The 45,124-nt window shown below is 47.1% G+C and carries 42 protein-coding genes and 1 other annotated feature; of the genes, 12 read left to right on the top strand and 30 right to left on the bottom strand.

Annotated elements, in window-relative coordinates; all coding sequences use genetic code 11:
• Window positions 1–68 precede the first annotated feature (68 nt).
• From cheW to GEAM_RS06995, 7 genes are all read right to left on the bottom strand, one after another.
• Window positions 69–566 carry a chemotaxis protein CheW gene (gene cheW / locus GEAM_RS07025; protein WP_034789926.1) on the bottom strand — a complete coding sequence of 166 codons (498 nt, stop codon included), beginning with the start codon at window positions 564–566 and terminating at the stop codon, window positions 69–71.
• Window positions 567–646: 80 nt separating this feature from the next.
• Window positions 647–2,674, bottom strand: coding sequence for a chemotaxis protein CheA (gene cheA / locus GEAM_RS07020; RefSeq protein ID WP_210435883.1), 2,028 nt, complete (start codon window positions 2,672–2,674; stop codon window positions 647–649).
• Window positions 2,675–2,684: 10 nt separating this feature from the next.
• The gene (gene motB / locus GEAM_RS07015; protein ID WP_034789923.1) at window positions 2,685–3,860 is read right to left on the bottom strand and encodes a flagellar motor protein MotB; all 1,176 of its coding nucleotides are present in this window, start codon (window positions 3,858–3,860) and stop codon (window positions 2,685–2,687) included.
• The gene (gene motA / locus GEAM_RS07010) at window positions 3,857–4,744 is read right to left on the bottom strand and encodes a flagellar motor stator protein MotA (protein ID WP_034789922.1); all 888 of its coding nucleotides are present in this window, start codon (window positions 4,742–4,744) and stop codon (window positions 3,857–3,859) included. Before motA ends, motB begins: the two co-directional genes overlap by 4 nt.
• A gap of 194 nt (window positions 4,745–4,938) precedes the next feature.
• The gene (gene flhC / locus GEAM_RS07005; RefSeq protein ID WP_051899434.1) at window positions 4,939–5,568 is read right to left on the bottom strand and encodes a flagellar transcriptional regulator FlhC; all 630 of its coding nucleotides are present in this window, start codon (window positions 5,566–5,568) and stop codon (window positions 4,939–4,941) included.
• A gap of 2 nt (window positions 5,569–5,570) precedes the next feature.
• Window positions 5,571–5,915: a flagellar transcriptional regulator FlhD gene (flhD, locus tag GEAM_RS07000; RefSeq protein WP_034789920.1), complete on the bottom strand. Its 345-nt coding sequence runs from the start codon at window positions 5,913–5,915 to the stop codon at window positions 5,571–5,573.
• Window positions 5,916–7,229: 1,314 nt separating this feature from the next.
• Window positions 7,230–8,060 carry an SDR family oxidoreductase gene (locus GEAM_RS06995; RefSeq protein ID WP_034789919.1) on the bottom strand — a complete coding sequence of 277 codons (831 nt, stop codon included), beginning with the start codon at window positions 8,058–8,060 and terminating at the stop codon, window positions 7,230–7,232.
• A 357-nt stretch (window positions 8,061–8,417) separates the two neighbouring features.
• Here GEAM_RS06995 and hisL point away from each other — a divergent pair, with 357 nt between their 5' ends.
• The 9 genes from hisL (at window position 8,418) to hisIE (ending at window position 15,902) form a co-directional block, all read left to right on the top strand.
• On the top strand, window positions 8,418–8,465 hold the full coding sequence (gene hisL / locus GEAM_RS23080; RefSeq protein ID WP_128124630.1) for a his operon leader peptide: 48 nt from the start codon (window positions 8,418–8,420) through the stop codon (window positions 8,463–8,465).
• Window positions 8,441–8,563: a sequence feature (His leader region), on the top strand. (Overlaps the previous gene by 25 nt.)
• Window positions 8,564–8,743: 180 nt before the next feature.
• On the top strand, window positions 8,744–9,643 hold the full coding sequence (hisG, locus tag GEAM_RS06990) for an ATP phosphoribosyltransferase (RefSeq protein WP_034789918.1): 900 nt from the start codon (window positions 8,744–8,746) through the stop codon (window positions 9,641–9,643).
• Window positions 9,644–9,647: 4 nt separating this feature from the next.
• Window positions 9,648–10,964, top strand: a complete 1,317-nt coding sequence (gene hisD, locus GEAM_RS06985; RefSeq protein WP_034789915.1) for a histidinol dehydrogenase — start codon at window positions 9,648–9,650, stop codon at window positions 10,962–10,964.
• Entirely contained in the window at window positions 10,961–12,097 is a 1,137-nt protein-coding gene (hisC, locus tag GEAM_RS06980; RefSeq protein WP_034789914.1) for a histidinol-phosphate transaminase, read from the top strand. Before hisD ends, hisC begins: the two co-directional genes overlap by 4 nt.
• Window positions 12,094–13,176, top strand: a complete 1,083-nt coding sequence (gene hisB, locus GEAM_RS06975; protein ID WP_034789913.1) for a bifunctional histidinol-phosphatase/imidazoleglycerol-phosphate dehydratase HisB — start codon at window positions 12,094–12,096, stop codon at window positions 13,174–13,176. The genes hisC and hisB overlap by 4 nt, the downstream gene beginning before the upstream one ends.
• Complete coding sequence (hisH, locus tag GEAM_RS06970; protein WP_034789911.1) at window positions 13,176–13,766, top strand: imidazole glycerol phosphate synthase subunit HisH; 591 nt, start codon at window positions 13,176–13,178, stop codon at window positions 13,764–13,766. Before hisB ends, hisH begins: the two co-directional genes overlap by 1 nt.
• A gap of 5 nt (window positions 13,767–13,771) precedes the next feature.
• Window positions 13,772–14,509 carry a 1-(5-phosphoribosyl)-5-[(5-phosphoribosylamino)methylideneamino]imidazole-4-carboxamide isomerase gene (hisA, locus tag GEAM_RS06965; RefSeq protein ID WP_034789910.1) on the top strand — a complete coding sequence of 246 codons (738 nt, stop codon included), beginning with the start codon at window positions 13,772–13,774 and terminating at the stop codon, window positions 14,507–14,509.
• Window positions 14,491–15,264 carry an imidazole glycerol phosphate synthase subunit HisF gene (hisF, locus tag GEAM_RS06960; protein WP_034789908.1) on the top strand — a complete coding sequence of 258 codons (774 nt, stop codon included), beginning with the start codon at window positions 14,491–14,493 and terminating at the stop codon, window positions 15,262–15,264. The genes hisA and hisF overlap by 19 nt, the downstream gene beginning before the upstream one ends.
• 11 nt (window positions 15,265–15,275) lie before the next feature.
• Window positions 15,276–15,902, top strand: coding sequence for a bifunctional phosphoribosyl-AMP cyclohydrolase/phosphoribosyl-ATP diphosphatase HisIE (hisIE, locus tag GEAM_RS06955; protein WP_419471226.1), 627 nt, complete (start codon window positions 15,276–15,278; stop codon window positions 15,900–15,902).
• 70 nt (window positions 15,903–15,972) lie between these two features.
• Here the strand turns inward: hisIE and wzzB are convergent, their stop codons facing one another.
• The 18 genes from wzzB to galU form a co-directional block, all read right to left on the bottom strand.
• The gene (gene wzzB, locus GEAM_RS06950; protein ID WP_034789906.1) at window positions 15,973–16,959 is read right to left on the bottom strand and encodes an LPS O-antigen chain length determinant protein WzzB; all 987 of its coding nucleotides are present in this window, start codon (window positions 16,957–16,959) and stop codon (window positions 15,973–15,975) included.
• A 237-nt stretch (window positions 16,960–17,196) separates the two neighbouring features.
• Window positions 17,197–18,606 carry an NADP-dependent phosphogluconate dehydrogenase gene (gene gndA, locus GEAM_RS06945; RefSeq protein ID WP_034789905.1) on the bottom strand — a complete coding sequence of 470 codons (1,410 nt, stop codon included), beginning with the start codon at window positions 18,604–18,606 and terminating at the stop codon, window positions 17,197–17,199.
• A 233-nt stretch (window positions 18,607–18,839) separates the two neighbouring features.
• Window positions 18,840–20,210 (bottom strand): phosphomannomutase CpsG, encoded by a 1,371-nt coding sequence (gene cpsG, locus GEAM_RS06940; RefSeq protein ID WP_034789903.1) that lies wholly within the window; start codon window positions 20,208–20,210, stop codon window positions 18,840–18,842.
• Between the two features lie 70 nt (window positions 20,211–20,280).
• On the bottom strand, window positions 20,281–21,705 hold the full coding sequence (gene cpsB / locus GEAM_RS06935) for a mannose-1-phosphate guanyltransferase (RefSeq protein WP_034789901.1): 1,425 nt from the start codon (window positions 21,703–21,705) through the stop codon (window positions 20,281–20,283).
• A gap of 24 nt (window positions 21,706–21,729) precedes the next feature.
• Entirely contained in the window at window positions 21,730–22,725 is a 996-nt protein-coding gene (locus tag GEAM_RS06930) for a WaaS/CpsH family glycosyltransferase (RefSeq protein ID WP_034789898.1), read from the bottom strand.
• Between the two features lie 2 nt (window positions 22,726–22,727).
• Window positions 22,728–23,327, bottom strand: a complete 600-nt coding sequence (locus GEAM_RS06925) for a DapH/DapD/GlmU-related protein (RefSeq protein WP_210435882.1) — start codon at window positions 23,325–23,327, stop codon at window positions 22,728–22,730.
• A 1-nt stretch (window position 23,328) separates the two neighbouring features.
• Window positions 23,329–24,363: a glycosyltransferase family 4 protein gene (locus tag GEAM_RS06920; RefSeq protein ID WP_034789896.1), complete on the bottom strand. Its 1,035-nt coding sequence runs from the start codon at window positions 24,361–24,363 to the stop codon at window positions 23,329–23,331.
• On the bottom strand, window positions 24,347–25,318 hold the full coding sequence (locus tag GEAM_RS06915) for a hypothetical protein (RefSeq protein WP_150385425.1): 972 nt from the start codon (window positions 25,316–25,318) through the stop codon (window positions 24,347–24,349). Before GEAM_RS06915 ends, GEAM_RS06920 begins: the two co-directional genes overlap by 17 nt.
• A gap of 266 nt (window positions 25,319–25,584) precedes the next feature.
• Window positions 25,585–26,478, bottom strand: a complete 894-nt coding sequence (locus tag GEAM_RS06910) for a glycosyltransferase family 2 protein (RefSeq protein ID WP_210435881.1) — start codon at window positions 26,476–26,478, stop codon at window positions 25,585–25,587.
• Window positions 26,475–26,990, bottom strand: coding sequence for an acyltransferase (locus GEAM_RS06905; protein ID WP_244956602.1), 516 nt, complete (start codon window positions 26,988–26,990; stop codon window positions 26,475–26,477). Before GEAM_RS06905 ends, GEAM_RS06910 begins: the two co-directional genes overlap by 4 nt.
• Before the next feature lie 62 nt (window positions 26,991–27,052).
• Entirely contained in the window at window positions 27,053–27,562 is a 510-nt protein-coding gene (locus GEAM_RS06900) for an acyltransferase (protein WP_034789891.1), read from the bottom strand.
• Window position 27,563: 1 nt separating this feature from the next.
• On the bottom strand, window positions 27,564–29,048 hold the full coding sequence (locus tag GEAM_RS06895; protein ID WP_034789889.1) for an oligosaccharide flippase family protein: 1,485 nt from the start codon (window positions 29,046–29,048) through the stop codon (window positions 27,564–27,566).
• Window positions 29,045–29,875 (bottom strand): NAD-dependent epimerase/dehydratase family protein, encoded by an 831-nt coding sequence (locus tag GEAM_RS06890; protein WP_034789885.1) that lies wholly within the window; start codon window positions 29,873–29,875, stop codon window positions 29,045–29,047. Before GEAM_RS06890 ends, GEAM_RS06895 begins: the two co-directional genes overlap by 4 nt.
• Before the next feature lie 3 nt (window positions 29,876–29,878).
• Complete coding sequence (gene rfbC / locus GEAM_RS06885; RefSeq protein ID WP_034789884.1) at window positions 29,879–30,430, bottom strand: dTDP-4-dehydrorhamnose 3,5-epimerase; 552 nt, start codon at window positions 30,428–30,430, stop codon at window positions 29,879–29,881.
• Between the two features lie 3 nt (window positions 30,431–30,433).
• Window positions 30,434–31,306, bottom strand: coding sequence for a glucose-1-phosphate thymidylyltransferase RfbA (gene rfbA, locus GEAM_RS06880; protein WP_034789882.1), 873 nt, complete (start codon window positions 31,304–31,306; stop codon window positions 30,434–30,436).
• A complete protein-coding gene (gene rfbB / locus GEAM_RS06875; RefSeq protein ID WP_034789881.1) occupies window positions 31,303–32,391 on the bottom strand; it encodes a dTDP-glucose 4,6-dehydratase in 1,089 nt (362 codons plus the stop codon). Before rfbB ends, rfbA begins: the two co-directional genes overlap by 4 nt.
• 117 nt (window positions 32,392–32,508) lie before the next feature.
• The gene (gene wecA, locus GEAM_RS06870; protein WP_034789880.1) at window positions 32,509–33,534 is read right to left on the bottom strand and encodes a UDP-N-acetylglucosamine--undecaprenyl-phosphate N-acetylglucosaminephosphotransferase; all 1,026 of its coding nucleotides are present in this window, start codon (window positions 33,532–33,534) and stop codon (window positions 32,509–32,511) included.
• 522 nt (window positions 33,535–34,056) lie between these two features.
• A complete protein-coding gene (gene galU / locus GEAM_RS06865) occupies window positions 34,057–34,944 on the bottom strand; it encodes a UTP--glucose-1-phosphate uridylyltransferase GalU (protein WP_034789879.1) in 888 nt (295 codons plus the stop codon).
• A 449-nt stretch (window positions 34,945–35,393) separates the two neighbouring features.
• Between galU and GEAM_RS06860 the strand changes: the two genes are divergently transcribed.
• Window positions 35,394–36,977: a TerC family protein gene (locus tag GEAM_RS06860; protein WP_034789878.1), complete on the top strand. Its 1,584-nt coding sequence runs from the start codon at window positions 35,394–35,396 to the stop codon at window positions 36,975–36,977.
• A gap of 77 nt (window positions 36,978–37,054) precedes the next feature.
• Here GEAM_RS06860 and asmA read toward each other — a convergent pair whose 3' ends face one another.
• The 4 genes from asmA to apbC form a co-directional block, all read right to left on the bottom strand.
• Entirely contained in the window at window positions 37,055–38,896 is a 1,842-nt protein-coding gene (gene asmA / locus GEAM_RS06855; RefSeq protein ID WP_034789876.1) for an outer membrane assembly protein AsmA, read from the bottom strand.
• A gap of 48 nt (window positions 38,897–38,944) precedes the next feature.
• Entirely contained in the window at window positions 38,945–39,526 is a 582-nt protein-coding gene (dcd, locus tag GEAM_RS06850; protein WP_034789874.1) for a dCTP deaminase, read from the bottom strand.
• A 54-nt stretch (window positions 39,527–39,580) separates the two neighbouring features.
• A complete protein-coding gene (udk, locus tag GEAM_RS06845) occupies window positions 39,581–40,222 on the bottom strand; it encodes a uridine kinase (RefSeq protein ID WP_034789873.1) in 642 nt (213 codons plus the stop codon).
• A gap of 146 nt (window positions 40,223–40,368) precedes the next feature.
• Window positions 40,369–41,466 carry an iron-sulfur cluster carrier protein ApbC gene (gene apbC, locus GEAM_RS06840; RefSeq protein WP_034789871.1) on the bottom strand — a complete coding sequence of 366 codons (1,098 nt, stop codon included), beginning with the start codon at window positions 41,464–41,466 and terminating at the stop codon, window positions 40,369–40,371.
• Between the two features lie 201 nt (window positions 41,467–41,667).
• Here apbC and metG point away from each other — a divergent pair, with 201 nt between their 5' ends.
• Window positions 41,668–43,701 (top strand): methionine--tRNA ligase, encoded by a 2,034-nt coding sequence (gene metG, locus GEAM_RS06835; RefSeq protein ID WP_034789869.1) that lies wholly within the window; start codon window positions 41,668–41,670, stop codon window positions 43,699–43,701.
• A 91-nt stretch (window positions 43,702–43,792) separates the two neighbouring features.
• Here the strand turns inward: metG and GEAM_RS06830 are convergent, their stop codons facing one another.
• Window positions 43,793–44,065 (bottom strand): DUF1127 domain-containing protein, encoded by a 273-nt coding sequence (locus tag GEAM_RS06830; protein WP_051899433.1) that lies wholly within the window; start codon window positions 44,063–44,065, stop codon window positions 43,793–43,795.
• Window positions 44,066–44,232: 167 nt separating this feature from the next.
• Between GEAM_RS06830 and GEAM_RS06825 the strand changes: the two genes are divergently transcribed.
• Window positions 44,233–45,124, top strand: an 892-nt coding sequence (locus GEAM_RS06825) for an aminotransferase-like domain-containing protein (protein WP_034789867.1), incomplete at its 3' end; no start/stop codon positions are given.

The following is a 45,124-nucleotide window of genomic DNA, read 5'->3' as shown; positions in this document are numbered from 1 at the left end:
TTGAATGTAACTTTGAAATGAAAAACCAAAACTGGGGGTTTGGGGGCTCACAGCCCCCAATGGCAAAATCAAGCTTTTGCCACACTTTCTACTAATGCCATTTCTTCACTGCTCAGCAACTTCTCGATGTCGACCAAAATCAACATACGGTCGCCCAGCGAGCCTAGCCCGGTCAGGTACTCGGTGGAGAGTGTTACCGCGAACTCTGGCGCGGGGCGGATTTGCTCTTGAGTCAGAGACAACACGTCGGAAACGCCGTCGACCACGATACCCACCACACGGTTTTCGAAGTTCAGCACGATAACCACGGTGTTTTCATTGTATTCAACGTTCTGCTGGGCGAACTTCACGCGCAGATCGATGATGGGAACGATGACGCCGCGCAGGTTGGTGACACCCTTGATGAATGCCGGGGTGTTAGCGATGCGGGTTACCTGATCGTAACCACGGATCTCCTGCACTTTCAGAATATCGATACCGTATTCTTCATCACCCAGCGTAAAAATCAGGAATTCCTGTCCTACCGTTTCACCTGCCATTTTTGTCACGGTTGCAAGTCCGGCCATGTTATTCACCCTTCATCGTTCGGCTAAAATTGAGCCTCACCGGCATCACCAGTGAGGGCTTTTTCGTTTTTAAATGTTTGTTATGCAACGGCCGAATCGACGGCACGTTTATCACGGTTGAGCGCCTGCAAGGCGGATACATCAACAATCAGCGCCACGCTGCCGTCGCCCAAAATGGTTGCGGCGGAAATCCCCGGCACTTTGCGATAGTTACTCTCGAGGTTTTTAACTACCACCTGATGCTGGCCAATCAGTTGGTCCACCAGCAGCGCATAGCGGCGTCCGGCACTTTGCAGAATCACCACGATGGCCTGTGTCGCCTCGGTTTTCGCCCCGGTTACGTCAAACACGTTGTACAACTCGACCAGCGGCAGATATTCGCCACGCACTTGCAGCACGCGCTCGCCACCGGCCAGCGGGTGTAAGTCTTCCGCCAAAGGTTGCAGAGATTCCATCACCGCGTTCAACGGCAGGATGAACACTTCTTCGCCTACTTTGACTGACATGCCGTCGAGGATGGCCAGCGTCAGTGGCAGCAGGATGCGGATGGTGGTGCCCTTCCCTTGTTGGGAGTGGATTTCGACGTGACCGCCCATCTCCTGAATATTTCGTTTCACCACGTCCATGCCCACGCCACGGCCAGAGACGTCAGTGACTTTTTCAGCAGTCGAGAAGCCCGGCGCGAAGATGAGCATGCCGACTTCTTCATCGCTCATGTTGTCGTTGACGTTCAAACCCTGCGACGCGGCTTTGGCTAAAATCTTCTGGCGATTCAGGCCTGCACCGTCATCCACCACTTCGATACAGATATTCCCGCCCTGATGTTCTGCGGACAGCGTCAGGTTACCCGTCGGGTGCTTGCCGTTGGCGATACGCACGTCCGGAGACTCCACGCCGTGGTCCAGACTGTTGCGCACCAAGTGGGTTAATGGATCGATGATGCGTTCAATCAGGCTCTTATCCAGCTCGGTCGAACTGCCGAGCAGCGTCAGCTCAATCTGCTTATTCAGCTTGCTGGCAAGGTCACGAACCAGACGCGGGAAGCGGCTGAAAACGTACTCCATCGGCATCATACGGATGGACATCACCGACTCTTGCAAGTCACGGGCGTTGCGCTCCAACTGCCCCATGCTGTTAAGCAAATCGCTGTGCGCTACCGGGTCAAGCAGGTCAGAACGCTGGGCCAGCATAGACTGGGTGATCACTAATTCGCCGACTAAGTTAATCAGCTGATCCACCTTCTCAACCGCCACGCGGATGCTGGTTGACTCAGCGGCTTTTGGCGCACGGGCCTTGGCCGGAGCCGCCGAGTCAGGCACGGCAGCCAGAGCGGGTGCCGCGCGCGGAGCAGCAGCTTCAACAGGCGCGACAGGTTGCGCGATGACAGTCTCTGGTTCAGCAACGCCAGCTTCGACGTCATTGGCCGCCGACGGGCTGAAACTGATCTGCTCAGGTTCGATCACAAAGCAAAGCACGGCGCTAATGTCGTCTTCGCTCAGCGTGGTATTGAGGGTCGCTTCGACACTGTTTGCTGTCTGCACAGCATCATGCACCTCGCCAAGATTGCCCAGCTCTTCGAGCATCAGCGGCACTTCGGCTTCTTTCAGGCCAGAAAGCAGAATGCGTAAACCGCCGGAAGTAGCTGCCACGGCTGGCGTGCTCGCTGCCGGAGTTTCAGCCACGACGTGGAGATCCACCGCCGGTGCGCCCTGCTGCTGTTGCTGGGCTTCAAGCGCCAGCTGACGCAGCGCGGCGCAGATGTATTCGAAGCTTTCAGCATCAGGGTCCTGAGAGGATTTATAGGCGTCCAGTTGCTCCTGCATAATGTCTTTCGTTTCCAAAAACAGGTTGATGATGTCAGTGCTCAGGCTCATTTCTGCGCGTCTTGCACCGTCGAGCAGGTTTTCCAATAAATGGGTAGTTTCTTGCAGAACCGAGAATCCAAAGGTGGCGGCCCCGCCTTTAATCGAGTGCGCCGCGCGGAAAATCGCGTTGAGCTGCTCGATATCAGGCGTCTGGGGGTCAAGCAGCAACAGGTGTTGCTCCATATCCGCCAGCAGTTCGTCTGCTTCATCGAAAAACGTTTGGTAAAAATCACTAATATCCATGCTCACGTGATCACCTCTGCTGTGAATCGCGGCTTGCCGATGATGCCGGTTGCGCCGTAACGTCCGCCGCGGCAGGAACAGCCGTGGTTGGTCTGTTAGACGAGGAAGAACCTACCGGAGTCACCGTCTCACTCTTGGGTTGTTGTTGTTCTTGTGAGGGCTGCGTCGGTAAAGATTGCCCTGATGTTGGTGGTGTTGTTGATTCTGCTGCCGGTTCCTTGGACGTCAGGTGCGGCGCGAAAGCCGATGACGCTTTAGCACTTGGCGGTTCCACCGGGGCCGGAGCCGCAGTGTCATTGCCCGGAACCATTTTTTTCAGTTCGCCCGCGTCGCTAATGGTGACGGCTTCACCCTCGCTGTTTTCGCGCTCGATGGCCTCTTCGGCATGTTTATTCAGCACTAAAATGCTGATGCGGCGGTTAATCGCGTCGCCAGACGGATGGTCTTTCAACTGCATGGTCGAACCCATGCCCATCACGCGCAACACTTTGCCTTCGCTCAGGCCACCGGCAGTTAATTCACGGCGCGAGGCGTTGGCGCGATCGGTAGACAGCTCCCAGTTGCTGTAGCCGCGCTCGCCCATGGCGTAAGGCATGTCATCGGTATGACCGGCAAGGCTAATCTTGTTAGGGAAATCATCCAGCACCGGGGCTATCGCCCGCAGGATATAACGCATGTAAGGCTCAACCGTGGCGCTGCCCAACTGGAACATCGGGCGATTCTGGCTGTCGATGATCTGGATACGCAGCCCCTGTTCGGTGAGGTTAATCATCAGGTGCGGGCGCAAATCTTTCAGACGCGGATCGGAAATCAGCATCTGCTCCAGCTTCTCTTGCAGACGCTGCAAATCACCGATTTCACGCTGGTCGCCCTGCGACTGGATCATCTTATGCACTTCGCCGTCCTGCTGCGTCGGGTCATCCCCGCCGCCCGGGATCGGACTGGTTGCATCACTGCTGCGCGGGCCATTGGTAATGGCCACGGCTAATGGAGTACGGAAGTATTCAGCAATCTGCACCAGCTCTTTCGGGCTGGAAATGGAGATAAGCCACATCACCAGGAAGAACGCCATCATCGCCGTCATAAAGTCGGCATAAGCAATCTTCCACGACCCGCCGTGATGCCCGCCGCCGTGCTTGCCCTTTTTCCTGCGCACCACAACGATGGGATGACTCTGATGCTTCATACGTTTTCTTCTTCCGCTTGCTTGTTAGGCGATTTAACCTGACGAACGTGATCTTCAAGTTCGACGAATGAAGGACGCTCGGAGGTGTAAAGCGTTTTACGACCAAACTCGACCGCAATCTGCGGCGCGTAGCCATTCAGGCTCGAGAGTAAAGTCACTTTAATGCACTGCATCATCTTGGTGTTCTCAGCGCATTTCTGGCGCAACACCGCAGCCAGCGGAGAGATAAAACCGTAAGCCAGCAAAATACCGAGGAAGGTACCGACCATGGCGTGGGCAATCAGTGCGCCCAGTTCAGCAGCCGGACGGTCTGCCGCCGCTAAGGTGTGAACAATCCCCATCACCGCCGCCACGATACCGAACGCCGGGAGTGAATCCCCCACCAGCGCCAGACTATTGGCTGGCACTTCGCTCTCTTGCTCGTAGGTTTCAATCTCTTCATCCATCAACGCTTCGATTTCGAAGGCGTTCATGTTGCCGCTAACCATCAGACGCAGATAGTCAGTGAGAAATTCCACCAAATGTTTATCGGCAAGAATGCGCGGATAATTAGTGAAAATATCGCTTTCCTGCGGATTATCGATGTCGTTTTCCAGCGACAGCATCCCCTGCTGGCGCGATTTGGCGAGTAAGCGATAGAGCAGCGCCATCAGATCCATGTACAGCGCCTTGCTGTAACGCGATGCGCGGAACAGTTTCGGCAGTGCGCGAAGTGTCGATTTGATGGCTTTGCCGTTGTTGCCGACCAGAAACGCACCAATACCGGCGCCGCCGATGATCAGCAGTTCTGCGGGCTGATAGAGCGCGCCCAGCTCGCCGCCAACCAGCATGAAGCCGCCAAAGACTGAGCCCAGGACCACGATGTAACCGATGAGTACTAGCACGATGATTCCTTAATTCGATGTGGCTTTTGGGTATAGGCCAGACCAGAGGAAGCGCGCTTGAAGAGAGAATTGAGGTTTTGTCTTGTCAGCCGACAACCAAAACTATTGGGGATGTTGGGGAGGGATTGTAAAGAGTGGCATTTCACCACTCTTTAGCATCACGTGACCTTTCGCACTATGCTGCCCACATCATCTCAAACCGCGCGCTTGACCTTTTCGTCCAGCTCTTGAGATGTACTATCGGCAGCTTCCGGGGAAAGTTTACGTTTTTTTACTGCTCGTGAAGGCGGTTGGCAAAGACTGCACACAAAACCGTGACGTGGCTGGTGTGCATGGGTAATAAAAGAACCATCGCAGCAATTACAGGAAGAGAGTTGCAGCATGCCGCTGTCAACGAATCGAACCAGTGTCCATGCACGAGTCAGAGCCAAAATTGGCGCTTCACCCGGCTGCTCTGGACACTGCTCCAGATACAGACGATATGCCTTGATAACCGCCTCAACGCCATTGCAATGCCCACTCTTCATCAAGAAGGTGTAGGCGTTGTAGAACATGGAGGAGTGAATGTTCTGTTCCCACGTCATGAACCAGTCGGTGGAGAACGGCAACATCCCTTTCGGTGGAGGGCTACCACGCAGCTCCTTGTAGAGTTTGATTAACCGACCACGGCTAAGCTGCGTTTCACTTTCCAGCATCTGTAAACGGGCACCCAGCGAAATCAACTCCATCGCTAACTGAATATCCCGCGCTTCCTGAACAATACTTTTCTCGACGGGTTTGGCCGCAGCCTCTTTCGGTGTCGATGATGCTTTTATCGAGGACATGGTTATGCCCTTTTCTTAGAGGCGCTGCTGTCTTTAGCTGAAAGCCCTTTCAGCAAATGGCTAGACAACAGGATACCTGTGTGGATTTGCTGAAGATCATCCACTCGCGACTCTTGGGTCAGACGTTCAATTGTCTTGCTGTCGTCGAAACGAAACTGACACAGCAACTGATTCGTTTCAGCCAACTTCACCATTTGCGGCAAAGTAAGGCTCCCCAACGCATCAGCCATGACATCGTCGATCCCCAAGCGGAACATCGCGGAAGCCTTTTCGTCGTTTATTAACCGCTGTGCTAACAGCAAATATGACAGATTGATGTCATAAATATGTTTAAGCAATTCTGACATGCTTGTTTACCCCATACCGTCAGCTATGAATTCATAACTGGTTGATAGATATAATCACTGTTTGGTTTTTAAGTCCGACAGAGTATTTTTTTACTATCAAAACAATTGGCCATTGGACGATGAACATCACATTTCATTTTTTCAAAGAAATGTTTGCGAGGACAAAACGGGTTTATCTCGCGGTTTATGATTCACCGCCAATACAAAGTAGTTCCTGATGTAAACTATAAATGTGACAATTTCACGGCTAATTAAATTTAATAATTTATCAGTTGTAGCTTTTCGGCAGGGTCCGTTGCTGTGATTGCGTGTCATTCAGTGAAACGCTTTTACATACATTATTAGGATTAATCTTAATACGACGCAAATGTAACCCCGAATCATTAGCACATACAATCTCGCCCTCAGCGAATTTTGGATAAAGTGTGATGTGCGTCACAAAAATAAAACTTATTTTTATCCAAAAAGAGTGATTTGAGTAAAAAAACAGCTCAAAATTTATCCAAAAGTAAAAATGCGTCTTAAAATCCCTTCTCAGCCCCGTTTTTTCATTCATTTTTAGATCATTTAGTACAACATCTAAATAAAGCCAAATTAACCATACAAAAACATGATTAATGCATCATTTTTAGCCTAAAAATTCACAAAAGTGACTTTTGATAGCAAAAAATCCAGATTGCTTTAAAAATAGCTTGTTCTTTAAAAAATGGTCGTTGAAGTACTGTTTAGGAAGGTTTTTCAGGTTAATTCAGGAATAAGCGTGGGGATACCGTCAGTAAGTACGGCTTTATAAGTGTACAAAGTCAAGGTGTGTAACAAATAATTTTTGCAGCAGAAAACCTTCTGCCCTCAAGGAGGATACAGAAGTCAGGGTGAAGTGTGTGGCCCGATCTGCGGGCAACTGGGGTATCGGCACAGGGAACGGAAACTTTAGGGGCAAACCTAAAAAGAGTTTTATGCCATCGAAGAGGAAATGCTCAGACTAGTCTTAGGAATTTTATTACGCGGACAACATAAGGCATGGTATTCAGCGGCCCAAAAGCGCTAGCAGAAGCCGGTTTAAGGCTGTTAGAAATTTATTTCACCCAGCAACAGTAAAGAATAATTAAAATATCCATCACACATTTGTCATTTTATTGGTAATAAAAGCAGCTCAATATCGAACAATAAATAATTAAAAGTTGAACTGAAAACGTTAACAGTGAAACTTTTTCACCTTATTTCCTGTTATTCATCGGCGGTCTTTATATCTAATCGAAAAAAAACCCTCTATTGATTGAGAGGGTTTATTCAATTGATTAGCTAACTAGCTAATTAACTCACGGGCATCATTTCAGGATCAGGGTATTGATACTCAAAACCCAGCTCTTTGCAGATAAGACTGCCGTCGATTAACTTGCCCTTCGGCTGATTTTCAGCAACTTCAGCAAACTGCGGTTCGGTCAGCCCCAGCTGGCGAGCAAAGGCTGGATAGAAGTGACGTTTTTGCGTATGCACTGGCGCGCATAAGTTGTAGGTGTGCCCGCCTTTTGGCAAACCGAGCAGCAGCGTGATGGCCTCAATCACATCATCCTGATGCACCAGATTCACACCATCATCCCCGCCCTGCACGTCAGTTTTGCCAGCAAGGAATCTTCCCGGGTGGCGATCGGCCCCCACTAAGCCTGCAAGCCTGAGCACATCGACTGAGGTATTAGGCAGGCGATGGAACCAATTTTCCAGCTCCTCAAGCACTCTGCCGCTCGGCGTAACTGGACTCAGCGGCGAATTCTCACGCATGGTTCCCGTGCCATCACCATAAACAGACGTCGAGCTGGTAAAGATGATGCGGCCGACATTATAGGCCAGCGCGCTGTCCACCAGCTGCTGCACTGCCTGAAAATAGAGCTCACTGCCTTCCACCGTCCGGCGTGCTGGCAGAGTGATGATCAGCGCGTCGACATTTAATAGCACGTCCAGATCGGCGGCTTCACACTCCATCTCCGGCTTGAATACCAGAGGGAAACAGTTGATACCACACATGCGCGCGGCGTCGACGCCGTCAGGCGTAGTCTTGCTGCCGACAACCTCATACCCCTTCATGGCCAGAGACATTGCGAGTGGCATACCTAACCACCCCAACCCCACTATTGCGACTTTTTTCATTTATTACTCCATTCTGTTCGCGCCATGCGTTCCTGCATGATCAAGGTCGAAAACTTCTCATTCCACTTCTCACTTCACTTAGTTTAACAATTTATGCCTGTTCATTCGTTCAGGCAATGTCGGAAGCTGTCAGCTTTTTCTTATAAATGTTACAGACTGGGTCCACCCGCCGATCATTCACGTTTTAGATGAAAGTAGAGCACGAGATAAGAAAAATTTATCATCCTAAAAAAAGGTTGCGTCGCGGCCACCTGATAGTTTAGTTTTATTGACACAAGAATTGATACGCGCTGTGAATGATACTTCTAACGGTATTCACGACGCAGTTAATAAGCATCACTGACTAGAGATACACACATGACTAACGTTCTGTTCAACCACCATCATCACCATCACCCTGACTAGTCTTTCAGGCGTTTGGTGCTGGAAGACTGTTAAGATCTTCCAGTGGCGCAGAACCTAAAGAGAGCCCTCGGAAGATTGTCTTCCGAGGGTTTTTTTTTGCCCCTACCCTTCATAATTCAAGTTACAGGTGCGTTGGCTGCTTTTACTCACCCGAATCACTTACTTCAGTAAGCTCATCGGGATTCGTTCACTGGCCGCCTTCCTGTCACTCGAATTATTTTGGGTAAAAAGATTAAGCAAACACAACAAAATCAAATACTTATAAGGTCGAGGTTTTTATGTTGGATAAATCACGTTTACGGATAGCAATGCAGAAGTCAGGTCGCCTGAGCGACGATTCACGTGAACTGCTGGCACGCTGTGGGATCAAAATTAACCTGCAAGAGCAGCGCCTGATCGCTTTCGCAGAGAATATGCCAATCGACATCCTGCGCGTGCGCGATGACGATATCCCAGGGCTGGTAATGGACGGCGTGGTGGATTTGGGTATTATCGGCGAAAACGTACTGGAAGAAGAGCTGCTGAATCGCCGCGCACAGGGCGAAGACCCGCGTTACTTCACCCTACGTCGTCTGGACTTCGGTGGCTGCCGCCTGTCTTTAGCCACGCCGCTGGATTGTGACTACACCGGCCCGCAAAGCCTGCAAAATGCCCGTATCGCCACCTCTTACCCACACATCCTTAAACAGTACCTCGACAAGCAAGGCGTAGAGTTCAAATCCTGTCTGCTGAACGGTTCTGTCGAAGTGGCACCGCGCGCCGGTCTGGCCGACGCCATTTGTGACTTAGTCTCTACCGGCGCAACTTTAGAAGCCAACGGCCTGCGCGAAGTAGAAGTCATTTATCGTTCGAAAGCCTGCCTGATTCAGCGCGACGGCGAAATGCCGCAAGAGAAGCAGCTGCTGATTGACCGCCTGATGACCCGTATTCAGGGCGTGATTCAGGCTCGCGAATCCAAATACATTATGTTGCACGCGCCAAGCGAGCGTCTGGACGAAATCATCGACCTGCTGCCGGGTGCCGAGCGCCCTACTATTCTGCCACTGGCAGGTGACCAGCAGCGCGTCGCCATGCACATGGTCAGCAGTGAAACCCTGTTCTGGGAAACCATGGAAAAGCTGAAGGCGTTAGGCGCCAGCTCGATTCTGGTCTTACCAATCGAAAAAATGATGGAGTAAGACCATGCAGCCAACCGCGTTCAGCACCCCTATTGACTGGCAACAGTGCAGCGAAGAGCAGCGCCGCGATTTGCTGACTCGCCCGGCAATCTCCGCCTCTGATCGCATCACCGAGTCAGTCAGCGAGATCCTTAGCCGCGTTCGCAATGAAGGCGACAGCGCCCTGCGCGAATATTGCGCCAAATTCGATAAAACCGATGTGGCCGATATTCGCGTGACGGCCCAGCAAATCGAAGACGCCTCGGCTCGCCTTGGCGACGACGTAAAACAGGCGATGGCGCACGCGGTACGCAATATCACCACCTTCCATGAAGCGCAAAAGCTGGCAGTGGTCGATATTGAAACCCAGCCCGGGGTGCGCTGCCAGCAGCTGACTCGCCCGATTCAGTCGGTGGGTCTGTATATTCCTGGCGGCTCTGCGCCGTTGGTTTCAACTGTATTAATGTTGGCGACGCCAGCCGCAATAGCAGGCTGCCAGCGAGTGACGCTCTGCTCGCCGCCGCCAATTGCCGATGAAATCCTTTACGCCGCCAAGCTGTGCGGCGTCAGTGAGGTTTACCAACTCGGCGGCGCGCAGGCCATCGCGGCTCTGGCCTTCGGTACAGAAAGCGTGCCGAAAGTGGCTAAGATCTTCGGGCCGGGCAATGCCTACGTCACCGAAGCTAAGCGTCAGGTGAGTCAAAGCCTGAATGGCGCGGCGATTGATATGCCCGCCGGCCCGTCAGAAGTGCTGGTCATTGCTGACAGTGGCGCAACGCCTGATTTCGTGGCTTCTGACCTGTTGTCGCAAGCAGAACACGGCCCGGACTCACAGGTGGTATTACTGACGCCAAGCCTTGAGATGGCGAAAGCCGTGGCCGAAGCCGTTGAGCGCCAGTTGGCCCTGCTCTCACGCAAAGAGATTGCCCGTCAGGCGCTTGAAAGCAGCCGTCTGATCGTGGCGAAAGACTTAGCACAGTGCATTGAAATCAGTAACGCTTACGGCCCGGAACACCTGATTTTGCAAACCCGCGAGCCGGAAGCTTTGGTCGACAGCATCACCAGCGCGGGCTCGGTGTTTCTCGGTGACTGGTCACCGGAATCCGCCGGCGATTACGCCTCGGGTACCAACCACGTGCTGCCGACCTATGGCTATACCGCCACCTATTCCAGCCTCGGGCTGGCGGATTTTCAGAAGCGCATGACAGTGCAACAACTAACTCCGCAGGGCTTACTGGGTCTGGCGACCACCATTGAAACACTGGCGCAGGCTGAACAACTGACTGCTCACAAAAATGCCGTAACCCTGCGCGTCAATGCGCTGAAGGAGCAAGGACAATGAGTGATAAAAGCAATCTCAGCGTTCAGGCGCTGGCCCGTAAAAACGTTCGCGAGCTGACGCCTTATCAGTCTGCTCGCCGTCTAGGTGGCAATGGCGATGTCTGGCTGAATGCCAATGAATACCCGCTGGCTCCGCAGTTCGAGCTGACCGCGCAGACCTTCAACCGCTACCCGGAATGCCAGCCGAAGCTGGTCGTGGAGCGCTACGCGGCCTACGCCGGTTTGGATGCCAGCCAGGTGATCGTCAGCCGTGGCGCCGACGAGGGCATTGAGCTGTTGATCCGTGCATTCTGTGAGCCGGGCAAAGACGCCATCCTTTATTGCCCGCCGACTTACGGCATGTACAGCGTCAGCGCCGAGACGATCGGCGTCGAAGGCCGCACGGTTGAAGCCAATGAAGACTGGTCGTTAAATCTTCCTGCCATTGAAGCGGCGCTCGACGGCGTGAAGCTGGTCTACATCTGTAGCCCGAATAACCCGACCGGTAACCTGATCAATCCAGATGATTTGCGAGCCGTGCTGGAATTCACGCGCGGCAAGGCAGTCGTGGCGATTGATGAGGCGTATATTGAGTTCTGCCCGCAGGCATCGGTGGTCGGCTGGCTGCAAGAGTATCCGCACCTCGCCGTGCTGCGCACACTCTCCAAAGCCTTTGCTCTGGCCGGGCTGCGCTGTGGCTTCACTTTGGCCAATAGCGAGCTGATTGAGCTATTAATGAAAGTCATCGCGCCTTACCCATTGGCAACGCCGGTCGCCGACATTGCCGCACAGGCGCTGAGTGATCAAGGTTTGGCGGTGATGCGCGAACGCGTCGCGGAGATCAGCGACACCCGCGCTTGGCTGATTGAGCAATTAAACCAATGCGACTGCGTAGAACAGGTATTTACCAGCGAAACCAACTACGTTTTGGCTCGCTACACGGCTTCCAGTCAGGTCTTTAAAACCCTGTGGGATCAGGGCATTATCTTACGTGACCAGAACAAACAACCGGGGCTTTCCGGCTGCTTACGCATCACCGTCGGCACCCGCGCCGAGTGCCAGCGAGTCATCGACGCGCTCCGCCCTCTGCCCGGCGCAGGCCAGACAACAGTAACCACTAATAATGAATTTGCCCCAAGCAAGGAGCCAATGTGAGCCAGAGCCCGTTAGTACAAAAGATCTTATTCATTGACCGCGACGGTACGCTGATTTCCGAGCCGCCTGAAGATTTTCAGGTAGACCGTCTGGATAAGTTGGCGCTGGAACCGGGAGTGATCCCCGCTCTGCTGGCCCTACAGGGCGCAGGCTTTAAACTGGTGATGATCACCAATCAGGATGGTTTGGGCACCGCCAGCTTCCCGCAGGAAACCTTCGATCCGCCGCACAACTTGATGATGCAGATCCTGACCTCTCAGGGGATTGTGTTTGATGAAGTGCTGATTTGCCCGCACCTGCCTGCCGACCACTGCTCATGCCGTAAGCCGAAAACCGAGCTGGTGAAAGGTTATCTGGACAGCGGCGTGATGGACGTGGCGAACAGCTATGTGATTGGCGACCGCGATACTGACCTGCAACTGGCCGCCAACATGGGCATTGCCGGTTTACGCTACCAGCGCGACACCCTGAACTGGCCCGCGATTGCCGACCAGCTCACCAAACGCGACCGCCACGCCCATGTCAACCGCGTGACGCGCGAAACCGCCATTGATGTAGACGTCTGGCTGGACCGCGAAGGCGACAGCAAAATCCGCACCGGCGTCGGCTTCTTCGACCACATGCTGGATCAGATCGCCACCCACGGCGGCTTCCGCATGAACATTGAAGTCAAAGGTGACTTGTACATTGACGACCACCACACGGTTGAAGATACCGCGCTGGCGCTGGGCGAAGCCTTAAACAAGGCGCTGGGTGATAAACGTGGCATTGGCCGTTTCGGTTTCGTGCTGCCAATGGACGAGTGCTTGGCTCGCTGCGCGCTGGACATTTCTGGCCGCCCGCACCTCGAATACAAAGCCGAGTTCAGCTATCAGCGCGTAGGCGACCTAAGCACCGAGATGGTCGAGCACTTCTTCCGCTCACTCTCTTACGCTATGGCCTGTACCCTGCACCTGCGCACCAAGGGCAAAAACGATCACCACCGCGTGGAAAGCTTGTTCAAAGCCTTTGGCCGCACATTGCGTCAGGCGATCCGCGTTGACGGCAACACCCTGCCGAGCTCGAAAGGAGTGCTTTGATGAACGTCGTTATCCTTGATACCGGCTGTGCCAACCTCTCTTCTGTCAAATACGCCGTGCAGCGTCTGGGCTATGAGCCGCAGGTCAGCCGTGACCCGGAGATTGTGCTGCACGCTGATAAGCTTTTTTTGCCGGGCGTTGGCACAGTTCAGGCCGCTATGGAGCAGCTTGAGCAGCGCGAGCTGATCGACTTAATCAAGGCTTGTACTCAGCCTGTACTGGGCATATGCCTTGGCATGCAACTGCTCGGTTCCGGCAGTGATGAGAGCGGCGGCGTGGCGACGCTGGGCATTATTGATACGCCAGTGCAACGCATGCAGGACCTAGGTTTGCCTCTGCCGCACATGGGCTGGAATCAGGTGATTGCCAACGCTGACAGCCATTTGTTCCGTGGCATCGACGAGAACGCTTACTTCTATTTCGTCCACGGCTACGCAATGCCAATCTGCGAGAACACCATCGCGCAGACGCTCTACGGCGAGGCGTTCACCGCCGCCGTACAAAAAGATAATTTCTTCGGCGTGCAGTTCCACCCCGAACGCTCGGGTGCCGCAGGCGCACAGCTGCTGAAAAACTTTCTGGAGATGTAAGCACCATGATTATTCCCGCTTTAGATTTAATTGATGGCAGCGTGGTGCGTTTGCATCAGGGCGATTATGGTCAACAACGCGATTACGGCAGCGATCCGCTGCCAAGACTGCAAGATTATCAGCGCCAAGGTGCCGAAGTGCTGCACTTGGTGGACTTAACCGGCGCGAAAGACCCGGCCGCTCGTCAGATCCCACTGTTGAAAAAGCTGCTGGCTGGCGTAACCGTACCTGTGCAAGTCGGCGGCGGTATTCGCACCGAGCAGGATGTCGAAGCCCTGTTATCCGCTGGCGCAACCCGCCTGGTGGTTGGTTCAACGGCGGTAAAAGACCCCGAGACCGTGCAAGGCTGGTTTAGCCGTTTTGGCGCTGACGCTCTGGTGCTGGCGCTGGACGTGCGCATTGATGAGAATGGCACTAAAAACGTGGCCATCAGCGGCTGGCAGGAGAACTCCAACGCGACTTTAGAACAGGTGGTCGAGCAATATCTGCCTTTCGGCCTTAAGCACGTGCTGTGCACGGATATCTCCCGCGACGGCACTCTCGCAGGCTCGAACGTGGAGCTGTATCGCGAAGTAACTGCACGCTTCCCGCAAGTGGCATTTCAGGCATCGGGTGGGATTGGTAATTTGGATGATATCGCCCAGTTGCGCGATAGCGGCGTAACAGGCGTGATTGTCGGGCGGGCTCTGCTCGAGGGCAAATTTAGCGTGACGGAGGCAATTTCATGCTGGCAAAACGGATAATCCCCTGCCTTGATGTTAAAGACGGACAGGTAGTAAAAGGCGTGCAGTTCCGCAATCACGAGATCATCGGCGACATTGTGCCGCTGGCAAAACGCTACGCTGAAGAAGGTGCGGACGAGCTGGTGTTTTATGATATCACCGCCTCATCCGACGGCCGCGTGGTAGATAAAAGCTGGGTATCGCGCGTGGCGGAAGTCATCGACATTCCTTTCTGCGTAGCGGGCGGGATTAAAAGCGCTGAAGACGCGGCGCAGATTTTACAGTTCGGCGCGGACAAGATTTCCATCAACTCCCCGGCACTGGCTGACCCAACGCTAATCACCCGACTGGCGGATCGCTTTGGCGTGCAGTGCATCGTGGTTGGCATCGATACGTGGCACGACGCCGAGACCGGTAGCTATCAGGTTCACCAGTTTACCGGCGATGAAGCGCGCACCAAAGTCACCACTTGGCAGACGCAGGATTGGGTGAAAGAAGTGCAGCAGCGCGGCGCGGGCGAGATCGTGCTAAACATGATGAATCAGGACGGCGTGCGTAATGGCTACGATTTACAGCAGTTGCAGCTGATCCGTGAAGTTTGCCATGTGCCACTGATCGCCTCGGGCGGCGCGGGTACGCCACAACACTTCCTCGACGCATTTTTACAAGCCAACGTAGATGGCGCACTGGCGGCGTCCGTGTTCCACAAACAAATCATCAATATCGGCGAGCTGAAGAGCTATCTGGCCGAAAACGGCGTGGAGATCCGCTTGTGAGTAATGAAACTTTGAATAACGCGCGTTTAAGCGAAGAACAGATTGCCCAGTTGGACTGGGAGAAAGTCGACAATCTGATGCCAGTCATCGTCCAACACGCGGTGTCAGGCGAAGTATTGATGATGGGGTATATGAATCAGGAAGCCCTGACGATAACTCAGGCTTCTGGCAAAGTGACCTTCTATTCCCGAACCAAGCAGCGCTTGTGGACCAAAGGCGAAAGCTCCGGCAACTTCCTCAATCTGGTCAGCCTCTATCCCGACTGTGATAACGACACCTTGCTGGCGCTGGTCAACCCTATCGGCCCGACCTGCCACAAAGGCAACAACAGCTGTTTCCACCCTGCCGCTACCGACTGGGGTTTCCTGTTCCAACTGGAAGAACTGCTGGCTTCACGCAAAAACGCTGATCCAGAGAGTTCATACACCGCCAAACTCTACGCCAGCGGCACCAAGCGTATTGCACAAAAAGTGGGTGAAGAAGGCGTAGAAACCGCCCTCGCCGCCACGGTCAATGACCGTTTCGAACTCACCAACGAAGCGTCTGATCTGGTATATCACCTGCTAGTGCTGTTGCAGGATCAAGATTTGAACCTGAGCACGGTGATTGAGAACTTGCGACAGAGACATAAGAAGTAATTTAGAGAAATTTGGATAAAAAAAAGGCCGGTTTGGTTAAACCGGCCTTTTGAAATGAAGCATTTAAAGCTTACGCTTTATAATTTTTAATCTTATTACGTGTAAGAACCACTGTTGACCCCACAATCAAACCAAGAAGTGCGCCCAATATTAAAGAAATCACCTTCTTTGGACCACTACCACGGATTTGCAAGTCAGGTTTCATGACATAACGCAATGAATATGTTGTTGGTGTAACTGTTTTTAAAGCAGTTACAGATAAGAGTAATTGACGAGTATTGAAATAACTATCGTCAAGCGGTAATGGACGAGTTGCTTCGTTCTTAATCATTGAGGAAAGCGCCGTGCTACCAAGAACGAAGAGTGTATCCTCAGAAAGACTTTCAGCTTGTTGGACAATCGGTGTTTTAACGTTGGATTGCTCAGCAGTTAAAAGTGCTTGGTTTAATACTTGCAGACGTTCATCTTTTTTCTCTTGTGCAATTTTCTCTTTATTTGCCAGAGATTCTTTCAACTCTCCAAGTGTAGAATCAATGCTAGTTTGCAAGTCATCATTTAGCTCTGTGACAACTCGCTTATTAATCTGCTGAATATAAGTAGTTAGTGTTTTCTGTGCATCTGCCGCGCTGTATGCGGTATAACTAATTCTTAAGGGAATTGCCTGATCTTTATTAGCTGAAGTAATAGATAATGTTTCCGGTACTTGTTGGTTATCTAACTGCTCGGCTAAGGCAGAAATAGCAGAATTAAAACGACCAAAGAAACGCTGTTGGACATCAAAAGTATTTGGTGCATTACCAGTCTGACTATATAAAACCCCCATAGCATTAGTATAGCTTGCTATTTGTCCTGAATCTGGATAGGTAACAATTGCATTTGAAGTCCATTTCTCTTTTACGGTAAAGACGTAAATGCCTGCAATAATCACGGCGATAATGACAAAAGCAATGATGGTAAACTTGCCATTTTTTAGCTGTATTAAAATGTCAATTAAGTCAATAGTATCTTGTGAGTCACTACGATGACTTTTCATCATATTATTGTTATCTTGATTCATGATTATCCTAAGAAAATTTATTCATAATTTACAGTGATACTCAATAGTAGATTATAGAGGAGCCATTTCTAAAAAACCTAATTGAAAAATGAGTATTTTAATAAGATTGAACTGAAAGTATTCGAATGAGGAAGGTCGGTCCTGCAACTTACAATGATGGTCCATACATATTCATTTGTTAATGAAAAACGACCCACTTTCGGGTCGTTTTTTAATACCATCTACAAAACGAAGCGATCAATCCAACCATTCGGTATGGAATACGCCGTCTTTATCAGTGCGCTTGTAAGTATGTGCACCGAAGTAGTCACGCTGTGCTTGGATCAGGTTTGCTGGCAGAACCGCTGAACGGTAGCTGTCGTAGTAGTTGATCGCAGCAGAGAATGTCGGAGTCGGGATGCCGTTCTGAACAGCATAAGAGACTACGTCACGCAGCGCTTGCTGGTATTCGTCAGCGATATTTTTGAAGTACGGAGCCAACAGCAGGTTAGCGATTGACGCGTTCTCTGCATAAGCATCAGTGATTTTCTGCAAGAACTGAGCGCGGATGATACAACCAGCGCGGAAGATCTTAGCGATTTCACCGTAGTTCAGATCCCAGTTATTTTCGTCAGATGCTGCTTTCAGCTGTGAGAAGCCTTGAGCATAAGAGACGATTTTACCCAGGTACAGAGCACGACGGATTTTCTCGATGAACTCTGCTTTCTCGCCAGCGAAAGGTTTAACTGCTGGGCCGGTCAGTACTTTTGAAGCCGCAACGCGCTGATCTTTCAGAGAAGAAAGGTAACGAGCGAATACGGATTCGGTGATCAGAGTCAGTGGTTCACCCAGATCCAGAGAGCTCTGGCTGGTCCACTTACCGGTACCTTTGTTAGCGGCTTCGTCCAAAATCACATCAACCAGATATTTGCCTTCTTCGTCTTTCTTGGTGAAGATATCTTTGGTGATGTCGATCAGATAGCTGCTCAGCTCGCCTTTGTTCCACTCGACAAATGTGCTAGCCAGCTCTTCGTTGGTCAGCCCCAGAGACTGTTTTAACAGAGAATAAGCTTCAGCAATCAGCTGCATGTCGCCGTATTCGATACCGTTGTGAACCATCTTAACGTAGTGGCCCGCACCATCAGCACCGATGTAAGCAACGCAAGCATCGCCATCTTCAGCACGAGCAGCGATTTGCTCAAGGATTGGCGCTACCAGCGCGTAAGCTTCTTTCTGACCACCAGGCATGATGGATGGACCTTTCAGAGCACCCTCTTCACCGCCGGAAACGCCGGTACCGATGAAGTTGAAACCTTGCTCAGACAGTTCGCGGTTACGGCGAATAGTGTCTTTGTAGTAGGTGTTGCCGCCATCGATCAGGATGTCGCCCTTATCAAGGTGCGGAGTCAATGAAGCAATGGTTTTGTCTGTTGCTTCGCCCGCTTTCACCATCAGCAGGATACGACGCGGTTTTTCCAACGAGTCAACAAACTCTTCGACGCTGTAGTGCGGAACCAGATTTTTACCCGGGTTTTCATCGATCACTTCATCAGTTTTGTCGCCTGAACGGTTAAAAATAGAAACAGAATAACCGCGGCTTTCGATGTTCAGCGCCAGATTACGGCCCATTACCGCCATACCGACAACACCGATTTGTTGCTTGGACATTGGAAACTCCTGTCTAAAGGATGATACCTGTGAGGACTCTCCCCACAGCACAATTGTGGCATCTATGTTAACTCAGCTTAATGTCAATGACATAGCGATTGATGCGATAGATGGTTCAAGCGTACACAAGGTGTACTAACAATAAAACCACGCATTTGCTCACAAAATCAGAAAAAAACCAACCGAATTTAACATTCGCTCAATCTAGCTATGCCTAGCCTCACTGAAGGACATTACTGACGTAATAGGGAGAGAATTTCGGCGGTTTTTTCTTCCATCAAGGTGATATCGTTTTTTGACTCAACGTTCAGTCGAACTACGGGCTCGGTATTTGATGTTCTCAAATTAAAACGCCATTTATCAAATGAAAGACTGATACCATCTGTAAAGTCAGTAGCAACTGAGCTGTCTTGATAGACTGAAAGTACGCGGTTTATGGCTTCTGTTGGATTAGCTAGCTTACTGTTAATCTCCCCTGAAGCTGGATAGGCTTCAATGCGATTTTTGACAAGTTGCCCCAAACTTTCACCTTTAATGCTAACAAGTTCGGCTATCAACAACCAAGGGATCATGCCACTATCGCAATAGGCGAAATCACGGAAATAATGGTGCGCACTCATCTCGCCACCGTATACAGCATCCTCACTTCGCATGCGTTCTTTGATAAAGGCATGACCTGTCTTAGACATCACAGGTATCCCCCCAGCCTCAACTACTACATCGATAGTATTCCAGCTCAGCCTAGGGTCGTGAATGATTTTGGCGCCGGCATTTTTTTGTAAAAAAGCCTCTGCCAGTAAACCGACAATATAATAGCCTTCAATAAACTCACCACTTTCGTCGAAGAAAAAGCAGCGATCAAAATCACCGTCAAATGCAATACCCATATCTGCATTATGCTCAATCACAGCATCACGGGTATCAGCGCGGCACTCTGGTAACAGCGGATTTGGGATACCATTAGGGAAGTTACCGTCTGGAGTGTTATGCACTTTTATAAAAGTCAGAGGGATATTCAGTGATTTGCAGCGCTGTTCTATCGCATCAATGACAGGACCCGCAGCCCCATTACCAGAGTTAATCACTAATTTCAGAGGCTTTATGCAGCTAATATCAACATAAGAAAGAATATGATCAATATACGCATTTACTAGGGAGATTTTTTTGTAGCCCCCACGCTGAGATTCATCTCTTAAATCAAACGAATTCCTTTCAGCAAGCAGTTGGATATCAAGCAACCCTGTGTCACCACTGATAGGCCTAGCACCTTCTCGTACCAACTTCATCCCATTATAATCCATAGGATTATGACTCGCAGTGACCTCAATTCCGCCGTCTACACCAAGATACCATGTGGCGAAATAAATCTCTTCCGTGCCGGAGACACCAATATCTAAAACATCCACTCCGGCATCTTGCAAGCCAGTAGCCAGCGCTTGTTTTAAGGATTCACTGGTTAGTCGAACATCACCTCCAAGAACCACAGTTTTAGGCTTTAGAAGTTCGCCATAAGCTCGTCCGATACGCAAGGCAATATCTTCATTTAACTCTTCGCCCAAACGCCCCCGGATATCGTAGGCTTTAAAGCAGGTCAGTTTGCTCATTATTTTCCTTTCTCATGGCATACGCTACCGCTCGCCGTTGTCACAGCGGCAGTTGGAATCATTAGTGATATCAGATGCGACCGTATCGGTCTTTAATTCGTACGATGTCATCTTCTTCAAGATAACTGCCAGAACGTACCTCGATAAGATTTAGAGGCGTTTTACCTGGGTTTTCAAGACAGTGTGGAATACCTAAAGGAATGTAAATTGATTCATTCTCACCTAACAACTTAGTCTCATCACCCAAAGTAACCCGTGCAGTACCTGTGACGACGACCCAATGCTCCGAGCGATGATGATGCATCTGGAGAGACAGCCCCTCTCCGGGCTTAACTGTGATGCGCTTTACCTGATAGCGCTCACCAGAGTCAATGGAATCGTATTTTCCCCAAGGACGATATACTTCACGATGATTATGGAACTCATGTCGGCCATCAGCCTTGAGCTGTTCGACGATTTTTTTAACATCTTGGACCTGATTACGAGCAGCAATCAATACAGCGTCTTTTGTCTGAACAACAACTAGATCTTTGACACCAACCGTTGCGATAAGGCTTGATTCCGCATAAATATAACTATTTTCTGTACTATGGGTGATCACATCCCCATGATGTACATTGCCTTCGGCAGTTTTAGTACTAATATCCCATAATGAAGACCAAGAGCCCACATCACTCCACCCGGCATCTAAAGGTACTACAACTGCATCACCCGTTTTTTCCATAACGGCATAATCAATTGATTCATCTGGACACTGCATAAAGGCAACTTCGTCTACACGAATAAAATCTAAATCAGGAGCAGCCTGAGACATTGATGTTTGACACGCGAACAGAATATCCGGACGGAATTTACCTAATTCTTCTAGATAGCGTTTCGCGCTAAACAGGAACATTCCACTATTCCAATAATATTCACCACTTTGCAGATAATTTTTAGCAGTATCTAAATTAGGTTTCTCAACAAACTCAGCAACCTCAAAAGCCTGATGTTTCTCTTTCGATTGACAAGCAGAGCCACGGCGAATGTAGCCATAGCCAGTTTCAGGCGCACTGGGAACAATGCCAAAAGTGACTAATTTGCCAGATTCTGCATGGGGTAACGCGTTACGAACTGCATAATGAAATGCAGCTTCATCTTGAATCACATGATCTGCTGCGAGAACTAACAGCAAAGGATCAGCATCAGACTTATCTTTAAGCGCAGAAAGAGCTGCTAGAGCTATTGCGGGCGCAGTGTTACGTCCAAAAGGTTCAAGAATGATATTTTTTGTTAGTCTACCCATCTGCCGGAGTTGTTCAGCAACAATGAACCTGTGCTGTTCATTGCAAATAACCACAGGTGCTTCAATTGCAATCCCATTTAAGCGATTGATCGTCGTTTCAAGCATCGTAAACTCCCCATTTAGACGGAGGAATTGCTTAGGATATAAGGACCTCGACAAGGGCCATAAACGACTTCCAGAACCACCAGCCATAATAATTGGAATTAGCATGATAAAAACCGATAAGTAAGTAAATTAAGTTTCAGAATTTTTTCGAAAAATAGAATCGAGCCAACACGATAAACTATAAGAGTCTTGAGACTTATTGCTTTCAAAATGAATATTAATAAAATCTGGAGGTATAGGTTTTACAGGATACCGAATAATATAATGCATATTTGGATTAAAAAAATCATAACAAGCAATATTAGCATTCGTTGTTGCGATTTTCTTTCCAGCCCCTAACATTTCTATTGTTCGCATGGTCAAGCCATTTTGAGCCGGGTGAGAAATATCTATAATACACTTACTTCTTGAGATTACTTTTAATAACTGGTCTTTTTTTATGGGTTCAAATGAAACTTGTTTATAGCTTATATTATCAAATTCACGAGTCAGAATCTTTTTCAAAAAGAACAATAACTTACTTGGACAATACAGAAAAATATAGTTTTTCCCGCTAACTTTACCTGCAAGAATATTTAAAATCTCAATGCGATGGCTATGCACTGTACCTATAAAACACAGATCATATTCGAGGTCAGATTTCACCTGTCTTAACTGCTCATAATCCGAAGCATAAAAAAGTGCAAGATGATGAACATCAAAAGTCTTTGCGTCATTTTTATCAAAAGTAAAAAATTCATCCGCGTATTTAATATAGTTAACACTGTATTTTTTATTATTAAAAGAATCCCACATATAAAATAAAAACTTACACCTTGGAAGTGATTCTTTATAATGCCGAAGCATTTCAATACGAATACTTTCAGGATTTAGAAAAAAAACAAAATCAGGATTAAAGGATTTAATCTTATTAAGTTTACTTTCATAATATTTTTTAACGAAATATGAAATCAAAATGCTTACATTCAATCTTAAAAGGATTTTACCAATTGTAGAAGTGAATGGTCTTTCATCAAAAAATTCAACGATCGCACCTTTCTGATGCAACTCATTTATAATATGAGCAGGATAATCAAAAAACTTTGGCGAAAAAAGAACGACTCTCTTATTCTTCAAATAAGACATTATCAAACCTTAATCCATTTTTTAACTTTGAAATCATACTCTTTAACCACTTTAGCCGGATTACCAGCAGCAATAGTATAAGGTGGAACACTTTTAGTCACGACCGCATTCGCTCCGACGATAGAAGAGTCGCCAATTACAACACCAGGTAAGATTACTGCACCCTCTCCTATCCAAACATTATCCCCAATTATAACAGGACGTGTCACGAGTTCTCGATCAACGCATAATCTTTTGGGATCAGAATGTATGTATTCATCTCCTGAATAGCAGCCGTGATTTAAATCTGTGATAAAAACCCTACTTGCAATCAGCACATTATTACCAAGACTTATCTTATCAGCAGCAGCAATATGTACAGAATCATTAATTTGGCAATTTTCACCAATAATGAGTGAGTGAAGATTTATGTTTCCATATGCTTCTAACCGACAATAACGCCCAGTCGTAAGACCCGACCCAATTTTCATTTTATACTTCCCACGAATTTCGAATGGGAACCTGATGATTCTGGCATTATTCAGGATGAAAAAAGTAAAGGTGCGATCGCGCAGAAGTTTAATCAACCCAAAAAAACCGTAGTTTTTAATCAAAGAAATCATATTAATATAACTCTTTGTAAACGGCGGAAGTCTCTTCATAGCACTTCTTCCAAGAGAAATGGGATGCTTGTACAAGCCCTTTTTGAATTAAAAGTTGGCAAACAGAACTACTTTTGAGCTCGTTTAACGCAGCCGATATAGATCCAGCACTGGCTTTTTCTAATAGGTAAGCTGCATCCCCTGATATTTCAGGGATTGAAGATTTATTGACTGCAATTACTGGACAACCGCTTCTCATTGCCTCAATCACAGGGATTCCAAAACCTTCATATGCAGAAGGATAAAGGAGACAAAAAACTCTGTTATAAATCTGATTTAACTCTTCGTCAGTTACTCTACCCAGATGCTTGAATCTTCCTGGGATAAATTGGTTAAGAGTGGCGACCTCTTTTTCCGTTAAAGCCCCGCCACCTACAATGCTAAGCTCTAGGTCTGGAACAGAAGCCAGAGCCTCAGCCACTAATAAGAAATTTTTGTATCCCCCACGCGCACCTACAAATAAAACTTCATTAGTTTTGGCTATATTTACAAGTGGATAGTAAACCGGAGAGACACCATTGTGGACTATTCGAATTTTACTTTCGTCAATAGCGCAGAAACGCATTAAGTCCGTGGCTGTGTTTTTAGAGATACAGATTACAAGATCACTATTTCTAATAGCACGGTTTTTCTGCCAAGAATGTAGCCACTGTGAAGGACCAGTGCGATAATACTCATAAGTAAAATCGTGTACAGTGGTTACTATTTTATGCTTTCTTTTTGAAATAGGAAGCCGATAGTGTGTGGAATGAAAAATTGCCTCACTATCTAGATCAGCAGTATCAACATCTCTCCAACGCTCAAGAACACGCATCTCTCGGTCATGCACATGCGTATTTTGACCAGCGAGCCCAATATACGAGTGACTATTCCTGAACTTTATATAATCCAAATTATTATTATGATTTTGATATAAAGAAAGTAATTGTTCGAAATATACTGTACAACCGCCTCCATTTTGCAAATTTTCGATAATGCCATCAATTATTAATTTCATAGATTATTCTCTTTTTATTAGTCCTTGACATAAAATAGAAAACAGAAACACTAAAGAAAAACATGCTTGGCGTAAAATATCCCGCACCACGCACGAAAAATTCTAATATGCTAGCCAGATATAAACTTGTAAAAAGAATAATTTTTTTATTATTACTTTTTTTATGCTTGCGGATATAGAAGAATATTTTTAACCAACCTATCAAATACACAATCATCAAGGCTATACCGAATACCCCAAACTCGCCTACGACTTTGGCAGCTGTAGACCCTCCGTCGAAGACATTTATATATATGCGAAGCAATGAATAGATCTGCTGAGAGATGTCACCTGAAAGTGTTGATATCCCAAACTGTTGAAAACCTGAACCTAACCAACTGGCGTTCATGGTAAGGAAGGCATTTTGCCATCCTTGCAACAGTACCAAAGTTGATAAATTTTGGTTTCCGCTCGATAAATTTAATCTAGCGGTGTAGTAAGAAAAGAGGTCGCTCTGTAAAAAGAAAAAACCAACCAAGCCAAACAAGAGACAAACTAAAAGCGTAAAGCTGACAGATCTAGCCGTTATAATGAATGCAATTGCAGCAGCTAATATCATAGTGAAATTCTGAATGTACCCCCCCCATAATGCAAACATAAATAATATAATTAATCTAGTAGTAGTACCGGCATAAATAAAAGAGAAGTACATAAGTACTGGCGCACAAATTAAAGCAAAATGCGATGGCTCCTGAAATAAAAAAGTAGGTTTAGCAAGACCGGTGCCAAATACATCTATTTTCGTTAAGCTGACTAAAGCATTTAATAATAAAATGTATAGTATTACTTTGAGGGTTGAATGTAATGTTTTCTCATCAACATAATATATAACATCTTTTACGATCACATTTGCCACAAGCACAAGCATGAGAAAAATGAAACTTAAAAGGAATTTTGGAAAATCCTGTTCTGGCAATGACGTTCCAAATATATAAAAAACCAATGCAAAATGAAAAAAAACAAAGACAAGAAAACAAAGAATGATGCTTATTGATCGCCTATGTTCTATATCCAGATACAATCGCCTAGGAGTTACAAGTAATCTACATGCAATAAAGAACGATGATGCTAACACTACACCTAAAGTAAATGATGACTGTTGCAAGAGTATCATTGATAAAGATGGGAAAAATATAATAATTGACGATAACATTGAAAGGTAAAAAACATTCATGTTTATTTTCATTTCATTTTAATACCATCGATTATACCCTTTCGGATAGCTTTCTTCTGACTGTTTGAAGTGAAAAGCAGAATATATAAGCGAGTTATAAAAATATAGCTAAGTGGCAATATTGAACTTAATACACTTAGATTTTTCTTAATAAAATAAAGTCTATTCCTTGTAAGATGATACATCCCAAAGTACGAAATATCCCCACCAGTAGATGCACCTACTTTATGGTAAATTATAAGATTTGAAAAAACATTAACAGGATAAGAGGCTTTATATGCACGATAAAGAAAGTCGGTATCATCGAAGTACGCAAAATATTTTTCATCCATCTCACCAACATTCATCCACAGCGAACGTGAGACAACTAAAAAACAGGTTGGCGCATATGAACTTTGGTGAATTTCTTCGAAGTTTTTAGCGTAATAATCCTCATCAATATGATCATGCGGAGCTAATGCTTTCAGCAGATCAAAGTGTCCGCCACAGTACCATATTTTCTTTTGAGGATAATTCAGGATGGTTGGACTGGCCATATCCATTTTTTCTTCTATCATTCGAGTTATCAAATTAGCAAGAAGACCCTCATACTCGATAATTATATCATTATTAAGGAAGAGCAAAAAATCACAATTATCTTCAATAGCAGCTTTAGCTCCTTGATTATTACCAGCGGCTACGCCAACATTACACCCGTGATTATTAATGAACGTAGTTGGTATATTATATGTGTCAGCTAAAATTTTTGATAAATTTATTGATTCTTCAGTACTGCTATTATCCACAATATACAGATGAAAATTGATATTTTTTTGTATAGATAGGCTATTGAAAAAATCATCTAACACTTCTGGGGAATTATATAAAACAGTAACAAGACCAAGCTTTTGACTCTTAATCACAAACGCTCCCATTGTAATTTTTGTGTATTATATTTCTTAATTACACGTGCAGGGTTCCCAGCAACAACGCAATAATCTTCGATGTCTTTAGTAACTACTGATCTCGCGCCAATCACGCAGTTCTTACCAATTTTAATACCGGGGTTAATATGAGTTCCAAATCCGATAAAAGTATTGTCACCGATGCTAACAGGCATTATTTTTGTAGATATTCTATTACCTATTTTCTCAATATCCAAACAATCATCATAGGGATGAATAACATCAACTATAGAACAACCGCCAGTTATAGAAACATTATTGCCTATCTTAATACCATCTTTAGCAACAATATGAACATACTGTTCGATATTGACATTATTACCAATTTCAATAACGATTTTTTTATCTAATGAAATAACCTCTAGACGCGCACCGTTGCGAATAAGGACATTTTTACCAATGGAGATGTTCGCGGGATTAGAAATAAGAATTGGCTTAATTATTCGACTTCCACTACCAAAACTTTTCATCAAATATCGGTACTTGATCTGTCCAATAAAGTAAAAAAACTTTCTCGAGATTTTTGAAAGTATCATCCATTTATCCAATTTTTATTATCATGATCGTACCTTTTAATAACTTTTGCGGGGTTCCCAGCTATCATGACAAAACCATCAGGATAAGATTTTGTTACAACGGAACCTGCGCCAACAATAGTCCATTCGCCAAGCTTTACGTTTGGAAGAATTTTTGCAGCAAACCCGATGAAAACATTATCCCCTAATATCACTGGCCCTTTATCTTGGTCTTCTTGCGACATAATTCGGCCAGCAGATGGATCAAAACCATGTGATAACGTACTAATAAAAACATAGTCACTTAACACTGAGTCCTTGCCTATAGTAATATTCGAATTCGTATGAATATTATTATATCGACCAATATAGGCTCCCTCGCCCACATTTATGCTTGCATTAGGATTATTTCGCACTATGAAAGTGGCAGCATGATGTATGAATGCAGTTTTATCGATAGATACTCTTCGGTCGAGGAAATGTCTATACTTCATTTTATAATAAAAATTCATAAATTTATAAAACATGTTACCCTTCCAAAATTGACTTGATTTTTCTTACTTCCTTAACCAACAGAAATGAAACAACTATTAGTAATATTGTTAAAAGCATATAAAATGAGATATTAAAGATCTCACTATGTAGTGAGATCTTTGTTTTAATAAGGACGTAAAAACAGGACATCATTATCAATGGGCCAAATGCAAATAAACATCTGTACTTGATTTTACTGGTATTCAACGCCGCTATATCAATAAGCCTGAACGTATAGATAGCCATAATGATAAGAGTCGATATCGCTATAGCGATGGAAGATGAATAAATACCGTATTTATTCACAAATAAAAATGTAAGCAGTACACTAGTAACGCCTTCTAAAAGAGGTAAGAACATGATTTCATTTTGTTTACCTTTAGCTAGGTATACTAATCCAAGTGGTGCGCCTATTAGCCGTGAAAAGTTGACTAGCAGTAAGAATAAGAAGACTGGGTAGGTATGCATCGCTACATCAGGACCAATCCATATATCTAGTGCAACTTTCCCAAATATTAGGCATCCGAGGATAAAAAATATGGACAGCTTCAAAATGCTCATGCTTAGAATGAAAACAAAACCATCAAGTTTAACTTTATCGTCACTGTGACAGATTTTAATAAGTGGTTGTAATACTGGAGTTAAGCCTGCATTAATAAATCCAACGATCATTGTAGTTAAGGTGACAGATAATGCGTAATACGCATATTGATTAAAAACATACCTACCAACGATAATCCCATTTAGATTTATTATAAGAAAAGAAGAGAGATTAAATACCAGAACACCAGAACTATAGTTTAAGAATTTTTTAAATGTAAATTCTTTTATAAGGTTATTATTTTTTTGAATGAAATTTTTAGAACGAAGATAAGTTATATATATTACTAGATATGAAACAACGTTAATTGTCAGATAAGTAAATGCCATTGCCATCATAGAGTACGATGCTGCAATACATACTCCAACACCAAGAAATACTCTCGAAATCAGATTAATAATAGCAGGAATTTCATTCCGCTCAATCCCAGTAAAGTAACCGTTATAAACAGAAACAATAAGACCAAAAACAAATGATAAAGATATAATGAGGAAAACACCAGGTGCATATGGTGACTCATCTATTTTGATTGCGTTAAAGAGAGAGAAAAAATTATTGTAGACATATGACAATACAATTACTGATAATAGAGTGCAAGCCAATGAAAAATATATTCCATACTTTATTACTAGCAACTCTTTTTTCGCATTTAGTTCAGCTCTAGCTAAAGTTACAAAGCGCGCTACAGAGATTTGACATGTAAAACTGAGCAACGTAAAAAAGGCCCCGATCTGAATAACCAGAGACCATATAGAAAAGTCGTGTAATGATAATGTATTAATTAAAAATGGGGATATAACCACCCCCAAGATAACATTTGAGAATCCATTGATGATATTTGAAAGAGAATTTTTAATCAGACGATTAAACCCACTCATTTATTTTCATCCATGTGCTCTTTAAACTTTTCAACCATTGCGGCTATATCTTCTAATACACTTCGCGGCTTATAATCACTAAGCTGATTTGTAATAGCATCTATATCTGTAACAGGGAACACTTCTCTTGGAAATGCTTTATCATGCCAGTTAACAGTGCAATTAGTTGTTTTGATTAATACATCAGCTATGTCTTCTGCTGTAACATTAACGCCACTAGCAATATTGAATATTTTACCTATAGCATCATCTTGCTTTGATAACTTAATGCAGGCATCTGCGACATCCTCTACAGCAACGTAGTCTTTTGCATAAAGTTTATCAATGTACATGTCTACATGATGGTTGTTGATAGCATTACGTGTAATCGAAGGTAAAAACAAAGGGCTATTTAAGGCGACACCATACACGTTACTTGGCCTGACAATAACGATTTCTCTTTTGCTCTTTAGGCAAAGCTCTTCAGAGACTAGTTTAGTCAGATTAAATAATCTACGCGCATCATCTTCACAAACGAGGAGATCTGTGTTTTCTGTCGATAATGCTTGATTCATATATACCCTAGTTGAGGACATATAAATCAACTTTTCAAAATTTGCCTTTTGTAGGACATTAGACAGCAACTGAGTGTTAGCTTCGAAAACCTGATAGGCTCCATTACCACAATCTCCATATCCTGCACAGTAAATCACAGTTCCTAAAGCCTGTTCGAAAATCGAGTCATCCCCTCTTTTAGGAACAAACACTTCATGTGACTGTGCTTCTAGTTGCCTGACAACTTCGCCACCAATAAATCCATGCCCACCAAAAACTGTATAAAAAGCCATCTATCACCAACCCATAATAATCTGCTGATGCACAACGCTCAAACTTGGCAATTCTTTATCTTTGCTAGATAGATTTGGATTTTCAACTGGCCATGGAATATTGATTTCCTGGTCACTCCAAATCAATCCGCCTTCATCTGTAGGATCATAGAAGTCTGTGCACTTATACTGAAAATCGGCAGTATCACTTAATACGCAAAAACCATGCGCAAAGCCTGGCGGTACATAAAATTGAAGTTTATTCTCTCCCGTTAGAACTATGGATTCAAATAAACCGAATGTAGGTGAATCTTTGCGCAAGTCGACTGCAACATCGAAAACTGCCCCCTCAGTTACTGAAACAAGTTTGCCCTGAGGTTTTGTCTTTTGAAAATGTAGTCCACGCAGCACGCCTTTCGATGAGCGCGAGCGATTATCTTGAACAAAATCCTGTTCAATACCTATATCTTTATAACGCTGAGCATGGAAGCTCTCATAAAAAAAACCACGCTCGTCGCCAAATACTTTCGGCTCGATGGTTAATACGCCCTGTAATCTGCTTTGAATAACCTTCATAATTTACTCACTGTCTTTTACTAAGTTTAGTAAATATTTTCCATACCCAGTTTTAGATAACTCTTTACCAATTTTTTTAATTGTTGCTTTGTCTAGCCACCCATGATTAAAGGCGATTTCTTCGAGGCATGCAATTTTAAAACCTTGACGTTTTTCAACAGTATGTACAAATTGAGAGGCCTCTAACAATGAATCATGTGTGCCGGTATCTAACCATGCAAACCCACGTCCGAGCTGTTCAACTTTCAATTGGCCCATAGAAAGATAAGCTTGGTTAATGCTAGTTATTTCTAACTCACCGCGCTCGGAAGGTTTGACACTCTTCGCAATATCGATCACTCTGTTATCATAAAAATAAAGACCAGTTACGGCCCAATTAGATTTTGGTTTAACAGGCTTTTCTTCAATAGAAACAGCATTCATATTCTCATCAAATTCAACAACACCAAAACGCTCAGGATCCATTACTTTGTATCCAAAAACCGTTGCCCCATTTAATGTTTTGATACCATTGCTTAATTGTTTACCAAAAGACTGGCCAAAGAAAATATTATCACCAAGTACTAAACAGACATTATCTTTGCCAATAAACTTCTCACCAATTATGAACGCTTGGGCTAAACCATCCGGTTTCTCCTGAATCTCATACTGGAGCGAAATACCAAATTGCTCTCCATCACCTAGCATACGTTTAAAACTTGCTTGGTCTTCTGGTGTGGTAATAATTAAAACTTCTCTTATACCCGCTAACATTAATACCGATAAAGGATAATATATCATCGGTTTATCATATATTGGAAGAAGTTGTTTAGATGTTCCAAGCGTAATTGGGTGAAGACGTGAGCCCGAACCGCCAGCTAAGATAATGCCCTTCATTTTCTATTTTCTCCGTAGTTCTGCTCTATCCAAGTTTTATAAGAGCCGCTCTTAACATTTTCAACCCAGTTCACATTATCTAGATACCACTGGACCGTTTTACGGATTCCGCTTTCAAAAGTTTCTATTGGTGTCCACCCCAACTCCCGGTTAATTTTATCAGCATCAATCGCATAGCGACGATCATGGCCAGGCCTATCAGTTACGTAGACAATTTGCTCACTGTAAGACTTATCTTTAGGTACTATCTCATCCAATAAACGGCATATAGTCAGTACAACATCCAAGTTTTTCTTTTCATTATGACCACCGATATTATACGTCTCACCAATAGTGCCATTCGTTACAACCGTATACAGTGCTCGTGCATGGTCTTCAACATACAGCCAATCACGGATTTGATCACCCTTACCATAAATTGGCAGATCCTTACCCTCCAGTGCATTGAGTATTACTAGAGGTATTAATTTTTCAGGGAAATGATATGGGCCATAGTTATTAGAGCAATTAGTCACGATGCAAGGCAGGCCATACGTTCTTTGCCATGCTCGAACTAAATGGTCGCTTGAAGCTTTAGATGCAGAATAAGGGCTACTTGGGGAATAAGGTGTCTTTTCAGTGAAGAGCGGCAATGAGTCTGGACTTGTCCATTCATCTGGATGAGGTAAGTCACCATAAACTTCGTCTGTAGATATATGGTGAAAACGGAAGGAAGCTTTATGAATTGCATCCAATTGAGTCCAATACGCCCGGCTTGCTTCTAGGAGAGTATATGTACCTACGATATTAGTACCGATAAATTCTGCAGGTCCGGTTATAGAACGATCAACATGACTTTCTGCTGCTAAATGCATGACAGCATCAGGTTGATGTTGAGCAAAAACCTGCTCAAGAGCGTTTTTATCGCAAATATCAACCTGAACGAATGCATAACGATCACTTTCAGAAACAGTGGCCAAAGATTCAAGATTTCCCGCATAGGTCAACTTATCCACATTAATCACACTATCTTGAGTGTTATGAATAATGTGACGCACGACTGCGGAACCAATGAATCCGGCACCTCCGGTAACTAGAATTTTCACCTATATTATCTCTCTTTAATTTATAACTTTTCTATGGCTCAGAAGTTTTCGAATCTTTCAAAATCACTTTAATTTAATCAATTTCTAATAACGCACAAAAACTTACCTGCAATCAATTTATTTTAATTTTGACTTTTTCGATAACGTATTAATGCACGATACAAATATTAAGAAACAAACAACAAATAATGCTAAAACACCAAACTGCGATACGTTCAATTGATTTGCAATAATACCCACGCCGGAAAAGCTAATAGAAATCGCTAAAACGATCATTAATGCTGTTGAATGCTTAAAACCGTAATTTAATAATATGTGATGCAGATGTTCGCGATCAGGCTTAAAGGGACTATCTCCTCTTCTCATTCTTGATATCATTACGCGAACCATATCCATCAATGGAACTGAGATCAGCCATAAAGCAGTTACTGGATGGATAACTGAGTCTGCACCTTGTGTAGCAACAACAAGTAGCCAAATCATAGTGAAGCCAATAAGCGTACTTCCTGCATCTCCCATGAATACTTTAAATTTACGCCCCCAAGGCACTCCAAGATTTAATAAAATATAGGGAATACAGGCTATCATTAAACAAATGCACCACTGTGCAAGTTCGAGTCTACCATGCAGATAAAATACGATACCAAGGGAGGCAAAACTAACACACGATAATGCGCCAAGTAGCCCATCAATGCCGTCAACCATATTAAACGCATTAATTGCACTAATAACGGCAAGTATAGTAACAAAATATCCTATAAAACCTAATCGAATTTCATAACCGAAAAGTATATTTCCTAATGTAGCGAGATATAGTCCGCTATACATCATAATTATTGCAACTATGACTTGAAGTAAAAGACGTGGCCTAACAGGTAAATCGAAGCGATCGTCTAGTACTCCGACAATCAAAAGCATACTCGCGCAGACTATATACACTATAAAATTGGGGAACCACGACGGCTGCAAGAAAAATAGTACCCAAATCGAAAGGTATATAGAGACCCCACCCACTAAGGGTATGTGTCCATCATGATGTTTTCTTGCATTAGGCTTGTCGACCAACCCCACCCTACGTGCTACTTTCCGTGCAACAAACAACGTGGCTAACGCGCTGAAAAATATGATGATATATTCTTGCATGACTGCACCATGTTAAATCTGATTTGTAATTATAAATACTTCATTTTTCAAAAATCCGTCGCACTATGATTTCATAAAATGCATTAACGGGAGTTCTGACTAAATCCATTTTTCAGCCAGCAATAAATGAAATATTCAAATTATTGAATGTATTTTAATTGTCTTAAATGTAGCTGTTATCCAACCCTTTAGACGCCTGCGTATACTTGTTAATCAAAGAGAAATTCCAGGCACGCTACCGCCCTTGGCTCTGAAGCTACCAATGCACTTACTTGTAACACTGTGATTTAAGTTCGAAGTCCTGCTGTATCTAAAAGCTTGTACAAATGATACCGAATATCTGAAAAGTAAACTTAACGTAAATAATTTTACGCTTTACGCCGCTTATAGCAAGTTTCAATTGTCCTAAATGGTCACTTCAATCAAGCTCTTAGGCTCTGTAAATCTGATTAAAAATTCAACCATAAACGAACGAAAAAGCACCATATTAATGGTGCTTTTAATTACAGCTCGTTAGCCTAATTACTTACCGGCAAACTCTTTCAACCAAGTCTCAAAAGCTGCGCCCTGTGAAGGGTGGCGAATGCCGTACTCGACGAAGGCTTTCATGTAACCCAGCTTGTCACCGCAGTCGTGTGAACGACCGGTCATGGTGAAGGCTTCTACGGTTTTCTTTTTCATCAGCAACGCGATAGCGTCGGTGAGCTGAATTTCATTGCCTGCGCCGTAAGGGGTTACAGCCAGCAGTGGCCACAAATCTTCAGAGAACACATAGCGCCCTACTACGGCGAGGTTAGAAGGTGCATCTTTCTGATCGGGTTTTTCGACGATAGCGGTCATTGGCGCGCTTTCGCCCGGCTCGACTTCTACGCCGTTACAGTCAACGATACCGTATTTAGACACGTCTTTTTCCGGTACTTCTTCAACCATAACTTGGCTGTTGCCAGTTTCTTCGAAACGACGCAGCATGGCTGCAAGGTTGTCTTTGCGCAGATCGCTGGTTGAATCGTCCATCAGAACGTCTGGCAGGATCACGGCGAACGGAGAGTTACCAATCAGTGGTTTTGCACACAACACCGCGTGGCCCAGACCTTTTGACTGGCCTTGACGCACGTTCATGATGGTGACGCCTTTTGGGCAGATGGACTGCACTTCTTCCAGCAGCTGACGCTTAACGCGCGATTCGAGCATGCTTTCCAATTCAAAGGAGGTATCGAAGTGGTTTTCGATCGCATTCTTGGAGGAGTGAGTTACCAGGATGATTTCTTTGATACCCGCAGCGGCACATTCGTTCACAATGTACTGGATAAGAGGCTTGTCAACGATCGGCAACATCTCTTTTGGAATCGCTTTGGTTGCTGGCAGCATGCGTGTGCCTAGACCGGCAACAGGGATAACAGCTTTTAACATTGTAAAGGATACTCCTTGAAACCAATAGTTTGGAAGTTCAGCCAGTCAGAATGTTGAGACTCACCTAGCTCACTGCACTGAAATCGTTTTGCAATTCTAGGACGTTAAATGTGATCCCATAAGTATAGACCTTCAAACCTTAACGAGGGAGCACATAAAGCTAATAATCATCTATTTTTAACTTGCTCATACGATACCAGTAAGCTTTCACAAACGGTAAGCGAAACGCTGAATTTTAAGAATGTTTCCCTCGTTCGCGTTTTTTCTAACCAATTCCTGATGATTTATGAGGCATCCTTAAACCAGATTTCAACGCCCTTCCCTCTTTTACGACGCCATTACGCACTTTCTCCCCAACGTCTTGTTACCGAAAAGTTGAGTTTTCACTTCATGCCACCCATCATTCAACTTGAACACACTGTCATTAATCCAAAAGGTGCAAGATTGCTATGGAATGGATCGCCGATCCTTCGATTTGGGCCGGACTGGCCACGCTGGTCATTCTGGAAATTGTTTTAGGCATTGATAACCTGATATTTATCGCCATTTTGGCGGACAAACTGCCTAAGCGGCAGCGCGACCGTGCTCGCGTTACCGGCCTGCTGCTGGCGCTGGTGATGCGTTTATTGCTGCTGGCGTCCATCTCTTGGCTGGCGACGCTAACCCGTCCCTTAGTGACCCTGTTCTCCCATTCATTTAGCGCTCGCGACATCATCATGCTGCTGGGTGGGGTATTCCTGCTGTTCAAAGCCACTATGGAGTTAAACGAGCGGCTTGAAGGCAAGGATGAAGAGCACGGTCAGCAGCGATCCGGGGCGAAGTTCTGGGCGGTGGTGGCGCAGATTGTGGTGCTCGACGCGATATTCTCCCTCGACTCGGTGATCACCGCCGTGGGCATGGTCGACAATCTGGCGGTGATGATGGCGGCAGTCTGTATCGCTATCCTACTGATGCTGCTCGCCAGCCGCCCGCTGACCCGCTTTGTGAATGCGCACCCGACCATTGTCATTCTCTGCCTTAGCTTCCTGTTGATGATTGGTTTTAGTCTGGTTGCCGAGGGCTTTGGGTTCTATATTCCAAAAGGTTACCTCTACGCCGCGATTGGTTTCTCAGTGATGATTGAAGCGCTGAACCAGTTGGCGCAGTTCAACCGCCGACGATTTCTCTCATCCAGCCGCTCCTTGCGTGAGAGAACGGCCGATACGGTTCTCCGGGTGTTGCGCGGTAAGCATGAAGAAGCCGAGCTCGACAACCACTCTTCCAATATGATTTCTGACAACGAAGGTAACGAGGTCTTTAACCAGCAAGAGCGCCATATGATTGAACGCGTACTTGGGCTGGCCCAGCGCAGCGTCAGCAGCATCATGACCTCTCGACACGACGTCGATAATCTTGAGCTAAATGACCCACCCAACGTGTTAACCCAGCAAATTGCCGAAAACCAGCACACCCGCATTCTGGTCACTGAAGACAGTTCTACCGATGAGCCTCTTGGCGTAGTACATGTTATCGACCTGCTCAAGCAGCAACTTCTGCACAATGAATTAGACCTCAAGGCGCTGATCCGCCAGCCGCTTATCTTCCCCGAGCAGCTCTCCCTGCTGAAAGCCTTAGAGCAATTTCGGCTGGCGAAAACCCACTTTGCCTTTGTGGTCGATGAATTTGGTTCTGTCGAAGGCGTCGTGACCCTGACTGACGTGATGGAAACCATTGCTGGCAACTTGCCAGAAACCCACGAAACCGCCGACGTCGATGATGATATTGAGCAGCGCGAAGATGGCAGTTGGGTGGTGAACGGCTCGATGCCGCTGGAGGACGTGGTGATGCATATCCCGCTGATGCTGGAAGAGAAGCGTGATTACCACACGCTGGCAGGCTTACTGATGGAACACGCGCAGGTGGTGCCGCAGCAAGGAGCCAAGCTAACTATCGGCGATTACCAGTTTGAAATACTGGAAGTGAACAGTCATCGAATTTTGAAGGTCAAGGTTACGCCACTTGCCCCTCTTAATGGTGATGATTACGAGGTCTAGCCTCATCTGCCGTGTCATGCAAAAAGGGCCTCATGACGAGGCCCTTTTTAGTTTTTTGCTGACGCATTCTCATGCAATTACTTATCGAGAATTGATTTCAGCTCTTTGTTATCTTTAGCTTTCTTATTTCTATCAATCCAGTTCTGAATGGCGTTCTTGGCTTCATCCTGTAATTGATTGCGCAGGATTTGATCCACTTGCAGCTGATAATTCAACTGTGCCCAAGGACCATAAACACGTAAAGGCACGTCGGTATTTTGCAGCCGCTGAATCAGGTTACTGTTGCCTTTCCATCCGCCGGTGACACGCACGCCTAGCGTCAAATCACACTGGTTATCAGCGAAGTCGATGTTGCCCGCGCCTTTGGCATTGAGCATTTCTGACTCGGCCAGCAGATTGGAAAGCGTCAACGTCCCCTTGTTCAGCTCACCCTCAGCCTGAAGTGACTTAATTTGGGTGTAATGGTCATAACGCTCCAGGCCCTGCACGCTGTTGTTATTGCGGGCAATGGCCTGCTGCACCAACTGCTGAATATTCATGCCGTTAAGCCGGGCGTCGTTCATCGACATCTGCATTTTCCCAGCCCAGTTATGGCTGAAATCATATGACGTCAACCCACTGCCTTTGACCGCACCGCGCATAGTGAACTTACCCGTCAGCGCCTCTGGCAGGTCATAAGCCACCAGTAACTGACCCAGCTCGATATTGTTCAAAATGGGCTGAATGCTGATTTTCGCCAGCTTGCCAGTGACATCCATGGTGCCCGGCAGTGAGAAGTCGCCGGATGCCATTTTACCACTGAGGGTTTGAATATTGACTTTACCCTGCTGGTTGTCCGCGAGCAGTTTGAAATCCTGAACCTTCAATCCGCGATAGGTCAGATCCGCCACGTTCAGCGCCACGTTAGCGTTGAAGCTATTAAGCACGCTGAAGTTATTCGGCTGGTCGTTAACATCACGCGCAATCACTGGCGCAGAAGTTACGGTGCGCGCCGCCTGAGAAGTCTGGTCCGGTGTCTTTGGCTGCCAGCCGGATAACGCGTCGAGGTCCAGTTTCGCCGCATCGAGATTAACTTGATAATCCCCTGTATCCGTCAAGGTCGCCGCTGCCGTACCGCTCAGCTGGTTGTCGTTAGCTGTTAACGCTAGCTGGTTCAGTTCCAGACGCTGGGTATCGCGGTGATAATTAGCCTGCATGCTGCCAGCACCCTGCAAGCCTTTCGCCGGAATATCAGCGCCCGTCAGCTGATAGCTAAATTTGTTAACGTTGGCAGAGAATTCTTGCGGATACTTCTGCATATCCAGATCAGCAGACAGGGTGAAAGCGAGATCGCGTTGATTGCGATTGATGCGGCTGGAAAGCTCAAGATGTGCCTGACGGTGTGCATTCTGATCAAGCTGCATATTGATGTCGCGGACATTAATTTGGTCGTTCTCACCGCGCTGCCAAATCAGCAAGCTGTCAACAATGCTGATTTTATCAATGTCGAATTTCCAGCCCGCTTCGAGTTCTGAAGGAGGCTGGACGGTAGAGGTTGGCGCGACCGGCGCATCGGGTACGTCGGCCTCACTGTCAGGCGTTAATCGTACTACCGCGTTCTTTAACATCACTTCGCGCACGGCTAACTGATGGGAGAGCAAAGGCCAGAGTTTGACATCAAGACGCATGTTTTCCGCAGTGACCACCGGCTTTTGGGCACCCGGCGCCGTCAGCGACGTTTGCCCCGCGATAATGCTCAGCTGAGGCCAGACGTGCCAGCGTAAATCACCGCGAATTGCCAGTTGATAACCACTTTTCTGCTCGACACGGTCAACCATGTACTGGCGGAAATCGTTGGGGTTAATTAAAAACACCAGCGAGGTCATTCCGGCGATAATCACCACCAGCAATATCACCAGCGTTGTCAGTAATCTTCTCATGCCTTCCTCTTGCCATGTCACCCGCAGTGGCGCGGGTAAAGACCTGAATCAGTCTTTGTCGATACGACTTGCAACAGCACTCTGCTGGTCGCGATATTTGGCATCCTGTCGGCTGTTATAAGGACGAGCCGCCGGGCCAGATAGCGGTTCAAAACTCAGGGCGCCAATCAGCATTCCCGGACGCAGTGCCAGAGGCAACTTACCTGAATTATAGAACTCCAGCACGATTCGGCCTTTCCAGCCGGGATCGATACGATGAGCCGTAACGTGAACCATCAACCCTAGTCGAGCCAGAGAAGAACGTCCATCTAACCAGCCAACTAAGTCATCGGGGATAGAAACGGTTTCGAAAGTCACAGCCAGCGCCAGCTCGCCCGGATGCAGGAAAAACGCCTCGCCTTCAGGCAGGACGATTTCATCACTCATGACTTTATCCAGCGCGGCGCTCACTTCGTCTTTCGGGCCACTGAGGTCGATAAAACCGGCGTTGTGCCCTAAAAAGACACGGAATCCATTCCCCAGCCGGACATCTACCGTTGCCCCGTTGATACGTTCGATGGGAGGGCGCGGGGAAATCGCTAACTTTCCGCTGTCCAGCCAGGCTTCGATGTCTCGATCGCACAATCTCATCGTTTCTTTCTCCGTGTTGTTACTGCTGAAAATGGCCTGTTAATGCCGGGGCCATTAATTGAAGAACTGACTAATTTTCGCTTTAAGAATATCAATCGCAATACGGTTTTTGCCGCCACGAGGAACGATGATATCTGCATATTGTTTTGAAGGTTCAATAAATTGCAGGAACATCGGGCGAACCGTTTTCTGATACTGCGCCATCACGGAGTCCATCGAGCGACCGCGTTCATTGACGTCGCGCTTCATACGGCGCATCAGGCAGATGTCCAGCGGCGTGTCGACGAAAATAGAGAAGTTCATCTCTTGGCGTAAGCGCACGTCGGTCAGCAGCAGAATGCCTTCTAAGATGATCACTTTCTTTGGCTTCAGGGTGACCGTTTCGCCCAGACGGGTGTGTTCGATAAAGCTGTAGCTTGGAAGCTCAATGGCCTGCCCTGCCTTCAGGCTTTGCAGGTGTTGGAATAACAAATTGTGGTCCATGGCGCTGGGATGGTCGTAGTTCGTTTTAACCCGCTCCTCCATGGTCATGTGGCTTTGGTCTTTATAATAGCAATCTTCTGGAATAACCCCGATGTGTTCATCACCCACCTGATCACGAAGTTCACGATATAAGGTACTGGCAATGAGGCTTTTTCCAGAGGCAGATGCGCCAGCGATACCTACGATGACACACTGATGGTGCTTGTCAGACATAAAATTAAAGACCTGATTTGGAAGTTTGAAGGGCAAGCACGGGGACGGTGCTTTGATCGCGCCAATTATAGGTACAACACCTTGCCGATGCCAGCATTTAGGACGGTAAACTCTGGCATCGGGCAATTATTAGCAGACTTTGGGCGTTAAACCGCCCGGAAGGCGATTTCTGTCGGGATAGCATCCCCTCGCCAGTAGAGCTGAGAAGCAATGCGCGCCGCTAACTGGCGATACATTAAGGTGAATTCGCTCTGCGGGTTGGAGACGACCGTCGGCTCACCGCGATCCAAATCTTCCCGCAGTGAAATATGCAGCGGCATTTGGGCTAACAGTTCGCAGCGATATTTCTCCGCCAGCTTCTCTGCGCCACCGGTGCCGAAAATCGGCTCATGGTGCCCGCACTGGCTACAAATGTGCATGCTCATGTTCTCGATAATGCCCAGCACCGGCACTTTCACCTTCTCAAACATCACAATGCCTTTCATGGCATCGAGCAGCGCGATGTCCTGCGGGGTGGTTACTACCACGGCACCCGTCACAGGGATATTCTGCGACAGGGTCAGTTGGATGTCGCCCGTGCCCGGCGGCAGGTCAATCACCAGATAATCTAAATCCGGCCACAGGGTATCTTGCAGCATCTGCATCAGCGCTTTGCTGGCCATTGGGCCGCGCCACACCATGGCATTGTCGTCCGTCACCAAGTAACCAATGGAGTTAGTCGCCAGCCCGTGAGCCATGATAGGTGCCATATGCACGCCATCCGGCGAGGTTGGGCGCTCAGACTCGGTGCCGAGCATGTTAGGCACCGACGGGCCATAAATGTCCGCGTCGAGAATACCCACTTTGCCGCCTTCGGCCGCCAGCGCCAGCGCGACGTTCACCGCGGTAGTGGATTTCCCCACCCCGCCCTTGCCGGAGCTGACAGCAATGATGTTACGCACGCCTTTGATGCCGGGCTGGTCATTAGCACGGCGCAGCGTGGCGACGTCATGACGCAAGCGCCAATCAATCGCTTTCGCCCCGGTCACGCGCAGCAGTTCGGCACTGGTTTGCTCTTTCAGCACGTCAAAACCGCTCTGCCAGACGAAAGGCAGGGTCAGGTCGAGGTGCAGCACGTTGTCCAACAACGCGCAGTGATGCACGGCTTTGATCGACACTAAATCTTTTTGCAGGGTGGAATGAGTAAAAGTGGTCAGTACGCTTGCCACCAGGGCGCGTAGCCCCTCGGGGGATTGAGATGTCATCCCGGCTCCTTGAAGCATGTTATTAAACGACATTGATATTTCTACGTAGCATATACTCAAACTCACCTGAATTGCAGTAACAGCGCGTCGCTCTTATAGATGAAGCAGGTGGAGATGAGGGTGTACGCTTGTTTACGCAGGGAGGCCGTTTCGGTTAACATCAATGCCCCTGATTTCAACTAAAGAAAGCAAGCTCTTACTATGGCTCAAGTCGCGAAAAAAATTTTGGTAACCTGTGCACTTCCGTACGCCAACGGATCTATTCACCTCGGACACATGCTCGAGCACATCCAGGCTGACGTCTGGGTCCGTTACCAGCGAATGCGCGGCCACGAAGTTCACTTCATTTGTGCTGACGATGCGCACGGTACACCGATCATGCTGAAAGCTCAGCAGCTCGGGATTGAACCGGAGCAGATGATCGCCGAGATGAGCCAGGAGCATCAAAAAGATTTCGCCGGCTTCGGTATCAGCTATGACAACTATCACTCGACGCACAGCGACGAGAACCGCGTGTTGTCCGAGCTTATCTACGGTCGCCTGAAAGAAAACGGCTTCATTAAGAATCGCACCATTTCCCAGCTGTACGATCCGGAAAAAGGCATGTTCCTGCCAGACCGTTTCGTCAAAGGCACCTGTCCGACCTGTAAATCCCCGGACCAGTATGGCGATAACTGCGAAGTCTGTGGCGCAACCTACAGCCCAACTGAACTTATCGAGCCGAAATCCGTGGTTTCCGGTGCGACGCCCGAACTGCGTGATTCCGAGCACTTCTTCTTCGACCTGCCTGAGTTCAGTGCGATGCTGCAAGCTTGGACCCGCTCCGGCGCGCTGCAAGAGCAAGTGGCGAACAAGATGCAAGAGTGGTTCGAGTCTGGCCTGCAACAGTGGGATATCAGCCGCGACGCCCCTTACTTCGGCTTTGAAATTCCAAACGCGCCGGGTAAATACTTCTACGTCTGGCTGGACGCGCCAATCGGCTACATGGGTTCATTCAAAAACCTGTGCGACCGTCGTCCGGATCTCAGCTTCGACGAATTCTGGAAAAAAGATTCCACCACCGAGCTGTATCACTTCATCGGTAAAGACATTGTTTATTTCCACAGCCTGTTCTGGCCAGCAATGCTGGAAGGCAGCAACTTCCGCAAGCCTACCAACCTGTTCGTTCACGGCTACGTGACGGTCAATGGCGCGAAGATGTCCAAATCGCGCGGCACCTTTATTAAGGCTGGCACTTACCTGAACCATCTGGATGCGGACTGCCTGCGCTATTACTACGCGGCGAAACTCTCTTCCCGTATCGACGATATCGACCTGAATCTAGAAGATTTCGTGCAGCGCGTTAATGCCGACATCGTTAACAAAGTGGTGAATCTGGCTTCACGCAACGCGGGCTTCATCAATAAGCGTTTCGACGGCGTACTGTCAGACAAACTGGCTGACGAAGCGCTGTACAAAACCTTCGTTGACGCCGCCGAGAGTATTGCTGAAGCTTACGCCAGCCGTGAGTCAAGCCGCGCTATCCGCGAAATCATGGCCCTCGCCGACTTGGCAAACCGCTATGTTGACGAGCAGGCTCCTTGGGTTGTGGCGAAGCAAGAAGGCCGCGATGCCGACCTGCAATCTATCTGCTCAATGGGTATCAACCTGTTCCGCGTGCTGATGACTTACCTGAAACCGGTACTGCCATCCCTGAGCGAACGCGCCGAAGCCTTCCTGAATGCCGAACTGACATGGGATGGCATCGCACAGCCGCTGCTGTCACACAAAGTGAACCCGTTCAAAGCCCTGTTCAATCGTATTGAGCTGGATAAAGTGAGCGCCATGGTTGAAGCCTCGAAAGAAGATATCGCCGCAGAGAAATCCAAAGCTGTCACCGGCCCACTGGCCGACGCGCCGATTCAAGAAACCATCACCTTTGATGATTTCGCGAAAGTGGATATGCGTATCGCGCTGATTAAAAGCGCTGATTTCGTGGAAGGTTCTGACAAGCTGCTGCGCCTCCAGTTAGATCTGGGCGGAGAATTGCGTCAGATTCTCTCCGGCATTCGCTCTGCTTATCCTGATCCTAAGCTGTTGGAAGGCCGTTTGACCATCATGGTGGCTAACCTTGCTCCACGTAAAATGCGTTTCGGCGTATCCGAAGGCATGGTGATGGCCGCAGGCCCCGGCGGGAAAGAGATCTTCCTGCTCAGCCCTGACTCTGGCGCGCAGCCGGGCATGCAGGTGAAATAAACCCGTTTGGGTTTTGGGCAAACACCAAACCGGTGAGGAGCGATCCTCACCGGTTTTTTTATTTCAGTGGAGTGCTGTTTTGCTCCTCCCCCTACTTCGGCCAGTTCGGCCACACCCTTCCGTGCTCCTTCTCAATATCCGCCTTACTTAAACCGATATCCTTCAGCTGCGCATCTGTTAGCCCGCTCAAAATGTTGCGCTGTATGCGCTTCTCATTCCACATCATCACGAACTGTACTGATCTTGCCATCCAGCTGTCGGCTCTGGCCGGTGCTTGGTCAATGGCTTTACTGACAAGCGGGCCCGCGCCCACGGCGGAATCACACTCACAGTATTGGCGTTCTTTCTTAATGTTTTTCATCATCACATCCCCTATTTACCCTGTAGACATAGGATGCAATGAGTACGAAATACATTACAGATTCAGATATTCGATATTTAAACCATACAGTAGTGGAATGAATCACAGTTTATGCGCTAGATTAAGCTCATCTGTACTGGTTTTCGTTTTCAACGAGTGGGGAATTAACAGTGAATCGCTATGAAAATCTCGCCAACGTGCTGAGCGAACGCATTGAGCAAGGCTTGTATCCTGCGGGAGAACGCCTGCCGTCGGTGCGTATCCTTAGCAGTGAACACGGTGTGAGCATCAGTACAGTTCAGCAGGCGTATCGCGTGCTGGAAGAGAAGCTGCTGGTTGAAGCGCGGCCAAAATCGGGCTATTTCGTTACTTCAGCCCGGCCACTGGCGGCTTTACCTGCGGTCTGTCGCCCGACTCAGCGCCCGGTGGATATCAGCCAGTGGGATCAGGTGCTCGAACAGATAACCCAGCTCGATACACCCGGTTTTATTCAGCTCGGGCGTGGCTCGCCGGATGTCACCGCCCCGACTCTGCGCCCCCTGAACCGTGCCATGTCCCGCGCTGGACAACATGAAAACCTGCTGGCGCTGAAATACGACACTATTTACGGCTCGCTGGAATTGCGCGAACAGATCGCCCGGCTGATGATTGATAGCGGCAGCCACATGGACGCCAGCAATATTCTGATCACCACCGGCTGCCACGAAGCCCTCTCCATTGCGATTCGCTCGGTCTGCGACGTCGGCGATATCGTGGCGGTTGACTCCCCGAGCTTCCACGGCGCGATGCAGACCCTCAAAGGCTACGGCATGAAGGCGCTGGAGATCCCCACCGACCCCGTGACCGGCATCAGTATTGAAGCCTTGGAAATGGCCCTCGAACAGTGGCCGATTAAAGCCATTCAGCTCACGCCGAACTGTAATAACCCGCTGGGATACAACATGCCCGACGAGCGGAAAAAGGCGCTGCTGCGGCTGGCGCAGTGCTATGACATCGCCATTATTGAAGATGACGTGTATGGCGATTTGGCCTACCAGTACCCTCGCCCGGCGACCATTACCT

Source organism: Ewingella americana ATCC 33852 (assembly GCF_000735345.1).
Lineage (GTDB): Bacteria > Pseudomonadota > Gammaproteobacteria > Enterobacterales > Enterobacteriaceae > Ewingella > Ewingella americana.
The sequence above is the reverse complement of the archived record's forward strand: the minus strand, read 5'-3'. Positions and strand labels throughout refer to the sequence as shown.

What these genes read in the sequence shown, in the direction of transcription:
- cheW (WP_034789926.1), bottom strand. Translation starts at nt 566, where the DNA reads ATGGCCGGACTTGCAACCGTGACAAAAATGGCAGGTGAAACGGTAGGA.
- cheA (WP_210435883.1), bottom strand. Translation starts at nt 2,674, where the DNA reads ATGGATATTAGTGATTTTTACCAAACGTTTTTCGATGAAGCAGACGAA.
- motB (WP_034789923.1), bottom strand. Translation starts at nt 3,860, where the DNA reads ATGAAGCATCAGAGTCATCCCATCGTTGTGGTGCGCAGGAAAAAGGGC.
- flhC (WP_051899434.1), bottom strand. Translation starts at nt 5,568, where the DNA reads ATGTCCTCGATAAAAGCATCATCGACACCGAAAGAGGCTGCGGCCAAA.
- flhD (WP_034789920.1), bottom strand. Translation starts at nt 5,915, where the DNA reads ATGTCAGAATTGCTTAAACATATTTATGACATCAATCTGTCATATTTG.
- GEAM_RS06995 (WP_034789919.1), bottom strand. Translation starts at nt 8,060, where the DNA reads ATGAAAAAAGTCGCAATAGTGGGGTTGGGGTGGTTAGGTATGCCACTC.
- hisG (WP_034789918.1), top strand. Translation starts at nt 8,744, where the DNA reads ATGTTGGATAAATCACGTTTACGGATAGCAATGCAGAAGTCAGGTCGC.
- hisD (WP_034789915.1), top strand. Translation starts at nt 9,648, where the DNA reads ATGCAGCCAACCGCGTTCAGCACCCCTATTGACTGGCAACAGTGCAGC.
- hisC (WP_034789914.1), top strand. Translation starts at nt 10,961, where the DNA reads ATGAGTGATAAAAGCAATCTCAGCGTTCAGGCGCTGGCCCGTAAAAAC.
- hisH (WP_034789911.1), top strand. Translation starts at nt 13,176, where the DNA reads ATGAACGTCGTTATCCTTGATACCGGCTGTGCCAACCTCTCTTCTGTC.
- hisA (WP_034789910.1), top strand. Translation starts at nt 13,772, where the DNA reads ATGATTATTCCCGCTTTAGATTTAATTGATGGCAGCGTGGTGCGTTTG.
- hisF (WP_034789908.1), top strand. Translation starts at nt 14,491, where the DNA reads ATGCTGGCAAAACGGATAATCCCCTGCCTTGATGTTAAAGACGGACAG.
- wzzB (WP_034789906.1), bottom strand. Translation starts at nt 16,959, where the DNA reads ATGAATCAAGATAACAATAATATGATGAAAAGTCATCGTAGTGACTCA.
- gndA (WP_034789905.1), bottom strand. Translation starts at nt 18,606, where the DNA reads ATGTCCAAGCAACAAATCGGTGTTGTCGGTATGGCGGTAATGGGCCGT.
- cpsG (WP_034789903.1), bottom strand. Translation starts at nt 20,210, where the DNA reads ATGAGCAAACTGACCTGCTTTAAAGCCTACGATATCCGGGGGCGTTTG.
- cpsB (WP_034789901.1), bottom strand. Translation starts at nt 21,705, where the DNA reads ATGCTAATTCCAATTATTATGGCTGGTGGTTCTGGAAGTCGTTTATGG.
- GEAM_RS06930 (WP_034789898.1), bottom strand. Translation starts at nt 22,725, where the DNA reads ATGTCTTATTTGAAGAATAAGAGAGTCGTTCTTTTTTCGCCAAAGTTT.
- GEAM_RS06925 (WP_210435882.1), bottom strand. Translation starts at nt 23,327, where the DNA reads ATGATTTCTTTGATTAAAAACTACGGTTTTTTTGGGTTGATTAAACTT.
- GEAM_RS06920 (WP_034789896.1), bottom strand. Translation starts at nt 24,363, where the DNA reads ATGAAATTAATAATTGATGGCATTATCGAAAATTTGCAAAATGGAGGC.
- GEAM_RS06905 (WP_244956602.1), bottom strand. Translation starts at nt 26,990, where the DNA reads ATGAAAAGTTTTGGTAGTGGAAGTCGAATAATTAAGCCAATTCTTATT.
- GEAM_RS06900 (WP_034789891.1), bottom strand. Translation starts at nt 27,562, where the DNA reads ATGTTTTATAAATTTATGAATTTTTATTATAAAATGAAGTATAGACAT.
- GEAM_RS06895 (WP_034789889.1), bottom strand. Translation starts at nt 29,048, where the DNA reads ATGAGTGGGTTTAATCGTCTGATTAAAAATTCTCTTTCAAATATCATC.
- GEAM_RS06890 (WP_034789885.1), bottom strand. Translation starts at nt 29,875, where the DNA reads ATGGCTTTTTATACAGTTTTTGGTGGGCATGGATTTATTGGTGGCGAA.
- rfbC (WP_034789884.1), bottom strand. Translation starts at nt 30,430, where the DNA reads ATGAAGGTTATTCAAAGCAGATTACAGGGCGTATTAACCATCGAGCCG.
- rfbA (WP_034789882.1), bottom strand. Translation starts at nt 31,306, where the DNA reads ATGAAGGGCATTATCTTAGCTGGCGGTTCGGGCTCACGTCTTCACCCA.
- wecA (WP_034789880.1), bottom strand. Translation starts at nt 33,534, where the DNA reads ATGCAAGAATATATCATCATATTTTTCAGCGCGTTAGCCACGTTGTTT.
- galU (WP_034789879.1), bottom strand. Translation starts at nt 34,944, where the DNA reads ATGTTAAAAGCTGTTATCCCTGTTGCCGGTCTAGGCACACGCATGCTG.
- GEAM_RS06860 (WP_034789878.1), top strand. Translation starts at nt 35,394, where the DNA reads ATGGAATGGATCGCCGATCCTTCGATTTGGGCCGGACTGGCCACGCTG.
- asmA (WP_034789876.1), bottom strand. Translation starts at nt 38,896, where the DNA reads ATGAGAAGATTACTGACAACGCTGGTGATATTGCTGGTGGTGATTATC.
- dcd (WP_034789874.1), bottom strand. Translation starts at nt 39,526, where the DNA reads ATGAGATTGTGCGATCGAGACATCGAAGCCTGGCTGGACAGCGGAAAG.
- udk (WP_034789873.1), bottom strand. Translation starts at nt 40,222, where the DNA reads ATGTCTGACAAGCACCATCAGTGTGTCATCGTAGGTATCGCTGGCGCA.
- apbC (WP_034789871.1), bottom strand. Translation starts at nt 41,466, where the DNA reads ATGACATCTCAATCCCCCGAGGGGCTACGCGCCCTGGTGGCAAGCGTA.
- metG (WP_034789869.1), top strand. Translation starts at nt 41,668, where the DNA reads ATGGCTCAAGTCGCGAAAAAAATTTTGGTAACCTGTGCACTTCCGTAC.
- GEAM_RS06830 (WP_051899433.1), bottom strand. Translation starts at nt 44,065, where the DNA reads ATGATGAAAAACATTAAGAAAGAACGCCAATACTGTGAGTGTGATTCC.